At 69.7% G+C, this 54,870-nt stretch carries 55 protein-coding genes, 5 pseudogenes and 1 riboswitch (2 of these 61 running past the window's edge); of the genes and pseudogenes, 32 read left to right on the plus strand and 28 right to left on the minus strand.

All coding sequences use genetic code 11. From position 1 onward, the window contains the following. Positions 1-798, plus strand: the 3' portion of a protein-coding gene (locus ABZV77_RS09850) for an esterase-like activity of phytase family protein (protein WP_356252861.1). 552 nt of this gene lie to the left of the window's left edge; only the last 798 of its 1,350 coding nucleotides appear in the window; the start codon falls outside the window, past its left edge; its stop codon occupies positions 796-798. A 19-nt stretch (positions 799-817) separates the two neighbouring features. Here ABZV77_RS09850 and ABZV77_RS09855 read toward each other — a convergent pair whose 3' ends face one another. After that, the gene (locus ABZV77_RS09855; protein WP_356252864.1) at positions 818-1,438 is read right to left on the minus strand and encodes a hypothetical protein; all 621 of its coding nucleotides are present in this window, start codon (positions 1,436-1,438) and stop codon (positions 818-820) included. A 267-nt stretch (positions 1,439-1,705) separates the two neighbouring features. After that, positions 1,706-2,872, minus strand: a complete 1,167-nt coding sequence (gene xylA / locus ABZV77_RS09860; RefSeq protein WP_356252867.1) for a xylose isomerase — start codon at positions 2,870-2,872, stop codon at positions 1,706-1,708. 123 nt (positions 2,873-2,995) lie between these two features. Between xylA and xylB the strand changes: the two genes are divergently transcribed. The 6 genes from xylB to ABZV77_RS09890 all read left to right on the plus strand — a co-directional run bounded on the left by xylB (position 2,996) and on the right by ABZV77_RS09890 (position 10,755). Then, positions 2,996-4,450: a xylulokinase gene (xylB, locus tag ABZV77_RS09865; RefSeq protein WP_356252870.1), complete on the plus strand. Its 1,455-nt coding sequence runs from the start codon at positions 2,996-2,998 to the stop codon at positions 4,448-4,450. A gap of 14 nt (positions 4,451-4,464) precedes the next feature. After that, entirely contained in the window at positions 4,465-5,688 is a 1,224-nt protein-coding gene (locus ABZV77_RS09870; protein ID WP_356252873.1) for an ROK family transcriptional regulator, read from the plus strand. 254 nt (positions 5,689-5,942) lie between these two features. Further along, positions 5,943-6,977 carry an acetamidase/formamidase family protein gene (locus ABZV77_RS09875; protein WP_356252876.1) on the plus strand — a complete coding sequence of 345 codons (1,035 nt, stop codon included), beginning with the start codon at positions 5,943-5,945 and terminating at the stop codon, positions 6,975-6,977. A 173-nt stretch (positions 6,978-7,150) separates the two neighbouring features. Next, on the plus strand, positions 7,151-7,750 hold the full coding sequence (locus ABZV77_RS09880) for a peptidoglycan recognition family protein (RefSeq protein WP_356252879.1): 600 nt from the start codon (positions 7,151-7,153) through the stop codon (positions 7,748-7,750). Positions 7,751-7,826: 76 nt separating this feature from the next. Further along, a complete protein-coding gene (locus tag ABZV77_RS09885; protein ID WP_356252882.1) occupies positions 7,827-9,134 on the plus strand; it encodes a GAF domain-containing protein in 1,308 nt (435 codons plus the stop codon). A gap of 97 nt (positions 9,135-9,231) precedes the next feature. Continuing rightward, positions 9,232-10,755: an aldehyde dehydrogenase family protein gene (locus ABZV77_RS09890; RefSeq protein WP_356252885.1), complete on the plus strand. Its 1,524-nt coding sequence runs from the start codon at positions 9,232-9,234 to the stop codon at positions 10,753-10,755. Positions 10,756-11,434: 679 nt separating this feature from the next. On the opposite strand, the gene ABZV77_RS09895 is transcribed toward ABZV77_RS09890, so the two are convergent. Next, positions 11,435-12,034 carry a DUF6461 domain-containing protein gene (locus ABZV77_RS09895; protein ID WP_356252888.1) on the minus strand — a complete coding sequence of 200 codons (600 nt, stop codon included), beginning with the start codon at positions 12,032-12,034 and terminating at the stop codon, positions 11,435-11,437. Positions 12,035-12,431: 397 nt separating this feature from the next. Here ABZV77_RS09895 and ABZV77_RS09900 point away from each other — a divergent pair, with 397 nt between their 5' ends. From ABZV77_RS09900 to ABZV77_RS09925, 6 genes are all read left to right on the plus strand, one after another. Further along, complete coding sequence (locus ABZV77_RS09900) at positions 12,432-12,701, plus strand: hypothetical protein (RefSeq protein ID WP_356252890.1); 270 nt, start codon at positions 12,432-12,434, stop codon at positions 12,699-12,701. Positions 12,702-12,866: 165 nt separating this feature from the next. Further along, positions 12,867-13,136 carry a hypothetical protein gene (locus ABZV77_RS09905; protein ID WP_356252893.1) on the plus strand — a complete coding sequence of 90 codons (270 nt, stop codon included), beginning with the start codon at positions 12,867-12,869 and terminating at the stop codon, positions 13,134-13,136. After that, positions 13,136-14,482 carry a pentapeptide repeat-containing protein gene (locus ABZV77_RS09910; protein WP_356252896.1) on the plus strand — a complete coding sequence of 449 codons (1,347 nt, stop codon included), beginning with the start codon at positions 13,136-13,138 and terminating at the stop codon, positions 14,480-14,482. The genes ABZV77_RS09905 and ABZV77_RS09910 overlap by 1 nt, the downstream gene beginning before the upstream one ends. Positions 14,483-14,577: 95 nt before the next feature. After that, positions 14,578-14,703, plus strand: a complete 126-nt coding sequence (locus ABZV77_RS09915; RefSeq protein WP_356252899.1) for a hypothetical protein — start codon at positions 14,578-14,580, stop codon at positions 14,701-14,703. Positions 14,704-14,839: 136 nt separating this feature from the next. After that, positions 14,840-15,175, plus strand: a complete 336-nt coding sequence (locus ABZV77_RS09920; RefSeq protein ID WP_356252902.1) for a hypothetical protein — start codon at positions 14,840-14,842, stop codon at positions 15,173-15,175. A gap of 88 nt (positions 15,176-15,263) precedes the next feature. After that, the gene (locus ABZV77_RS09925) at positions 15,264-15,731 is read left to right on the plus strand and encodes a hypothetical protein (RefSeq protein ID WP_356252905.1); all 468 of its coding nucleotides are present in this window, start codon (positions 15,264-15,266) and stop codon (positions 15,729-15,731) included. A 143-nt stretch (positions 15,732-15,874) separates the two neighbouring features. Here the strand turns inward: ABZV77_RS09925 and ABZV77_RS09930 are convergent, their stop codons facing one another. After that, on the minus strand, positions 15,875-17,389 hold the full coding sequence (locus ABZV77_RS09930) for a hypothetical protein (protein ID WP_356252908.1): 1,515 nt from the start codon (positions 17,387-17,389) through the stop codon (positions 15,875-15,877). 256 nt (positions 17,390-17,645) lie between these two features. Here ABZV77_RS09930 and ABZV77_RS09935 point away from each other — a divergent pair, with 256 nt between their 5' ends. Beyond that, positions 17,646-18,275, plus strand: coding sequence for a nucleoside deaminase (locus tag ABZV77_RS09935; RefSeq protein WP_356252911.1), 630 nt, complete (start codon positions 17,646-17,648; stop codon positions 18,273-18,275). On the opposite strand, the gene ABZV77_RS09940 is transcribed toward ABZV77_RS09935, so the two are convergent. From ABZV77_RS09940 to ABZV77_RS09950, 3 genes and pseudogenes are all read right to left on the minus strand, one after another. Further along, the gene (locus tag ABZV77_RS09940; RefSeq protein WP_356254338.1) at positions 18,272-18,508 is read right to left on the minus strand and encodes a hypothetical protein; all 237 of its coding nucleotides are present in this window, start codon (positions 18,506-18,508) and stop codon (positions 18,272-18,274) included. The two genes, ABZV77_RS09935 and ABZV77_RS09940, sit on opposite strands and share 4 nt — an antisense overlap. Positions 18,509-18,814: 306 nt before the next feature. Continuing rightward, positions 18,815-18,895, minus strand: a pseudogene (locus ABZV77_RS09945) (helix-turn-helix domain-containing protein); the annotation flags it as partial. Between the two features lie 239 nt (positions 18,896-19,134). Continuing rightward, positions 19,135-20,037: a hypothetical protein gene (locus tag ABZV77_RS09950; RefSeq protein ID WP_356252914.1), complete on the minus strand. Its 903-nt coding sequence runs from the start codon at positions 20,035-20,037 to the stop codon at positions 19,135-19,137. A gap of 112 nt (positions 20,038-20,149) precedes the next feature. On the opposite strand from ABZV77_RS09950, the gene ABZV77_RS09955 reads away from it, so the two are divergent. Next, on the plus strand, positions 20,150-20,281 hold the full coding sequence (locus tag ABZV77_RS09955) for a hypothetical protein (RefSeq protein ID WP_356252917.1): 132 nt from the start codon (positions 20,150-20,152) through the stop codon (positions 20,279-20,281). A 77-nt stretch (positions 20,282-20,358) separates the two neighbouring features. Here ABZV77_RS09955 and ABZV77_RS09960 read toward each other — a convergent pair whose 3' ends face one another. Continuing rightward, the gene (locus tag ABZV77_RS09960; RefSeq protein ID WP_356252920.1) at positions 20,359-20,742 is read right to left on the minus strand and encodes a hypothetical protein; all 384 of its coding nucleotides are present in this window, start codon (positions 20,740-20,742) and stop codon (positions 20,359-20,361) included. A 52-nt stretch (positions 20,743-20,794) separates the two neighbouring features. Between ABZV77_RS09960 and ABZV77_RS09965 the strand changes: the two are divergent. Next, positions 20,795-20,878 (plus strand): annotated as a pseudogene (locus ABZV77_RS09965) (IS5/IS1182 family transposase); the annotation flags it as partial. Between the two features lie 118 nt (positions 20,879-20,996). Here the strand turns inward: ABZV77_RS09965 and ABZV77_RS09970 are convergent. Beyond that, positions 20,997-21,842 (minus strand): class I SAM-dependent methyltransferase, encoded by an 846-nt coding sequence (locus ABZV77_RS09970; RefSeq protein ID WP_356252923.1) that lies wholly within the window; start codon positions 21,840-21,842, stop codon positions 20,997-20,999. 60 nt (positions 21,843-21,902) lie between these two features. After that, complete coding sequence (locus tag ABZV77_RS09975) at positions 21,903-22,064, minus strand: hypothetical protein (protein ID WP_356252926.1); 162 nt, start codon at positions 22,062-22,064, stop codon at positions 21,903-21,905. Positions 22,065-22,243: 179 nt separating this feature from the next. On the opposite strand from ABZV77_RS09975, the gene ABZV77_RS09980 reads away from it, so the two are divergent. Both ABZV77_RS09980 and ABZV77_RS09985 read left to right on the plus strand, forming a co-directional pair. Beyond that, entirely contained in the window at positions 22,244-22,408 is a 165-nt protein-coding gene (locus tag ABZV77_RS09980) for a hypothetical protein (protein ID WP_356252929.1), read from the plus strand. A 53-nt stretch (positions 22,409-22,461) separates the two neighbouring features. Continuing rightward, a pseudogene (locus ABZV77_RS09985) lies at positions 22,462-23,341 on the plus strand (IS5 family transposase). A gap of 85 nt (positions 23,342-23,426) precedes the next feature. Here the strand turns inward: ABZV77_RS09985 and ABZV77_RS09990 are convergent. Further along, the gene (locus ABZV77_RS09990; protein ID WP_356252932.1) at positions 23,427-23,861 is read right to left on the minus strand and encodes a VOC family protein; all 435 of its coding nucleotides are present in this window, start codon (positions 23,859-23,861) and stop codon (positions 23,427-23,429) included. 1,162 nt (positions 23,862-25,023) lie between these two features. Further along, positions 25,024-25,737 carry a cytidylate kinase family protein gene (locus ABZV77_RS09995; protein ID WP_356252935.1) on the minus strand — a complete coding sequence of 238 codons (714 nt, stop codon included), beginning with the start codon at positions 25,735-25,737 and terminating at the stop codon, positions 25,024-25,026. A 264-nt stretch (positions 25,738-26,001) separates the two neighbouring features. On the opposite strand from ABZV77_RS09995, the pseudogene ABZV77_RS10000 reads away from it, so the two are divergent. The 5 genes and pseudogenes from ABZV77_RS10000 to ABZV77_RS10020 all read left to right on the plus strand — a co-directional run. Further along, positions 26,002-26,208, plus strand: a pseudogene (locus tag ABZV77_RS10000) (IS630 family transposase); the annotation flags it as partial. 94 nt (positions 26,209-26,302) lie between these two features. After that, positions 26,303-27,085: a class I SAM-dependent methyltransferase gene (locus tag ABZV77_RS10005; protein ID WP_356252937.1), complete on the plus strand. Its 783-nt coding sequence runs from the start codon at positions 26,303-26,305 to the stop codon at positions 27,083-27,085. Between the two features lie 9 nt (positions 27,086-27,094). After that, positions 27,095-27,259 (plus strand): annotated as a pseudogene (locus tag ABZV77_RS10010) (nuclear transport factor 2 family protein); the annotation flags it as partial. Between the two features lie 182 nt (positions 27,260-27,441). After that, positions 27,442-27,894, plus strand: a complete 453-nt coding sequence (locus ABZV77_RS10015) for a hypothetical protein (RefSeq protein WP_356252940.1) — start codon at positions 27,442-27,444, stop codon at positions 27,892-27,894. Continuing rightward, a complete protein-coding gene (locus ABZV77_RS10020; protein WP_356252943.1) occupies positions 27,836-28,354 on the plus strand; it encodes a helix-turn-helix transcriptional regulator in 519 nt (172 codons plus the stop codon). Before ABZV77_RS10015 ends, ABZV77_RS10020 begins: the two co-directional genes overlap by 59 nt. 19 nt (positions 28,355-28,373) lie before the next feature. Here ABZV77_RS10020 and ABZV77_RS10025 read toward each other — a convergent pair whose 3' ends face one another. After that, a complete protein-coding gene (locus tag ABZV77_RS10025; protein ID WP_356252946.1) occupies positions 28,374-29,228 on the minus strand; it encodes an alpha/beta hydrolase in 855 nt (284 codons plus the stop codon). A gap of 274 nt (positions 29,229-29,502) precedes the next feature. Between ABZV77_RS10025 and ABZV77_RS10030 the strand changes: the two genes are divergently transcribed. Continuing rightward, positions 29,503-30,069, plus strand: coding sequence for a DNA starvation/stationary phase protection protein (locus tag ABZV77_RS10030; RefSeq protein ID WP_356252949.1), 567 nt, complete (start codon positions 29,503-29,505; stop codon positions 30,067-30,069). Positions 30,070-30,137: 68 nt separating this feature from the next. Here ABZV77_RS10030 and ABZV77_RS10035 read toward each other — a convergent pair whose 3' ends face one another. Continuing rightward, positions 30,138-31,397 carry a S41 family peptidase gene (locus tag ABZV77_RS10035; RefSeq protein WP_356254252.1) on the minus strand — a complete coding sequence of 420 codons (1,260 nt, stop codon included), beginning with the start codon at positions 31,395-31,397 and terminating at the stop codon, positions 30,138-30,140. A 306-nt stretch (positions 31,398-31,703) separates the two neighbouring features. Between ABZV77_RS10035 and ABZV77_RS10040 the strand changes: the two genes are divergently transcribed. After that, complete coding sequence (locus ABZV77_RS10040; RefSeq protein ID WP_356252952.1) at positions 31,704-32,276, plus strand: histidine phosphatase family protein; 573 nt, start codon at positions 31,704-31,706, stop codon at positions 32,274-32,276. Between the two features lie 187 nt (positions 32,277-32,463). Here ABZV77_RS10040 and ABZV77_RS10045 read toward each other — a convergent pair whose 3' ends face one another. The 11 genes from ABZV77_RS10045 to ABZV77_RS10095 all read right to left on the minus strand — a co-directional run bounded on the left by ABZV77_RS10045 (position 32,464) and on the right by ABZV77_RS10095 (position 43,256). Then, on the minus strand, positions 32,464-32,808 hold the full coding sequence (locus ABZV77_RS10045; protein ID WP_356252955.1) for a hypothetical protein: 345 nt from the start codon (positions 32,806-32,808) through the stop codon (positions 32,464-32,466). Between the two features lie 124 nt (positions 32,809-32,932). Beyond that, positions 32,933-33,691, minus strand: coding sequence for a CbtA family protein (locus tag ABZV77_RS10050; protein WP_356252958.1), 759 nt, complete (start codon positions 33,689-33,691; stop codon positions 32,933-32,935). Between the two features lie 19 nt (positions 33,692-33,710). Then, positions 33,711-33,932, minus strand: coding sequence for a CbtB-domain containing protein (locus tag ABZV77_RS10055; RefSeq protein WP_356252961.1), 222 nt, complete (start codon positions 33,930-33,932; stop codon positions 33,711-33,713). A gap of 59 nt (positions 33,933-33,991) precedes the next feature. Beyond that, positions 33,992-34,074, minus strand: a riboswitch (cobalamin riboswitch). Between the two features lie 87 nt (positions 34,075-34,161). Beyond that, a complete protein-coding gene (gene cobF / locus ABZV77_RS10060; protein WP_356252964.1) occupies positions 34,162-34,971 on the minus strand; it encodes a precorrin-6A synthase (deacetylating) in 810 nt (269 codons plus the stop codon). A gap of 142 nt (positions 34,972-35,113) precedes the next feature. Continuing rightward, positions 35,114-35,848 (minus strand): trypsin-like serine protease, encoded by a 735-nt coding sequence (locus tag ABZV77_RS10065; RefSeq protein WP_356252967.1) that lies wholly within the window; start codon positions 35,846-35,848, stop codon positions 35,114-35,116. 94 nt (positions 35,849-35,942) lie between these two features. Continuing rightward, positions 35,943-36,890, minus strand: coding sequence for a heparin lyase I family protein (locus ABZV77_RS10070; RefSeq protein ID WP_356252970.1), 948 nt, complete (start codon positions 36,888-36,890; stop codon positions 35,943-35,945). Positions 36,891-36,937: 47 nt separating this feature from the next. Continuing rightward, positions 36,938-38,980, minus strand: a complete 2,043-nt coding sequence (locus ABZV77_RS10075) for a PQQ-binding-like beta-propeller repeat protein (protein WP_356252973.1) — start codon at positions 38,978-38,980, stop codon at positions 36,938-36,940. 61 nt (positions 38,981-39,041) lie between these two features. Then, positions 39,042-40,079 (minus strand): hydroxyacid dehydrogenase, encoded by a 1,038-nt coding sequence (locus ABZV77_RS10080; RefSeq protein ID WP_356252976.1) that lies wholly within the window; start codon positions 40,077-40,079, stop codon positions 39,042-39,044. Further along, positions 40,076-41,005, minus strand: a complete 930-nt coding sequence (locus ABZV77_RS10085; protein ID WP_356252979.1) for a carbohydrate ABC transporter permease — start codon at positions 41,003-41,005, stop codon at positions 40,076-40,078. The genes ABZV77_RS10080 and ABZV77_RS10085 overlap by 4 nt, the downstream gene beginning before the upstream one ends. Beyond that, positions 41,002-41,910: a sugar ABC transporter permease gene (locus tag ABZV77_RS10090; protein WP_356252982.1), complete on the minus strand. Its 909-nt coding sequence runs from the start codon at positions 41,908-41,910 to the stop codon at positions 41,002-41,004. Before ABZV77_RS10090 ends, ABZV77_RS10085 begins: the two co-directional genes overlap by 4 nt. Next, a complete protein-coding gene (locus tag ABZV77_RS10095) occupies positions 41,907-43,256 on the minus strand; it encodes an extracellular solute-binding protein (RefSeq protein ID WP_356252985.1) in 1,350 nt (449 codons plus the stop codon). The genes ABZV77_RS10090 and ABZV77_RS10095 overlap by 4 nt, the downstream gene beginning before the upstream one ends. A gap of 293 nt (positions 43,257-43,549) precedes the next feature. Here ABZV77_RS10095 and ABZV77_RS10100 point away from each other — a divergent pair, with 293 nt between their 5' ends. Beyond that, positions 43,550-44,659, plus strand: a complete 1,110-nt coding sequence (locus tag ABZV77_RS10100) for a substrate-binding domain-containing protein (protein WP_356252988.1) — start codon at positions 43,550-43,552, stop codon at positions 44,657-44,659. Here ABZV77_RS10100 and ABZV77_RS10105 read toward each other — a convergent pair. The 3 genes from ABZV77_RS10105 to ABZV77_RS10115 form a co-directional block, all read right to left on the minus strand. Next, a complete protein-coding gene (locus tag ABZV77_RS10105) occupies positions 44,645-45,559 on the minus strand; it encodes a DUF4436 family protein (RefSeq protein ID WP_356254255.1) in 915 nt (304 codons plus the stop codon). The genes ABZV77_RS10100 and ABZV77_RS10105 overlap by 15 nt on opposite strands. Before the next feature lie 26 nt (positions 45,560-45,585). Beyond that, a complete protein-coding gene (locus ABZV77_RS10110; protein WP_356252991.1) occupies positions 45,586-46,731 on the minus strand; it encodes an agmatine deiminase family protein in 1,146 nt (381 codons plus the stop codon). 158 nt (positions 46,732-46,889) lie between these two features. Next, a complete protein-coding gene (locus ABZV77_RS10115) occupies positions 46,890-47,588 on the minus strand; it encodes a TetR/AcrR family transcriptional regulator (RefSeq protein WP_356252994.1) in 699 nt (232 codons plus the stop codon). Positions 47,589-47,773: 185 nt separating this feature from the next. Here ABZV77_RS10115 and ABZV77_RS10120 point away from each other — a divergent pair, with 185 nt between their 5' ends. The 6 genes from ABZV77_RS10120 to ABZV77_RS10145 all read left to right on the plus strand — a co-directional run. After that, positions 47,774-49,441, plus strand: a complete 1,668-nt coding sequence (locus ABZV77_RS10120; protein ID WP_356252997.1) for a serine/threonine-protein kinase — start codon at positions 47,774-47,776, stop codon at positions 49,439-49,441. An 88-nt stretch (positions 49,442-49,529) separates the two neighbouring features. Continuing rightward, entirely contained in the window at positions 49,530-50,111 is a 582-nt protein-coding gene (locus ABZV77_RS10125; RefSeq protein ID WP_306336745.1) for a TetR/AcrR family transcriptional regulator, read from the plus strand. Between the two features lie 191 nt (positions 50,112-50,302). Further along, positions 50,303-51,013: an urease subunit gamma gene (gene ureA / locus ABZV77_RS10130; RefSeq protein ID WP_356253000.1), complete on the plus strand. Its 711-nt coding sequence runs from the start codon at positions 50,303-50,305 to the stop codon at positions 51,011-51,013. Beyond that, the gene (locus ABZV77_RS10135; protein ID WP_356253003.1) at positions 51,010-52,758 is read left to right on the plus strand and encodes an urease subunit alpha; all 1,749 of its coding nucleotides are present in this window, start codon (positions 51,010-51,012) and stop codon (positions 52,756-52,758) included. The genes ureA and ABZV77_RS10135 overlap by 4 nt, the downstream gene beginning before the upstream one ends. An 87-nt stretch (positions 52,759-52,845) precedes the next feature. Beyond that, on the plus strand, positions 52,846-53,859 hold the full coding sequence (locus ABZV77_RS10140) for an agmatine deiminase family protein (RefSeq protein ID WP_356253006.1): 1,014 nt from the start codon (positions 52,846-52,848) through the stop codon (positions 53,857-53,859). A 19-nt stretch (positions 53,860-53,878) separates the two neighbouring features. Continuing rightward, positions 53,879-54,870: the 5' portion of an ABC transporter substrate-binding protein gene (locus ABZV77_RS10145; RefSeq protein WP_356253009.1), read on the plus strand. The gene runs 661 nt beyond the window's last position; the window shows 992 of its 1,653 coding nt (coding positions 1-992); its start codon is at positions 53,879-53,881; the stop codon falls past the right edge of the window.

Below are 54,870 nucleotides of genomic sequence, written 5' to 3' on the forward strand. Positions count from 1 at the left end.
GTGCGTGCCCCGGACGGCTCCTTCTGGCTGGTCGACGAGTACGGGCCGTCCCTGATCCATGTCTCCGCGCGCGGGAAGGTCATCAAGCGCTACGTTCCGCGCGGGCTGAAGCTGCGCGGCGCCGACTACCCGGTCGTCGAGGCGCTGCCAGGCATCCTTCTGCACCGCAAGACGAACCGCGGCTTCGAAGGGCTCACCCAACTCCCCGGCGGGGACCTCGTGATGGCTGTGCAGAGCCCGCTCTCCCTGCCTGACGAGGACGCGGGCGAGGGCTCGCGCACAGCACGGCTGCTGCGCTTCTCGCCGAAGAAGCAGGCCGTCACCGCCGAGTACGCCTACCGGTTCGACCCCGTGGACATCGTCGACCCCGGCGAGGACGACACCTCCGAACTCAAGATCTCATCCGTTGTCGCCGTCGGGCGCGACCGGCTCCTCGTTCAGGAACGCACCGACAAGGCCGCTCGCCTCCAGACCGTCACCCTGGATCGTGAAGCGAACATCCTGGGCGACAAGTGGGACAAGAGCGCGACACAGCCCTCCTTGGAGGAGCTCGAAGACCCCACCGCCTCCGGAGTGCCTGTCCTCGACAAGCGACTGGTGGTCGACCTGAACACCGTCGACGGCGTACCCGATAAAATCGAAGGCGTCGCCCGGGTCGACAGTCGCACTCTGGCCCTCATCAACGACAACGACTTCGGGATGAGCGACGGTCCTGAGGCCTTCGACAAGGACGGCCGCCTGGTGGACAGCGGTACGGAGACCACGGTGACGTACGTACGGCTTCCTCGAAAGTACTGACTCCGGAGAGGTCGATTGGTCAGGACAGCGGCCTTGTGAGCTTGTGTTTGCCCGGTCCGCTGTCCCCCGCCAGGCTGCAGGCGACGTTGTCGATACCGACCTTGTAGCCCGTGGCATCCGGGTATTGCACCAGGGTTCCTCGTACTGTTCCGGACGGCTGGCTGTGCGCCTTGCGTTCCAGTGGCTGGTCGCAGAGAGCGGCCGCCGCCCGTTTCAGGGCGGCGTCGGTCGTGTAGGAGCCCTTCAGTTCGGCGAACTCGACGACTTCGGCGTCGTGCGGTGTGCTGCACGACCTCTTCGCGGCCTGCCCCGGCCTGCTGCTGTCGACGTTGAAGCAGTCACCTGTCTTCAACAGGTAGTACGGGACTTGCTCATCGACAGGCGAGGGTGCGGCAGAGCCGAGGTCGGTCGGGAATTCCGTAGGCAGGGTCGGGAAATCGGTGGGCAGCGACGGGACACCGCTCGGCAGACCGGTGGGCAGCTCACTCGGAATCTGGGACGGGATGCTCAAGGAGGGCGTGGGTTCACGCGACGTGCTTCTGCTGGACTCGACCGGTTCCTTCTTGCCGTCACCGTCATCGCCGGTGACCACAAGAACCCCCGCGGCAATGGCACCCGCGGCCACGACGACCGCGAGCACGACGTACAGGCCGGTACGCCGCCATGAAGGCCCGCCAGGGGGCTGAGGCGGCGGCCAGCCCCCGGTCCCCGGAGGGGGCCCGTACCCGCCGCCCGGCGGGGGCCCGAACCCACCACCGGGCGGTGGACCACTGGGCGGGGGACCGCTGGGCGGCGGAGGCGGCTGCGGCGGTACGGGCGGCATGGCCATACCATCAAGAGTCGCCTCGAACCGGTCATATAGCGACCCCCGTGCGTAAGTTGACGGAAGCCCAGCCGGAAAGCCGGATCAGCCCCGAGCCGCCAGAAGATGATCCATGGCCAGCTGGTCGAGGCGCTCGAAAGCCATCCCTCGCGCTGCGGCCTCCGCCACGTCGAACGCCTCATAGGCGCTCCTGTCGGCGAGCAGACCCGAGAGCCCGTCATCCGCCGTGGGAACCGCCAGCTCGTCCAGGCGCGCGGCACGCAGCGCCTCACGCACCTCGGGGTCGGCCCGGAAGACAGCCGACCGCTCGCGCAGAATCAGGTAGTTGCGCATACATCCCGCAGCCGACGCCCACACTCCCTCGTAGTCCTCGGTGCGAGGCGGCTTGAAGTCGAAGTGCCTCGGGCCTTCGTAACCACCCCTCTCCAGGAGGTCCACCAGCCAGAAGGCGCTGCGCAGATCCCCCGCCCCGAACCGCAGATCCTGGTCGTACTTGATGCCGGTCTGGCCATTGAGGTCGATGTGGAAGAGTTTGCCCATCCACAGCGCCTGCGCGATGGAGTGCGGGAAGTTCAGGCCCGCCATCTGTTCGTGTCCCACCTCGGGGTTAACGCCGTACAGCTCGGGACGCTCCAGGCGCTCGATGAACGCGAGGGCGTGGCCGACCGTGGGCAACAGGATGTCGCCGCGCGGCTCGTTCGGCTTCGGCTCGATCGCGAAACGCAGGTCATAGCCCTGTGTGGTCACGTACTCGCCGAGCAGGTCGAAGGCCTCCTTCATGCGGTCGAGCGCATCCGTCACGTCCTTCGCGGCGCCGGATTCCGCACCCTCCCTGCCGCCCCATGCCACATAGGTGCGGGCGCCCAGTTCCGCCGCGAGGTCGATGTTGCGAATCGTCTTCCTCAGCGCATAGCGGCGTACGCCCCGGTCGTTGGCGGTGAACCCGCCGTCCTTGAAGACGGGGTGGGTAAAGAGATTCGTGGTGGCCATCGGCACGACGAGGCCCGTCGCGTCCAGCGCCTGTCGGAAACGCTTGATGTGCCCCTCCCGTTCCGAGTCGGAGGATCCGAAGGGGATCAGGTCGTCGTCGTGGAACGTCACTCCGTAGGCACCCAGTTCGGCGAGGTGCCGCACCGAGTCGGCAGGGTCGATCGCGGCCCGGGTGGCGTCTCCGAAGGGGTCCCGGCCCTGCCAGCCGACGGTCCACAGGCCGAAGCTGAACTTGTCCTCAGGGGTGGGCTGGTAGTTCATGTACGGCTCCCTCACCTATTTCGTCATGGCGCTTTACAAATTAGTATCCGAGGGCGCTGCTGGGAAGGTCGAGGTGTGAACTCCGGAGCGCACCCGGGGACAGCCGCAGGAACGGAGATCGTCATGTCATCAGCGCCCACTGCTCAAGGGCCCCTCGTCGTCGGGGTGGACAGCTCTACTCAGTCCACCAAAGTGCTGGTCGTCGACTCGGCCACCGGCCGGGTTGTCGCGCGGGGACAGGCTCCGCACCACGTCAGCACCGGCGAGCTCCGCGAGAGCGACCCCAAGGAGTGGTGGGACGCCCTGTGCACAGCCCTCGATCAGTGCGGCCGACCGGCCCGGGAGGCCGCCGCCGTATCCATCGGCGGGCAGCAGCACGGACTCGTCACCCTCGGCAAGGACGGCAGCCCGGTGCGGCCTGCGCTGCTCTGGAACGACGTGCGGTCGGCCCCGCAGGCCCAGAGCCTCGTGGAGCGTCTCGGCGGCCCCAAGGTGTGGGCCGATCGGATCGGCAGCGTCCCGGGGCCCTCCTTCACCGTGACGAAGTGGGCCTGGCTCGCCGAGAACGAGCCCGCCTCGGCCCGCGCCACCACAGCCGTGCGTCTGCCCCACGACTACCTCACGGAACGACTGACCGGTCTCGGTACGACGGACCGCGGCGACGTCTCCGGAACGGGCTGGTGGGCGTCAGGAGCGGAACAGTACGACGAGGGAATCCTCGACATGGTGGGCCTCGACCCGGCGCTGCTGCCCCGCGTCGCGCGCCCCGGGGAGATCGTCGGAACGGTCCGGAACGGCGATGAACTGCCCTTCTCCAAGGGCACACTGGTCGCCCCCGGCACCGGTGACAACGCGGCAGCTGCCCTGGGGCTCGGGCTGCGACCCGGCTCACCGGTGCTGAGCCTCGGCACGTCGGGCACGGTGTACGCCGTCTCGGAGCGCCGCCCCGCGGACCCGACCGGTACCGTCGCGGGCTTCGCCGACGCGCGCGGCGCATGGCTGCCGCTGGCCTGCACCCTGAACTGCACCCAGGCCGTCGACCGAGTGGCCGCGCTGCTCCATCTGGAGCGTGAGGCGGTGGACCCGGGCGGCTCTGTCACGCTCCTGCCCTACCTCGACGGCGAGCGCACGCCGAACCTTCCGCACTCCTCCGGAGTGCTGCACGGCCTGCGGCACGACACGACGCCGGGGCAGTTGCTGCAGGCCGCGTACGACGGAGCCGTCCACTCGCTGCTCGGCGCCCTCGACGTGGTCCTGGATCCGGACGCCGACCGGTCCTCCCCGCTGTTGCTCATCGGAGGCGGGGCACGTGGCAAGGCCTGGCAGCACACGGTGCGGCGGCTGTCCGGACGCCCCGTGCAGGTTCCCGAAGCCGAGGAACTGGTGGCGCTCGGCGCCGCGGCCCAGGCGGCCGGATTGCTGACCGGGGAGGACCCCAGTGCCATCGCGAGGCGTTGGGACACTGCTCGGGGGCCTGTACTCGACCCCGTGGAACGCGACGAGGCGGCGCTGTCCCGGATCTCCGGGGTACTCTCCGACGCGGCGCCGCTCCTGGACAGGGCGCCCCATGGGGAGTGAGGACTGACCGAGGCATGACCGCACCGCTGCACGACGAGCGACGGGGAACATCCGGCACGCGGCTGCCCGACACCCAGCAGGGGATGCGCCGCCGCAATCTGTCCCGGGTGATGCACGCCGTGGCCACGCACGGCCCGCTGTCCCGTGCGGCGGTGGCCTCCCGCATCGGGCTGACGCGGGCTGCCGTTTCCACGCTGGTGGACGAGCTGATTCGTTCGGGGCTGCTGGACGAGCTGGGACCGGAACGTCCGGGGCGGGTGGGTCGGCCGGGGTCAGCACTCGCGGTCAGTGCGCTGGGGCCCGTCGGCATCGGTGCCGAGGTGGGGGTCGACCATCTCGCGGTGTGCGCGGTCGATCTGCGTGGTGAGGTCCGGGCACGCGCCGAGCGACGGTCCGTCAACCGCAGTCGCTCGCCTGGGCCCGTGCTGAAAGAGCTCGCAGCCCTGGTGGAGCAGGTGTGCGCGGAGGCGCGACAAAGCGGCCTCTCCCCCGCGGGCCTGGCGGTCGCCGTGCCCGGACTCGTCGCTCGCGACACCCGGACGGTCGTCCGCGCCCCCAATCTCGGCTGGCGCGACATCGACCTGAGCCAACTCCTCCGCACCGACCTGCCGCTGACGGTCGACAACGAGGCCAACTTCGGCGCGCTCGCGGAACTGTGGCTCGGCGAGGAATCGCCCGAGGACTTCCTCCATGTCTCGGCGGAGATCGGCATCGGCGCGGCGCTCGTCGTCGACGGGCGGCTTCTGCGCGGAACCCGTGGATTCGCGGGCGAGTTGGGGCACGTGCCCGTCCGCCCCGAGGGACCTGCCTGCCCCTGCGGAGGCCGCGGCTGCCTGGAGCAGTACGCGGGTGAGGAAGCGGTCCTGCGCGCCGCGGGCCTGGGCCCCGGAGAGGAACGGGGTGAAGCTCTTGCCGAGCGCGCCACCGCGGGCGACGAAACAGTGCGGCAAGCCCTCAGCAGCGCCGGGACGGCCTTGGGTATCGCTCTGACCGGCGCCGTGAATCTGCTGGATCCGCAGGCCGTAGTGCTCGGCGGTGCGCTGTCGCGCCTCGCGCCGTGGCTCCTGCCCGCTCTCGAGCAGGAGTTGACGGAGCGCACCGCTGGCCGGGCCTGTGGAGTGACGGTGTCCGGCCTTGGGCCCGACGGGCCGCTTCTGGGGGCCGCGCACTCGGTGGCGCGGGCGGTGCTGGACGATCCGGTCGGCGCAACTGCGGGCAGTACGGCGCAGCGGACGTAGGCAGGACGGTCTTGACGGGCGCCACTCCCCCGATCGGGTGGCCGGGATATCCACAATCACGCTGCCGTGCACAGATCCGGGTCACGCCCTTCCACCTCAACCGGCAGCCGCCGTACCGTGAATCACGCGAGGCGCCGCTGCCGTGACGGAGTGACAGCGACGGCGGCGACCACGCGGATCGGGACCCGAGCGAGCAGTGCGGCCCACCCCGGTCGGACCGACGGCCCATCCGGCCAGAGTGGAGCGGCGCAGCGATGAATGATGTTCAGATCCTGACCTTTCGGCCCGAACCCGACGAATACGCTTGGACGTTCGGCGGTGCGCCGCCCGTCGCGCGCATCGCTCCGGGCACGGTCCTCGACCTGTTCACGGAAGACTGCTTCGCGGGGAACGTCCGCTCGGAGAAGGACCTGGTCTCCGAGGTCTGCGAGTTCCCGTTCCTGAATCCGCAGACCGGTCCTTTCCATGTGGAGGGCGCCGAGCCGGGCGACACCGTCGCCGTGCACTTCGTGTCGATCGAACCAGCCCGCGACTGGGCTGCCTCCACCACGGTCCCCCTCTTCGGGGCTCTCACCTCCACGCACTCCACCGCGTCGCTTCAGGCTCCGCTGCCCGAAACCGTGTGGATCTGGGAGCTGGACCGGGCCCGGCGCACCGCGCGGTTCAGCGCGCGGGAAAGTGACTTCGCCGTCGAGCTGCCCATGGATCCCATGCACGGCACGGTCGGTGTCGCCCCGGCGAATCTGGAAGTGCGCTCGGCGCTCGTGCCCGACGCCCACGGCGGCAATATGGACACGCCTGAGATGCGCGCCGGAGTCACCTGCTATCTGGGGGTGAACGTCGAGGGCGCCCTGTTGAGCCTCGGCGACGGGCACGCACGGCAGGGCGAGGGCGAGACCTGCGGAGTAGCCGTCGAATGTGCCATGAACACCGTGGTGATCGTCGAGCTCCTCAAGGGAGTGTCCACGCCGTGGCCACGGCTGGAGTCCGACACGCACATCATCTCGACCGGGTCGGCTCGCCCGCTCGAGGACGCGTTCCGAATATCCCAACTAGACCTGGTGCAGTGGCTGGTGCGTGACTACGGATTCAGTGAACTGGACGCGTATCAGTTCGCGACCCAGACCGTCGAGTCCCCGCTCGCCAATGTCTGCGACACCAACTACACGTGCGTGGCAAAGATCCGCAAGGAGTGGCTGCCCGCGCGCGAGACGCACCGTGGACTGCATGCGCGGTTGCGCGAAACGGCGGCCTCGCTCCCGCACGGGCCGGACCTCCGCGTCTCCTAGAGCTCAGTGCCTCTCGCCAGGACGACCCCTCCCCGTCCGGAGACCGGCGCTGCGTCTTCCACGCCGTAGCGGCCATCATCACCGCCACAGCGAAGCAGTGGGCCCACCGCCCCGGTGGCCCTCCAGGTACAGCGCCAGTCCAGTTGCTCCCCCCACCGAGAGGCAGGCCAGTCATGGATCGAGTGAGACGCTTCCCCAGTCGGCGTCGGCTGCTGCAGGGCGCGGTCGCCGCCGCTGTCCCCACGGTGCTCCTGCCCGCCACCCACGCGACCGCACAGACCCGTGCGGTCGACTACCCCCTGGCCGAATCGGTACCGGCCAGCACCTCCAACTACACGGCCGCCAACCGCCCCACCACCTATCCCGTCGACTACGTGATCATCCACGTCACGCAGGAGACGTACGCGGACACGCTCGCCATCTTCAAGAATCCGGCGAAGCAGGTCTCGGCCCACTATGTGGTGCGTTCCAAGGACGGTCACATCGCCCAGTGCGTCCGTGAGCGGAACGTCGCCTGGCATGCCGGGAACTGGTCCTACAACACGCGAAGCATCGGAATCGAGCACGAAGGGTGGGTCGACAAACCTGAATACTTCACCGACGCGATGTACGAGCAGTCCGCTGCCCTGACTGCCGCCATCTGCTCGAAGTACGACATCCCGAAGGACCGTGAACACATCATCGGCCACCATGAGGTCCCCGGATCGGATCACACGGATCCCGGCCCGTACTGGGACTGGTCGCGCTACCTACGCCTCGTCAACTTCGCCTGAAACACAGCGCGTCCTTGTCGGCTTCAGCCTCCGGGGCGACGATGGCAACACCGCATCGCCGTCCCGGGAGGCCGAGTTGACCGATCCATGGCTGGCCCTGGAGCCGGGTGTCGATCCCGTCGAGCGGGTGCGGGTGTTGCGTCGGGCGCACGAGAGGTTCACCGGCGAGGGGACGATTTCCCGCCCGGTGCGTTCGGTGGTGGCCGACTCGTGGCAGAGGTCGGCGAGGGCGCGGGTGAGTCCCGAGGGCACCGGCGCGGCGGTGGAGCTGACCGACGGCGACCTCGGGGCGTACCGGTCGGAGCATCCGCTGGCGCGGGTGATGCCGCTCTTCCGGGAGTTGATGGGCACCTTCGCGGCGGACGGGGAGCACCTGCTCGCCGTGTGCGACGCGCAGGGCAGGCTGCTGTGGGTCGAGGGCCATGCGGTGGCGCGGCAGCGGGCGGGGCGGATGAACTTCGTGCCGGGCGCGCGGTGGGCGGAGTCCGCCATGGGGACGAACGCGCCGGGGACCGCGGTCGCCGTGGGGCGGCCGGTGCAGGTCTTCGCCACCGAGCACTACATGCGGGGAGTACAGCCGTGGACGTGCGCGGCGGCTCCCGTGCACGATCCGCGGACGGGACGGCTCATCGGTGCGGTCGACATCACCGGCGGGAACGGGCTCGCGCATCCGCACAGTCTCGCCTTCGTGCAGGCGGTCGCGCGGGCGGCGGAGTCCCAGCTGGCCCTGCTCGCGCCGCCGGTGGGCGTGGGGGAAACAGTCGAGCTGGCCGTGTTGGGGCGTGACGAGGCGTTGCTGCTCGCGGCGGGGCGCAAGGTGCGGCTCAGCCGCAGGCACAGCGAGATCGTCGTGCTGCTGGCTCGGCATCCAGAGGGGCTGTCGGGGGACGAGTTGCTCTATGGGTTGTACGAGGACGAGTCGGTGTCGCAGGTGACGTTGCGGGCCGAGATGGCGCGGCTTCGGCGGGTTCTGGGGGTGGAGCTTCTGCGGTCGCGGCCGTATCGGCTGGCGGCGCCCGTCGAGTGCGACGTCGACGTGGTGGAACGGCGGCTGGGCGCGGGGGCGGTGACGGCGGCCGCGGCGGCGTATGCCGGGCCGTTGCTGCCGCAGTCCCAGGCCCCCGCCCTCGTCCGGCTCCGCCGCAGGCTCGCGGATCAGCTGCGGGCGGCGCTCATCGAGCGCAATGACCCGGATCTGCTGGCGAACTGGGCGCACGCCCCATGGGGTGAGGACGATCTGGCGGTGTGGCGCGCGCTGGCCGCGCTGCGGCCGACGGCTTCCGTCCGGGCCCGTCTGGACGAGCTAGACGCCGAACTCGCCTCGTCGTCAAACGGCCCGGGCGAGAGGGCGAAGGCAACGTACAACGGAAGGGGCGCAACGTAAGGCGGAAGGAGCGCAACGTCGATGCAACGTCCTCGCGTCTAGCCTCCGGGCGAGAGCTGCCCAACGGCGGGCAGCCTTCCCCGGGAGGCCAGCCAAGATGACCCGTTACGCAGCGCCCGGCACCGAGGGCGCGATCGTCTCCTACCAGTCGCGCTACGACCACTTCATCGGCGGCGAGTATGTGGCGCCCGCCCGTGGCCAGTACTTCGAGAACCCGAGTCCGGTCAACGGTCAGCCCTTCACGGAGATCGCCCGTGGCACGGCGGAGGACATCGAGCGCGCGCTCGACGCGGCGCACGCGGCGGCGCCCGGGTGGGGACGTACGTCGGTCACCGGGCGCGCGGACGTGCTCCTGAAGATCGCCGAGCGGATGGAGGCGAACCTCGAACAGCTCGCGGTCGCCGAGACCTGGGAGAACGGCAAGCCGATCCGCGAGACGCTGGCCGCCGACATCCCGCTCGCCATCGACCACTTCCGGTACTTCGCGGGCGTGATCCGCGCGCAGGAGGGGTCACTGAGCGAGGTCGACGAGGACACCATCGCGTACCACTTCCATGAGCCGCTCGGTGTCGTCGCGCAGATCATTCCGTGGAACTTCCCGATTCTGATGGCCACGTGGAAGCTGGCGCCCGCGCTCGCGGCGGGCAACGCGGTCGTCCTCAAGCCTGCCGAGCAGACCCCGGCGTCCATCCACTACTGGATGAGTCTGGTCGCCGATCTGCTGCCGCCCGGGGTCGTCAACATCGTCAACGGGTTCGGCGTGGAGGCGGGCAAGCCGCTGGCATCGAGTCCGCGTGTCGCCAAGGTCGCCTTCACCGGGGAGACCACCACGGGGCGGCTGATCATGCAGTACGCCTCGGAGAACATCAAGCCGGTGACGTTGGAGCTGGGCGGCAAGTCGCCGAACATCTTCTTCGACGACGTGTGGGCCGCCAACGACGACTTCCGGGACAAGGCGCTCGAAGGCTTCACGATGTTCGCGCTCAACCAGGGCGAGGTGTGCACCTGTCCGTCGAGGGCGCTCGTGCAGCGCGGGCAGTACAACGAGTTCCTCGAAGCGGCCGTCGCGCGCACGGAGCAGATCAAGGCCGGGCACCCGCTCGACACCGACACCATGATCGGCGCGCAGGCGTCCAACGACCAGCTGGAGAAGATCCTCTCCTACCTGGACATCGGCCAGCAGGAGGGCGCAAAGGTACTGACGGGCGGTCAGCGCATCGAGTACGACGGTGAGCTGGCCGGTGGGTACTACGTCCAGCCGACGATCTTCGAGGGCGACAACCGCATGCGGATCTTCCAGGAGGAGATCTTCGGTCCGGTCGTCTCGGTCGCGTCGTTCAACGACTTCGACGACGCGATCAAGATCGCCAACGATTCGCTCTACGGTCTGGGGGCCGGGGTGTGGACGCGTGACATCAACACGGCGTACCGGGCGGGCCGGGCGATCCAGGCGGGCCGCGTCTGGACGAACTGCTACCACGCGTATCCGGCGCACGCGGCGTTCGGCGGCTACAAGCAGTCGGGGATCGGGCGCGAGACGCACAAGATGATGCTGGAGCACTATCAGCAGACGAAGAACCTGCTGGTGTCGTACTCGGCGAAGAAGCTCGGCTTCTTCTAACGGCACGAAAAAAGGCGCCTGACCTAGCCTTTTGCCTGTCAGGCGCCTTCCGCTCGGCCCGGCCAGAGCAGGGTCCGGTTTACGCCACAACTCCCAGTTTCTCCCACCGCTGTCCCGCTTCTGACCAGCCGTTCCGGACCAGTCGCGGAACAAAACCCGACTCACTTCTCAGGCTCACACTGGGGCCTTGAGGAGAAGGGGGAGCCGCTCACCAGGGAATCGGACGACAAGGTAGCCATAAAGAACCGCAACACTATCTGCCCCAAGAACTTCAAGCCGGAGGAAACTACTCTCTGGGTTGATCCCAAGGCCCAGTGCGATGAGTTCCCCTTTGCCGCGACCAAACAGAGCGGGGCAAAGCTCGGCATCAAGTCCGGGGCAGAGTGCAACCAGTACTGCGTACTCGGATCGCAAAACAAGAGCACGAAAAAGAAGTACAAGGAAATTCTTCTGGGCTCGAACGGTGACAACCTTGAGTGCGGCCGTGCGAGCATGCCGAAGGCGGACAACGAAGGGGTGGGGGGCGACCTGGGAAGGTTCACCTCGAAGCAGCGCCTACTCGAGGAAGACCCGTACTGGGTGAAGTCGACCTACACAGGGAAGCTTTCGTTCTGATATTCGCACGCACCCCCTTGCTGTCCAGTCACTGAAAGCAAGGGGGTACGGTGTTCTCAATCCGCTATGAACGAGGCCGCGACAGTCTTTCGGTAGACTCACCACTCGGCACATACAGGTTGAAATGAGATTCGAGCCTGCCCAGAACATACGCATTCTCGTCATGTGCTGCCGCGAGCTCGTCCAGGTCAAGCCAGTCAGGATCGGCCGCCCCCGGAACAAACGGATCGAACGAATCAACTATTTCTCCATGCTTCGCGTACTGAACCCAGGTGTCAGCATTTACCGTACGCGAATAGGAGATGCATTGGGTTTCTACGGAGATTCGCTCATTCATTCGCGCGTCGGTCGCATAGGTTCCGAAACTCTGGATGGCGAATGCCCAGCCATCAAAGGATCCGGCACGCAGAATGACGGCATCAGGACCCAGGAAGCCATGTTCCTGCAGCTCCGTAACATCCAGATCTATGCTCTCCAGATCGGTATCATCCGGCTCAAAATTATGCATCTCGATGGCCTCAGCTTCGCCGCCACTTAGGGCAATCATGTGTGCGGGGTCCGCTCCCATCTTAGCCAGCATCCCTTGGGCCGATTCTCCAGCGCAGAATGCGACGCTAAACCCTTCGCTATAGGCGGAGGGGAGCCAGAGTAGCCCGTTATTCATAAGCTTTAACCCTTCTGCAGTATCGGTCGTGGGTACGCAACCCTATCGTCAGAACAGCATTTCCACTCGCGATCGCCGACCGGTCACGTAAAGCGTGGATACGGCGAGGGGCGCGGCCAGGAATGGTCTCCACCGAGCGCTACATCAGTGGCCGTCCTGCCACGCAGGCCACCTCCGCCGCTGCCAGCCGGGCTCCAGCAGGAAGCCAGAGGAGGATTCCCCTCGATGCCGCGGCGGACGGGTGACCACACGGCGCGAGCCGCTGCGACCGGGACACACCCAACGCGGTGCTCTGCAAGGGCCACTGGCCGGAGCCCACGAAGGAGTGCAAGAGCTGTTTCAGCGACGAGGAGCACGACAGGGGCCTGGAGGCCACCGTCGGCAAGCGCACGGACGAGTGGGGCTCGAATCCGACAGCCTGCGACTCCGCGCGGAGTTGAGCAGCGCGGAGCACCTGGCGATCCAGGACGCCCTCGACCGCATCGCCCGCGCCATGGGCAGCGAGACCCCGATGATTGACCTGACGGCTAGCTACACCTTCACCACAGGCGCCGAGCCCACCACCATCACTCCCGTCGTTAAGCGTCGAACCACCCGCCACACCGGCCCGTGGACCTTCCCGCTGTACCGCGTCGCGATCCAGGGATGCCCCTGGTACCCGGCCTGACGGTTCATCATCCGGCCTGGGGGCTCCCCGGCAACGCCCTGCGCAGCCCTGGGCTGACCGGAGCCCGTCGTGCTCCCCGCCATCATCGGCGCGCGCACCGGCCGTTAGCATCGGCGGCTCGGGTCCCGCGCCGGCGCGGGACGGGTGGGGGCGGGGGATGTCGCAATGAGCTTCGTACTGATTCTGGCCATCGTCATGGCTGTCGGGCTGGTCGCTCTCAGCATGGCTGATCAGCGCAAGATGTGGCGGCGGGTTAGAGCGCGGTGGTTACCCAACGCAGAGGCCCGTGAGCCCTCGGACGCCGTGGTGACGGGGTTGCGCCTGTTCTTCGTCGCGTGGGCGGCGCTGCTGCTCTTCGCGGGGTGCCAGGCCCAGGAGGCCAAGGACAGGACGGATCGGATCGGGCAGGAGACGGGTTCCCCGTACGGGTCGTGATGTCCTCTCCGATACGCCGCCGCCCAGAGCGGCGGGCCCTGCGCCTGTGGCCGGTCGGCCTGGCCCTGTCCCTGACCTTCTTCGCGGCCCTAGTCATTGCCGCCGCCGTGTTCGTCGCCGGGTGGGATCTGCTCGGCGCCCGGGAGCTCAAGCCGGAGCGGCGCCTCGACTCCAAGACGCTGTTCGATCTGGTGAAGCTGTCCTTCGGGGTGGTGGCCGGGGCGGGCGCGCTGGTCGCCTTGGTGGTGGCCTATCGCCGCCAGCGGGTGGACGAGGACGGCGCGCTGCGCGAGGCGACCCGGCTGCACACCGAGCGCTTCACCACCGCGGTGGCCCAACTCGGCGACGACTCCGTGGCGGTGCGCCTCGGCGGGGTGCACGCGCTGGCCGGGCTCGCCGACGACGCGCCCACCGACCCGTTGCGCCAGACGTGCATCGACGTGCTGTGCGCGTATCTGCGGCTGCCCTACACCGCCGAGGCCGACCTCCCGCCGGCCGACACCGCCGCCCGGCACGCCTACCTGGCCCTGCGTGAGGTGCGGCACACCGTCATCCGCCTCATCCGGGACCGCACCGCGGTCGACCCGCGGGAGAGCCACGTCTCCTGGCAGGGGTACGACCTCGACTTCACCGGGGTCGTCTTCGACGGCGGGGACTTCTTCGGGGCGGTGTTCGCTGCCGGCAGCACGGTGTCCTTCCGGAATGCGCGCTTTTGCGATGCCACCGTCGACTTCAGGGCCGCATGGTTCCGCGGCGCCACAGTCCACTTCACCGACGCGGCGTTCTACGGCGCCACCGTCGACTTCAGGGGCGCGGCGTTCTCCGACGGCACGGTGAACTTCTTCGACGCGCAGTTCTCCGACGGTGAGGTCAGCTTCGTCGACGCGCGGTTCGCCGGCGCCGTGGTCGACTTCTCCGACGCGGCGTTCTGCGGCGCCACGGTCAACTTCAGGAGCGCGGAGTTCTCCGACGGCATGGTCGGCTTTAGGGGCGCGGCGTTCTCCGGCGGCACGGTGAACTTCTCCAACACGGTGTTCTCCGACGGCCGGGTGGAACTCGTAGACGCGGCGTTCTCCGGCGCCGAGGTCGACTTCTCCAACGCGCGGTTCGCTGGCGGCACGGTCCACTTCATCGGCGCGGCGTTCTCCGGCGGCACGGTCGACTTCGCCGCCGCGCAGTTCTCCAACGGCGGCATGGTCACCTTCACCGCCGCGCACTTCCGCGGCGGCCTCGTCGATATCGCCTCGGCGCTGGGCCGCGCACCGGTCGACCTGCTGCCCCCGCCCGGGCAGCCCCTGCCGCCCGGGCTCCGCGTGCCCCAGCGGTGGCGGTCACCGGCGCCCTGACCGCCGCCTGTCCCTGCGGGCTACAACACCCCGTTCAGGCCGCCCGGCAGGCCCGCAGTATCCGGGTGGCCTGCCGTGGCTACGCGCGTACGCGTATGAAGAACAGTCCAGCCCGTCTTTCGGCGACCTCGCGGCGTTGCGCCACGCACGACACCGGCAAGGCCACGGTCAACGAGCGAGCCGAACAGCGGGAGCCCGCCGAGCCGGAGGCCGGCGCCTGACCATGTCGTCCGTGGCCAGCTGCGTTACGTCTCGGATGCTGGAGCAAGCTCGACACAGTCCCTTGATGTATTCGCAGGAGCAGTCCCCGCACGGCACGCAGGGATGCGACCGCTCCTTCGGCGGCAACGGCATCTCATGAACCGTAAGTACGTCGCCGTGTCCCTCGTGGTCATCGACCTCGACGACACCGACGTCCGCCAGTTCCTGCAGGAGCGACTGCAACTCGTCTTCGCCAGTCAGGCCGACGAGTGTGGCAGCAGCATCCAGGTCGACGTCGCCATTCAGGGAGGCGAGCAGTACGACGTACAAGAGTCTGCTGGCTGTGCTGAGGTCGGGGTTAAGGATGGTGTCGCGGTGCACGGTGATCACGGGCAGTACGCGGGAGCGGTAGACGGGCATGGAGGCATTCTTCTTCGCGGCGGCCGCCGCGATACGGACTTCTGGCCAATCTGCGAAGCGGCGAAGGCCTGAAGCCTCAGAAGCCGATCCTGAACTGCCGATCGACGAGCCTTCAGACTCACCTCGATGCCCGCCCCTCTCGACCTTTAGGGGCAGTGCGATGGACTGGACGACCTTATTAGCGACCGTCATTGGAGCAGTGATCGCCTTGAGTTCAGCGTTGTTCGTTGAGCACCAAAAGGGCGGTCGAGAGAGAGCGGCCGAGTGGAGAGCGACGCGCAGAGAGCTGTACAGCGCCTATCTGGCCGCCATCTCTACGGCTCGCAATGAGTTGATCGCTCTTCTGCTCGACCGCGATAGCCCGCTCACTGAGCGTTCTCGTGCGGCGCGCGCTGCGGTCAGTACCTGCTACGGACCGCGGTATGAACTGGAGATTCTCTCCCCGAAATCGGTTGCCAGCCCTGCGGTGACCTTGTTCCGATGCCTCCGAGCACTACGTAACGCCGTAGCAGAGGGTGTGGTTGTCGGAACTCCCGAGGCCGACCGGATCACGATGGCGTACGACGACGCACTCGACGCGGCACGCGAGGCAATGCGACAGGACATGGAACAGCACGCTGGCCCCTGAGCCTGGCTCCGCGGATGAACACCACGCTGCCTACGGTTGAGCGGGACACCACCGCCCCGACCTGCCTCACTCAACCGTAGGCACCACAGGTCAGAGGCCCACCCTGCCCACAGTTGTCTGGGACAGGGCAGGTACTCACCGGCTCACCGGGTGCGCGGTGGCGTCATCCGGGCGTGCAGCAAGGAGCTGCGGGTGAGTTCCGTGCCCTGCTTGTGGTCCTCGTTGAGCAGCGCGGTCAGGCCCTTGGGCGCGTTCCAGTGCTCGCGCAGGTTGGGGGTGCCACCGAGGTCGTCCAGGAGCAGGTTGATGACGGTGGCGGCCTCGCTGGGGCGGTCGCCGTAGCCGTTGCCCCACCACAGGTGCTCGGACGGTGTGCAGGGGGCGGGGTGGAGGTGGCCGTCGCTGGTGGTGACCCACACGGTGTGGTGCAGGACGACCGAGGCGAGTTCGGCGTCCCCGGCCGGGAGGGTCAGCGGGGCGTAGAACCGCCAGACCTGCTGGCCTTCGCGGTCGGCGGTGCGCAGGACCGGCATGTCGGTGAGCGGGTCGATCAAGAACGCCTCCGCCCTCTTGCCCTGGGCGAGGACGACGTGGGCGGCGGTCGGGTCGCACATGGTGAGCCGGCGGGCCCACCGTTCGCTGACCGCGCCGGGGCGCATCGGCACCTCGGTGAGCGCGCCGAAGGGGAGCAGGTCCGGTTGGCGGCCGACGGCGACCTCGATCGCCGCGACGGCGTCGGGTTGGGTGCTGAGGGCGAGCCCCAGCCAGCCGGCCTCGAGGACCTGGCGGTCGCCGTCGGAGCGCAGGGGGTGGTGGCCGGTGTCGGGGACGGCCGCGATGACGACGGGGTTGCGCCGCTCGCCGCGGCCCTCCTTGCCGAAGATCTCGTTGTCGTGCAGGGCGGCGTCGATCCGGTTGTTGCGGATGTCGTTGGCCATGTCCGTCGCGGCCAGCTGCGAGGTGACGTCGAAGGCGTCGTTGCCCGCGGCGCGGCGCAGGATCTTCTCGTTGTTGTTGGCAGGCACCTCCACGACGGCCGCGGGGGCGCCGGGCTGCCAGGCCCGGATCAGGTGCGGCAGGCGCAGCAGGTCGGGCCACCAGGGCAGGTCCTGCCCGGCCAGGGCCGCGACGTCGCTCCAGTCGGCTTCGTACTCGATGCCCGGGTGCGCGGTGTCGGCCGCGACCAGCGCCGGACCCCGAAAGCTCATGTCCCCGTACAGTGCGCAGACGACGGCGACGCCGTCCGGGTTGCTGCGGCCGGCGACTTCGGTGGCGACGTCGGTGGCGACCTTGCGGTCGTCGCAGCGCACGACGCGGATCGTGCCCAGGGCGGTGTGCCAGTCCAGCGCCGGGCCGCGCACCGTGTCCTTGTACCCGGCCCACCGGCCGGGCGGGAGGTCCTGGGGCAGCGGGCGCAGCAGCACGGCGCCGCGGTGGGCGAACTCCGGGGTGTGGGCCGCCCACCTGTAGATCTGGAATCCGTCCCGGACCTCCTCGGGCTCCTTCTTGTCGCCGAACCCGGCGAGCAGGTCGTGCGGCGGCTCGGTCGGCTGCGGGAAGTCGTCGTACTTCTTCACCAGCCGCCACAGGCCGAAGGAGTTGATGCCCAGCAGCAGCTGGACCTCCGTCCTGGACAGGTAGCTGTCGCTCACGCCCATACCGTTGCTCCTCACCGTCCCGGGCCGCTTCGTCCCCAGGTCAGATCATGGGATGCGCCGGTGGGCCGTACGCGTGGAGCGGCCGTTCCTGCCCGATTCCTCATCCGCATTGGCCGAGAACGCGCCCCGCCCGTCGCCTCACGTGGTGCTGGTGGCGGCTGGCTCAGTAGTTGTCTCTCAACGTGGTTGAGCAGAGATGTCCGGTGGATCACCTGCGGACCTCTCCTCGTGTCTTCAGGACGGGCAGAATCGGCGCATGACTGGTGACGAGACAGCAGCGCTGCCAGTGGTCTGGCAACTGCCCTTCGAGTTGGCGTGGGAGTCGTTTAGGGCGGGCAGTCGACCCATCGGAGCCGCATTGATCAATGCTGATGGTGAGGTGGTGGCCAGCGGACGGAACCGCAGCCAGGAGACAGTTGCACCACCAGGACAGCTCTCAGGAACGGCGATCGCCCACGCAGAGATCAATGTGCTAGCTCAGTTGTCATCCCGGCGCCGGTATGAGGACCACCGTCTTTTCACCACGCTGGAGCCGTGTCTTCTCTGTAGCGGTGCTCTCATCCACGCTCACGTCGGCACCGTGGTCTATGCCGCCCCGGACCTCTTGTGGCACGGAATCGAGCAGGTTCCCTCTGTGGGCGGCACCATCGCAGCACGCTGGGCTCGCAGGGAAGGACCAGATCCAGGGCCCCTCGCCGTGTTCGGCGCGATGCTCATGCACCTCTGGACACTCCGTCACGCACCACAGACATGTGCACAAGCGGGCAGTGAGAGCTTGCCCGCACTGGCGCGAGAATGCCTCGCCATCCCCGGCTTCGCGGAAACCGAAACGGCGGAGGCTGCCTATCAGCTCGCCTTGTCGCGGATCGTCGATGCCCGGCTCTAATCGGGGTTCCTGGCCCAAGAAGCAGCGGGGTTGTTGCGGGTCAGGCGCCATGTCATGAGGGTGATGAATGCCCAGTTCAGGTGGGCTTCGGAGTGCTGAGGAAGACGTTCATTGTCGCGGCAGTTGCGGCGGGCGTTCATGATCCAGTCGATGGAGCGTTCAACTTTCCAGCGGCGGGGCAGGACGACGAAGCCGCTCACGCCGCGGGGACGCAGCACGGGCCGCAGGGTCATCCAGAGATGGCCTGCGGTCCAGGCGGGCAGCAGGTCCCGGGCGTAGGCGGAGTCCGCCCAGACCTGGGTGATCTGCGGGTGGGTGAGCCGCAGGCGCCAGAGCAGGTCACGGGCGATGATCTCGTCGCGGCGAGATCCCCACGGCCTTGGCCGGCTCCCTCTTCGACCAGTGCGTCCCGCCCTGTGGCGTGTGCTCCAGGGTGCGGACCACGACCTCTTCCACCTGGGCATCGATGATGGTCCGCGGCACCCGGGCCGCGGCCCGTCGGCGAGTCCGTCCAGTCGCCGGGCAAGGAACCGTGTGCGCCAGCGGTGCACGGTATCTCTGCCGACACCGAGTCGCGCGGCGGCCACGGTGTTGTTCCAGCCGTTCGCGCACGCCAGCACGATGCGTGCGCGAACGGCCAGTCCCTGGGCGGTCGAGCGGCGCTTGGCCCAGCTCTCCAGCGTCAGCCGCTCGGCCTACGACAACACGAGAGGTTCCAGCCGGGTATCGCCCATCCACGCAGCACAGCGCGAGCGCGCTACCCACCGCAAGCACGCCGCAATCTGGTAGAGGGGACGCCTCATGTGGCGACCCACGACCTCAAAACCAGATCACGAGTACATCCTGCGAGGCGCCGTTCCTAGCGCATCAGCAGTCCCCGCATCCCCAGCCCGTAGTGCACGCGCAGCCGGTTCAGCTCCCACAGGCCGACCGCCGTGACGGAGAGCGGGGCGCCCAGGATGAACACGTACCGGATCACCGTCGGCACGCCCTCGTGGGCGCCGGTGAACATGTCGATCAGTGCCATCTCCCACGCCAACGCCATGATCAGCAGTGGCGGCACCGTCTCGTGGATGTCCGCGGTGCGGAACACGTGCTGGACGGCGAGTCCCACGCCCCAGATGACGAACGGCGTCACCCAGAAGAGGACGAAGAGGGTGAACGCGAGGATGAGGCCCTTCGTCACGGTGAAGTGGCCCTCCACGAGGGGTTCCTGGCCCTCGAAGAACCCTGAGAGCACGATGATCGGGAAGACGGAGGCCGCCGCCATCATGGCCACGATCGCGCCGAAGCACCGCCCCGCCCGGCGCAGCAGGTCCCGTCGCGCCGCCGGAGCGGCCAGGCCGTACAGGACGCCGACGACGACCGGGAGGGTCGCCGCCAGCACGAGGGCGCTGGTCCACGACTTGTCGACCTGCTCGTCCGCCGCATCGCTGAGCTTGGGGGCGAGCTTGTAGGCGTAGGACATCCACAGGAACGCGCCCACGCCGACCAGGGTCCTGATCTTCCGCATCCGCGCCACCTCAGGATCCGAGACGATGCCCGGCCGTGACGGGGTGAAGACCCTGCGCGCGGTGTGGATGGGGCCGATCCGCCGCCGCAGCCCGGTGATCGGCCCGCCCGGCGGCGGCACCGGCGGCCCCGGGTAGGGCGGCTGGGGCTGTGGCGGCACGTAGGGCTGGGGCGGATAGGGCTGAGGTGGCTGCGGCTGGTAGGGCTGCGGCCCCTGGGGCGACCGTCCGCCCGGGTTCCAGTTGCTCATCGTTCGTCCCCCGATATGCGAGTGTGCGCCGCGATGGGCGCGATCGCCGAGTGTATTGAGCACACAGGGTCCGCGCAGCCCTCACCCCGGGCCGTGCACCGAACGGCCACAATTGTGCAAGCATGCTTGCTTTCTTCAAGGACTCGCCGAACCGTACGGCGGCTTCATCGACCTCGCCCGCGACGTGCGCGCGGGCGCCGACGTGTTCGCCTGCGCCGAAAAGATCCGCAGCTGGCGCCTGTGACCTGCCCGGCTCCTGCCTAAAGGTTGTCCGTAACTGTGGTCGTCCCTCTCCACGAAAGGTCGCTCCGCGCTCCCGGATCAGCCGAAGATGAGCTCCACGTTTTTGTCCACGCAAGACCGCAGGACGGTGACCAACTCACCGATGTCTTCGATACGCCGGCGCAGGACAGGGTCGCTGTCGACCGGCAGACGGTGATCGAGGATCGCTTTCAACCGGGGCAGCATGGCCGCGCATTGAGCGGGCGTGAGGTCGGGGCCATCATCATCTGGATGGTTGAGCAGTGGCTCCAGCGCGGTGGCGACGCTGGACCACTGGCGGTCGCCGCCGAAGCCGTCCATCTCGGCGAGCTCGAACCCCTCGGTCCGAGCCAGCCACTCCCTGAATGTCCCGAAGCCGGTGTAGGACCAGGAGACGTCCGGACTGGTCACGTCATCGTCACCTGGAAAGAGCATCAGCCCCATGTCACCTGCCTTCCTTGCTGGGCACCCAGGATCACTGACGGGCGGGCTGCCGACAATTGAAATGATCTCCGGATGGCTGGTGCCCACCCGCGACCGATCGATCGCCGAGCAGTCGAAGAACTACCGCTATTCCACGGCCCGGCCTACGGCACAACGCCCGCGATGCCCGCAGACCCCTCGTTCTCCTCGGGCTCACATGAACACGAAACGGACGTCAGTCGACTACACCGAAGTCTTGCTGCGGAACCGCTCGTTCAGGTGACCCGCGCGGCCACCAGGGTCTCGAAGGTATAGGGCCGCAGGCCATCGGTACGGTCGGCGAAGTACCGCTGCTGGAGGTCTGCACGTGCGGGGTGGTCCACGACCTTCAGCCCGCACCGGATGACCAGCCTCTCGATCTCGGATACCGGCCAGCCAGGCTGAAGTGGCTCGCCGACAGAAGCCGCGATCGGTGTGTAGATATGGGCGTATTCCGTCCCCGCGTCGTCGAGCGCAGCGTCCTCGGCCCGGTAGGAGAACACCACCTCAGCCCCGGGAGCAGCCGCCGCGATCGTGTGCAACGTCGACTCGATCGCCTGTGCCGTCAGATAGGGGGCGACGCCCGTCCAGCAGAACATCGCCGGCCGCGCCCAGTCGAATCCGGCCGCGCCCAGAACATCCTGAATCGGTTCGGCCTCGAAATCAACCGGCACGAATACCTGCGAGGCGCTGAGCGGCAGGCCGAGATCTCTGACCCGCTCGAGCTTCCAGGCCTGGGAGGCAGGGTGATCAACCTCGAACACCGTCAGCGAGCCGAGCAGATCCGGCCGCCGCCACGCGAACGAGTCAAGCCCCGCGCCGAGAATCACGTACTGCGTGAAGGCACCGGCAGCCAGCCGGTCCTCGGCGTACCGGCTGCGGGTGCAGACAGCCGCACGGGCCTCGCGACGGACCGGGCCGGGGAACAGCGGATCGAACTGGTCTCGCAGTTGCTGCCATACCGGGCCGACAAGCACCAGGGCCAGCACATCGTCCAGTACCCACGGCGACGCCGTCTCCAGGCGAAACAATCCGCGCGACACAGCCGCAAACATCGCCGTCCTGCTCGGCGCGCTTTCCATGTATTCCTCCTTGCCGGCCAGAACCCAGCATGCTGGCCACACCCACCCACTCCGCGCCCTTCACAGGATGCGGCTGAAGCGCCCTGACGGCCATAGCCAGATCGCCTGGCAGCCACGATCTGCTCGCCAGCCAGCGCCGGAACGGGGTGTCCTGGTGGCGCCAGGCGCGGGGCCGTAGGTGTCGTACTCGGGGTCGTCGTGGCCGGGACCGATGATCGCCATGCTGGTCTCCTCGCGGGTGCGTGGGAGCTGATGCTCCCCAGCTGGGGGCGTCTCAATGCCGAGGCGTGGCAGTACGGGCCGTGTCGGGGCCGAGTTGCGCCGTTGCCGCCGCACGACGGCCGCGGGCACCCTGGGAGCGCCCAACCCGCTTCGGGTTGCGCGTCTGGGGCGGGGTGGGCGTGGACTTCCTGTTTACGTGCGGTTGGTGCGACGAGGAGAACGTCCTCTACGGGGAGCAGACCGGGTTCTGGGGGACCCGGTACCGGCTGCCGGAGGAATTCGAATGCTGGCGGTGCGGCGGCACCAGTACCGTCCCGGACGGGCCGTGGACGCCCGCCGACTAGAGCCTGTCCGATGCGTCCGGTGACTGACCAACGCGCGGGTCGTTCCGATCGACATGGGGCGGGGCGACCTCTCGGATAAGGAGTGGGTTCGGCTGGAGCCGCACCTGCCGAAGAACGTGGGAAGAGGCGGACGTTGGAAGAGCCACCGCAGAGTGATCAACGGAATCCTCTTCGGCAGCGGACCGGCATTCCGTGGAGGGACCTACCGCTCGGCTTCGGCAAGTGGAAGACAGCGCACGACAGGCATCGACGCTGGTCAGCGGACGGCACGGGGGACAGGATTCTGCGGGCTGTCCAGGCTGACGCTGACGCGGGGGCCTCATCGACTGGTCCATGGTGAGCGTGGACTCCACGGTGTGCCGCGCTCACCAGCACGCGGCCGGAGCCCGTCGATCCGCCCCTCGCATTCCAGGACGCCGTCGACGCCCCGTCTCGCACCGTGCCGACGAAGCCCTGGGACGCTCACGTGGCGGCTTCACGTGCAAGATCCACCTGGCCAGCGAAAGCGGCCGTCGGCCGCTCGCATTTGTGATCACACCGGGCCAGTGGGGCGACGCTCCGCAATTTATCGAGCTTCTGGACCGCATTCGCGTCGCCCGGCCCGTCGGCGGACACCCACGCACCCGCCCGGACTACCTGAGCGGCGACAGGGCCTACAGTTCACGCCGCAATCGCCGCTACCTGCGCAGACGCCAGATCAAGCACACCATCCCCGAGCCGAAGAACCAGCGAGCCAACCGCAAAGCCCGCGGCAGCAAGGGCGGTCGACCCGCCGGTTTCGACAAGGCGATGTACAGCCGCCGCAACGAAGTTGAGCGAACGATCAACCGACTCAAGAACTTCCGGGCTGTGGCCACGAGGTACGACAAGCGGGCCTACGTCTTCCAGGACACCGTTACCGCCGCCGCGATCCGCCTGTGTCTCTACGCGTAAGCAGATCGCGCGACCGCACAAGCGGTCGGCGAACGGGCACGTGGCAAATGCGACGTTCCGCGGAAGCGGCCCGCCCTGTCAGCCCTCAGGCCGAGGCCGCAGCGACGCAGAACTCGTTGCCCTCCGGGTCGGCCATCACGATGTGGTGCTCGTCGAACTCTCTGAGGACGTTCCCGCCCGCCTTCACCAGGCGCTCAGCCTCCGCCTTGACCCGCGCCCAACGCTCATCGGAACTGCCATGTCCCGGGACCCGGACGTCGATGTGCAGTCGGTTTTTCGCTGCTTTCGGTTCAGGGACCTTGAGAATGGAGAGCCGGGGGCCGATGCCGTCGGGATCGCATAGCCACTCGGCGTCGTCCGCGGAATCGTCATCTGGGAGGTCGAACTGCGCGAGCCACTCCTCGCGGGTACTGAAGGGAGCGGGCGGTGGCTCGTCGACATACCCCAGGGCCGTCTTCCAGAACTCGGCGAGCAACTGCGCGTCCGTGCAATCAAGGGTCAGATCGATTCTGGCTGCCATGACAGGACCGTACTGCGCACCTCTGACAAGCACGGCTGAGTCGTCCCAGCAACCGGCCGCTGCCTCCACTCCATGACTCGTCGGACACTGCCTAAGCCACAGGATCCCCCGGGGTGCTCCAGGTCGCGCTCAGTCGCAACTGTCCCTGCGCAACCGGCGAGAGATTCAAGCACAGGACGTGGCGGCCCGACGGGCTGGCGTGCTGGCGTGCTGGCGTGCTGGCGTGCTGGAGGCATGGCAGACGGACAGCCAGGACATGGCGCGGGACGCGACAGTGCCGTGGCTGCGTACCGACCGTGTTCCCCTGGAACTGCTCATGAAGCGAAACTCCCCCATACCGTTCCGCGGTGGTATCCGGCACATCGAACTCGCCAAGTGCGACGAGCGGTTCCCGGGGCCGTGCCCGAAGAAGCGGACAGGGAAATGCGGAGGCTGGCATCTGACCACGCGACCAGCGGAACGCCCCTTCGACGAATTCATCCGAGACGCCGTCTCCGGGCTTTACGCACGAGCAATCGTCAAAGTGAAGCGGACTACGTTTGAGCTCTGGACCTTCACGACCGATCACACTGCGTACCTCGACGCGGCATCGGGCAAACCCCTCGCCGTCGTTTCAAGGCCACGTCAGGGCGGCACTCCGCTCACCCGAGTCCGCCCCGAGCACAAGGTCTGCTGTGCCGGGGACACCACCGATCGCCTACCGGGGCAAGTGCGGGGCTGGGGTACGGCCATGCGGAGCATCCGCTCGCTTCTATCCCGCCGGATGGCTCTGCGACGACCACCGGCCGTAGTCGATTGCACGGGCTGTCCGCAGGAGCGCCTTCCCTGCGCCCGATCACTCCCACGACTTCCCAGTATTGACCGACCCCTGTCGCCCGTACCAGTGGCTACCAAGATCCGGACCAATACCGGACCGACCTCCGGGCGAAAGCCTTGCAAAGCATCGTTTCCCCACTCAGCCCGGATGCAGCTGCTGTACCACCAGCAGACGAAGAACCTGCTGGTGTCGTACTCGGCGAAGAAGCTCGGCTTCTTCTAAGGGACACGAAAAGGGGCGCCTGCACTGGTCCTTTACCCGTCAGGCGCCTTCGGTTCGGCCCGCCTCCGCGCTGCGGGCCGCGACTCCGTTGGCCAATCCGACCTTGCGGCTCACGAGTAATCGTCAAATCCCGTGGATCGATGAGTGTGGTCGGACCTGCCAGGTAGGCCGTTCGAGCTGATCGTTGTACACGATGATGTCTGCGTGGTCGGTTGGGCGGGCTGTGGCGAAGTAGAGCTGTTGGGAGGGGATATAGCGGTGGCGCCAGGATCGTTCGATTTCGGTGGTGTCGGGGGTGTCGGTGGTGGGTTCGGCCAGTGCCGCGGCTCGGTCACGGGCGCGTTCTACCGTCTGCTCAAACGGGACGGACACGAAGATGCGCAGGTCCCACCGGGGGATGAGTTCTGGGCGCAGGAGGAAGACGCCGTCGAAGAGCAGTACGGCGTCTGCGGGGGCGGTCGTGTCCGGCGGGGACGATGGGGTGTCGGTGTCTGCGTCGTAGACCGCGTGTTGGAACCTTCGGTGTCCGTCCGGGCCTAGCGGATCGAGCAGGACTCGGCACAGCGCGGCGTGGTCGTGGGCGTCGAAGTAGCAGCCTTCGGCCGAGTACTGGCCGCGTCGGTAGCGCTGTGCACGGGGGACGAGGAAGTCGTCGATGGTCGCGCGGATGACGTCGCGATCCTGCGCGCGCAGGACGACGGCGAGCTCGTCGGCCAGCGTGGTCTTGCCGGAGGCGGGCGGCCCGTCGATGGCGACCCGCAGCGGGTGCGCAGTTGTGACGGAGCTGATCGCCTCGGCCAGCCGACTGATGAGCTCGCCGCGGGTGCCTTGGTTCATTGCTGCCTCTCTCACCGTGTCTATGGCTCGGGCTCTCACCGCACAGGTTCACCGGGTGGGGCGGCGTCTGCGGCTGGAGGGATCGATCCGAGGCTGTCCTGATGCGGGGTGTTCTCCACCGTCCATCCGCGGAAGAGGGTGAGTGCCTCAGTGAGGTTGCCCGGCCCGCATGCAGCATGGAAGGTCATGTCATGGCACGGGATGCTAGGTCAGCCGCGGGTCCAGGACCGGACGCGGTTGGTTCGACGTGCCCTGGGCGTCGCGATGGCCGAGCCGGTACGCGTGCGAAGACTGGCCGATCAGGAGGGGCAGCGCCTTCAGCAGATCGTGCGGCGGGGCAGCGCCGCCCCGGTTCGCTACCGACGCGCGATGATGTTGCTGGCCGCCGCCGGCGGCCACCGGGCCCCGGTGATCGCCCAACTGGTGCAGGCCGACGAGGACCCCGTCCGCGACGTGATCCACCGGTTTCATGGGACGGTTGCGGGGCCGGGCTCGTCTTCTGCTGGTAGCGATCAGCGTGCTGGGAAGCTGTCCTGATCGGCCTGCTCTTGTGAGGGTGAGCGGCATGACTGTGGGTTTCAGTGGTGAAGTCGCTGAGTATTACGCGAAGTACCGTCGTGGTTATCCGCCCGCGGTCATCGAGGCGTTGCAGGCAGCCTTCGCGCTTGATGCTGACGACGTCGTGCTGGATCTCGGGTGCGGCACCGGCCAGCTTGCTCTCCCGCTCTCCGCCCGGGTTCGTTCCGTTGTCGGGATGGACCCGGAACCGGACATGCTCCGGCTCGCAGGGGAAACGGCCGCAGGTCAGGGGGTGCGCAACGTGACCTGGGTGCTGGGCTCCGACAGTGACGTTCCCGCAGTGGGGGCGCTGGTGGGGCAGAAGTCCCTGGCGATGACGGTGATCGGGCAGGCACTGCACTGGATGCGGCACGAGGAGCTGTTCCGCTCGCTGGTGCCGCTGTTCCGCCCGGGAGGGGGCGTTGCCGTGGTGGCCAACGGCACACCGTTGTGGCTGCAGGACTGTGCCTGGTCGCATGCTCTGCGGGCCTGTCTGGAGGATCACTTCGGCACCAGGCTGAAGGCAACCTGCGGGACCGGTGCGCATGACCGGCGTCGGTACGCGGAAGCGCTCCAGGCCGCAGGGTTCACAGATGTGCGGGAATCGGTGATCGATTACAGCGATGAGCTGAGCTTCGACGAGCTCATCGGCGGCGTCTGCTCCGCGATCCCCGCTGACGAACTGCCGGACGATCGGACGGCGTTCGCCGAGCGGATTCACCGGTCGCTCCCGTCCGGCCCGTATCTCGAAAAGGTCCGGGTCTCCGTGCTCGTGGGCCGGGTGACGTGATCGGTCTGATCGGTCTCGTGCTGGTAAGAGGGCTGGAACGCGGAGGGCGACGAGGACATCGTCAAGGCCGTGGCCGCTGCCTGGGCCGAGGACGGCAGCTACACGGACCCGCTGGCCGACGACGGCCGGATCCGTACCGTTCGCGGATTCCTTGACCGCGTGCCCACGGCCTGAACGTACGCGCGACTCGTGGGGCTGCCGGTGGCGGGCCGTGCACCGCGGCGGTCGGCGGAGTGCCGCTCCCCCATGAGGCAGAATGTCTGCTTCATGGGGGTAGTCGTCTTGAGGGTTGTGTGCTGCTCGTCGATCTGTCCACCGTGGCGCCACGCGAGCGGGCGGACGCGTTTCATCATGCGTTGACCGACTCGCTGGTGCCCAATGAAGTGGTCCACGAGGAGCCGGAGACGGGCATCCACGCGCGCATGGAGCTGTGGCAGGTGGGTGGGCTCGGGCTCTTCTCCACCCGCAATCCGGGCTTCGAGGTGCGCCGCAACGACCGGCACGTGCGCCATCACCGCAGTCGGCCCGTGATCTCGGTGTCGCTGCAGCCCGAGGGCGCCCACCGGGCCGAGATCGCGGGCAGGCAGCAGGTCCTCGGACCGGACGACATCTGCGTGTTCCACGAGCTGTCGCCGCGGGTCTACGGCTGGTCGGGCGACGGCGCGTCCCAGTCCATGATGTTCGACGTGGACCGCCTGGACATGCCGGTGGACGCCGTGGTGAAGGCCTCGGCAGCTGCGCGCCAGCCCCATGTACGACCTGGTCCTGAACCATCTGCGCGGTGTCTGGCGCGACCCGGGCCGTCTTGAGGGCGACCCCGGCGCCGGAGCCCTCGCCACGGCCACCAACGAGCTCGTCCGCGCGCTGCTCGTCTCCGCCGCGCACGCCGAGGAGTCCCCTGCCGTCCGCTCGGCGATGGACGAGACGCTGCTCACGCGGGTCCTGGCGTACACCCGCCGCCACCTCGCCGACCGCGACCTGACACCGGAGCGGATCGCGCGGGAACGCGCCGTCTCGGTACGCAAGCTCTACGCCCTGCTCAACGACGCGGGCATCAGCCTGGAGCAGTGGCTCATCACCGAGCGCCTGGCCAAGGCGCGCGAGATGCTGACCGCGCCCCGCTACGACCGGCTCACCGTCGCGGCGGTGGCCGCGCGGTGCGGGTTCACCAGCCCGAGTCACTTCAGCCGCCGCTTCCAGGCGGCGTACGGCACGTCCCCCAGCGAGGCGCGTCGGCACCGCGATGTCGCTGGCTCCGACGGCGGTTGAGGAAGGTACGGAGCGGCGCTCAGGCCGAGTGCAGGGCGGCGTGCAGAGTGTCCGTCACCTGGATGCGGGCCGCCCGGGACGCCTCGGTCCCGCGGAGCAGGTCGAAGAGCACGAAGCCGTGGATCGTGCCCTGGTAGCGGATCGACACGACGGGCACGTCCGCCTCCCTCAGCCGGGCCGCGTACGCCTCGCCCTCGTCGCGGAGCACATCGGCCTCGGCGGTCAGGACCAGCGCCGCCGGTAGACCGTGCAGCCCGCTCACCGGCGCGCGCAGCGGCGAGACAGCCCCGTGCGCCCGGCTCTCGGCGTCGGGTGCGTACTGCTGCCAGTAGCCGTGCATGGCGGCGCGGCTGAGGAAGTACCCGTCCGCGAACCGCCGGTAGGACGGGGTGTCCATCGCCGAGTCCGTCACCGGGCAGACAAGGACCTGGCGCCGGAAGTCCGGCCCGCCGCGCTCGCGCGCCACGAGCGTGAGAGCCGCCGCCAGCTGGGCGCCCGCGCTGGCGCCGACGACCGCCATCCTGGCCCCGTCCAGGCGGCACACCGCCCCGTGCCCCGCGACCCACCGGGCCACCGTGTAGGCGCGCTCCACGGCGTGCGGATGGCGGGCGTCGCGCGGGGTGTCGTACTCGGGGACGACCACGGCGGCATCGGCGCCGAGCACGAGGTCAGCCAGCAGCCGCCGGTGCGCGTACGCGTCGGTCAGCATCCAGCCGAGGCCGTGCAGATACAGCACGACCGGCAGCGACTCGTCGGTACCGGCCGGGCGCAGGATCCGTACCCTGATGCGCTTCCCGTCGCGCCCCGGCAGCGCCAGCCACTCCTCCTCGATGTCCGGGTCGTCCGCGCCGCCGCCGTCCCACAGGGCGGGCACTCGCCGCCGACGAGCTCCGCCTCGACACCGACGACGTCAAGCCCCGCTTCGGCGAGGGCGCCCGCGGCGTATTCGCCGCCGGGCCCGAGCCCGACGACCACGACGTCCGCGTATCCATCCGCACTCATCCCGTCCACTCCTTCTCGGCTGTCCACCTGCGCCCCGCGGTCGGGGCGGCCCGGCCGAGGCTAGGTCGGCCTGCCGCGCCGTCCCGCCGGTCAGTGCACGGGTGCTTGCACGAGAGCGAACGGGACCAAAGCGGGAGGTCAGCGCCGTGCACGGACCGACAGCAGCGCGTGCGCTGCCGGACAAGAAGGGCGAGGTGATCCAGGAGTACGGCACGGTGAATCAGTTCCCGATCGGCCTGTCGTACGAGGCGAGGATGTACGCCTGCCAGCGCCTCAACCGGGTCCTCGCGGACACCCAGATCCTGTACGGCCTCTACAAGAAGCACCACTGGCTGATGCGCGGCGCGACCTTCTACCAACTGCACCTGGTCCTCGACAAGCACGCCGGGGAACAGCTCGGCCTCGTCGACACCCTCGCCGAGCGCGTCCAGACCATGGGCGGCGTCGCGGTGGGCGACCCCCGGCACGTCGCGGAACTCACGTCGGTCCCGCGCTCGCCGGACGGTGTCGAGGAAGTCCCGGCGATGCTGTCGCGGCTCCTGGAGGCCCACGAGACGATCCTCGTCGATGCGCACGACGCGGCGGCCAGGACCGCCGAACTGGGCGACGACGGCACGAACGACCTGCTGGTCTCACAGGTGATCAGGACGGGTGAGCTGCAGACGTGGTTCCTGGCCGAGCACTTGGTCGACACCCCGCTGGTCCGCGCCTGACCTATTCGGTGAGGCCGGGAGCCGCCCCCTCTCCGACGAGCAGGGGGCGGCCAGCCGGGTGGTGGCGGTCACCGCAGGACGTTCAGGGCGCGGTCGAAGGCCGAGTCCCGCTTCTTGGCGAACTCCTCCTCGGTGAAGACCGGTTCCTTCAGGTGCGGCGGGATGCCGGGACCGTCGAAGGTGTCGCCGGTGCGGGTCAGGAACTGCTCGTTGGGCAGTACGGCCCCCATGCCGTTGGGCAGCACGCGGCCCATGATGTCCGAGAAGACGCCCTGGGTGGGCTGGCCGATGCGTACGACGCGACCCTCGGGCCGGTCGATGAGGGACTGGGTGAACGTCTCACCCGCGCTCACCGTCGACCCGCCGGTCAGCACGGCGATGGGGCCGGTGTAGTGGGGTGCCTGGGCGGGGGTGACACGGATCGGCTCGGGGCGGGTGTACTTGGTGGGGTCGGCGGGGTCGTTGCGGGCGCGCTTGCGGTAGGCGACGTAGGGCGAGTCGGTGAGGCGCTCCGCGATGCGGATTCCCAGGGGGTCGGACCCGCCGCCGTTGATGCGCAGGTCGATGATGAGGCCCTTGAGCCGTTTGGCGCGCTGCGAGGTGAGGACGGTGTCCAGGGCTTCGTCGAGCACGGCCTGTTCGGCGGAGTAGGGGGCGCCTTCGGCCGCGTATCCGTCGAAGCCGGAGATCCGCAGGTAGCCGCGCCCGCCGGGCAGATCGGCGTACGTGATGCGGCCGTTGGCGAAGTTCTGCAGGTTGTGCGCCTTGGCGAGGTCGCGCCGCACGATGTACTTCTTGACCTTCTCGTCGAGTTCCTCGGTGGGAATCTCAGTGCCGGGGCGGACCTGCGCGAAGTACTTGTCGCCGTCGCCGACGGCGACATGCGCGTCGTACAGCGGAGTCACCATGTCGCGGAAGACGGCGAAGAGTTCGTCGCGCGTGGTGTCGGGGTGCACCTTGGCGCGGTAGCGGGTGCGCATGGCGTCCCAGTCGATGCCCTTGGCGGCGAAGAAGGGGTAGTTCTCCGCGAAGGAGTGCCAGAACACGTCGAAGCTGGCGAGCGGACCACTGGGTGCGGGCCGGGTGCAGTCGTCGGGCAGCGCCGGTGTCCGCTTCAGCTTCCGGTGCCCCGCCGCACCGTCGATGGCCAGCGTGGCGCGGTCGCGGTCGTGTCCGGTGCGTACGGTGAGGACAGCGTTGTCCGGGGTGGTGTAGACGCCGGGGCTCGTCTGCCGGGCGGCGAAGCCCTTCAGGCAGCTCACGGCCGTGGTCTGGTACTCCTGGAGCTGTCCGTCCCGCAGGGCCAGGACGGTGCCGTAGCCGTCCATGCGCCACACGCCGTCCGTGCTGGGCGGGGCGTCGGCGGCGGAAGCGGACGCGGATGCGGCCTGAGTGACTCCCGCGGCGAGGGCCAGGGCGAGGACGGCAGACACGGTGATACGCAAGATTCCCCCCAGTGTTCGTCAGTATGCGTCGCCCCGACACTGCCTCACGCCCGCACACCAGGTCCATCCGACCCACCACTTGACGCCACCTCAGGGAGGCGCGCACTTGCCGGACTGGATGGTGGAGACTTCTTCCTGCGAGACCCTTCCCATGACGGCGCCCCGCACAGAAGAGATGGGAGCGAAGGTGTGACCAGTCGTGTCACCTTGATCTCACCGGCGACCAGCCGATCGCTGCGGGAAGCCCGCTTCGACGACGGCAGTCTCCTCGACGCCCAGGGCGCGGCCCGGGCCCAGGCAGCCGCCGGAACCCTTCCGACAGCCGAACGGGTGCTGGTCTCCCCCACCGTGCGCTGCCGGGAAACGGCGTCGGCGCTCGGTCTGGCCGCCCTGGACTCCCCTGAGCTGACGGGTCTGGCCATGGGGCGATGGCGGGGCCGCACCCTCGACGACGTCAGTAAGGAAGAGCCCGACGCGGTGTCTCGCTGGCTGTCGGACCCGGCCGCGGCACCGCACGGCGGGGAGTCCGTGCGGTCCCTGTGCGAGCGTGTCACCGCATGGCTGGATGCGATTGCGGAGGTCGAGGGCCGCACCGTTGCCGTGGCCGAGCCCGAGGTCATTCGGGCCATGGCGGTCACAGCCCTCGAAGCACCGCATTCGGCCTTCTGGCGTCTCGACGTCCCGCCCTTGACCGCGACCTGCCTCAGCGGGCGTTCCGGGCGCTGGAATCTACGGCTCGGCCAGGCGCTCGACACACGGTGAACCGCACGTCGGCCAGGGCCTGTCGTCAAACTCCTGTCGTCGCCCGGAGGGCGGCTTCGCGGCGTCTGGTGCGTGCTCTCGGCGTGCCGGGTGGACGCCCTCGTACTGGACGTACGTGGGCGTTCACCCGGTGCGGCGAGAGCGCGTGCCAGACGCCGCGCAGCAGACAGGAGTTTGAAGACAGGCCCTAGGCACCCCTCGGGGCGGAACGGCCGCTTGGCGCATCCGCACCGCGTCCGTTCCGATGGCGTTGGAGCAAGGTGGCGAGCTCACAACGCAGGCATGAGCCGACTCCTCGCCCCGCCGACATGTGCGGACCTGGGCAGCCGTCCTCCGACTGCCCGATCAGCGCCTCGATCTGCCGCAGCAATTCCTCACTCTGCTTCACACGCTGCGCCAGCACCCTGACCCGGGCGCTCTGGCCGCCGACCTGCCGCCTGCTGACGATCAGCCGCTCGTACTCCTGCGGGGTCAGGGCCACCGCCTCGTGTCCGCCGAGGGTGATGTGCCGTGGTTGTGGTGGTCTGGTCACTCGGGTCCCTCCTGCCGAGTCCATCGATGTCGGGAGAACGCGAGAGGGCCCCCGGATGGTTCCGGTGGGCCCTCTGTGCGGAACTGGCTGCCGCTGTTTCAGTCACTGGCTCGGCATGAATGCCTCAGTGCGCCACGGGGTCGGCCTGCGAAGGCACCGCCGCCTCGGCTCGCGGGGCGAGCAGCCGCTGCGCCAGCTCTCCGAAGATCAGGCCGAATCCGGTCCACAAGGTGAGCTGGATGGCCAGCGCCGAGGTACGGAACCGCCAGAGCAGCGTGGCCGGGAAGTCCTTCGGGACCTCGTTGATGACGGGCAGGAACGCGTACGCGAGACCGATCACCAGGGCGAAGGCGGCAACCGCCGCCACGGTGGCGTACCAGTTGCCCCACTTGAGTGCGAGCCGCTTGCCGAGGATCACCGCGCCTATCGACAGGAGCACGCTGAGCACCATCATCAGGAGGTAGAGAGTCGTGCGCTTGCCGATGGTGTCGGGGTCGCCGACGGACGGCGGGTTCGCCGGGTACTTCAGGAACGGCACCACGTACACGGCGAGCAGGGCCGTGCCCGAGAGCAGCAGTGCGGTGGCCCGCGGGGTGAAGCGACCGACGCGGCCGAGGGCGAAGCAGTAGGCCAGGGCCGCGATGCCGCCGAAGGCCACACCGTAGATCAGGACGCCGGTGGCGAGGCCGCCGGTGGACTGCAGCCCGCGGCTGACGAGTTCGACCTCGTGTTCGTGCGCCGGTGCGTGGGACTCCTCGAAGCCGATGGCGTCGTCGACGCCGGGCTCGCCCAGGAAGTAGGCGACGAGGAGAGCGAGCACACCGGCGCCGAGGCCTGCGAGCATGCCCCGCACGAGGAGGTTTCGGACCGTTGTGGAGTTCATGGTTGCGCGGTCTTCCTCGTCAGTGGCAGGGGAAGCCGAGCAGGTGGCGGGCGTCGTGGACCCATTCGTGGACGTCTGCGCCGTTGACCACGGAGGTGGCTCCCTGCTCGGCGCCGACGAAGTACAGCAGGACCAGCATCAGGATGCCGAAGAAGACCGCCCAGGGGACGATCGCGCCGATCGGAAGCTTTCCGGGAGAAGCTGAGCTGGTGGGTGTCGGCTGGGCGACGGTCTGCGCCATGGCAGGACCTCCTCGGGAACTCGCGTCCCATTCGGTGGTGCACAGGACGACGGCTGCGGGTCTGACTTCCGTGACGTTCCCCCTCGCGGGGGCCCGTCGCCGTTCACAGTGGCGCGACCGTGCCGGAGTTCCACCGGCTTCCGCCCTGCCGTCGTCGATATCGCCCAGACCGTACCGCGTGCCGGGCACCGGGCCAAGACCGCTTAGCCTCCGTGGTGCTCTCCTGGCATCACTGACGCGGTCGATCCGAAGGTTGCTCGACGATCCGCAACAGATACGTGTCCATGATCCAGCCGTGCCGTTCCCGGGCATCGGCCCGGACCTGGCGGATGCGGTCGGACACGTCCCGCAGCGGCCCCGCGATGAGGAGTTCGTCGGGCGTGCCCAAGTAGGCGCCCCAGTAGATCCAGACGCCCTCCCCCTCGACCTGGGTGAACGACTCGTGCGCGTCGAGCATGACGACGATGTCGCCGTCATCGTTCTGGCCCACATCGGAGAGGCGCCGGGCCGGGGTGATGTGGACCGGACGGCCCACCTGGTTGAGCGGAATGCGGTGCCGCGCGGCAAGCGTGGAAACACTCGTGACGCCGGGGACGACCTCGATGGCCATCGAGACCCGGCCGCGCGCCTCGATGGAGGAGAGAATTCCGAGCGTGCTGTCGTACAGCGAAGGATCGCCCCACACGAGGAAGGCCCCGGTCTCACCGGCCCCCAACTCGTCGCGCATCAGGCCCTCGAACAGGTCCGCGCGGCGGGCGCGCCAGTCCTCGATGGTCGACGTGTAGTCGGACCGGTCCATGGGCCGCCGGTTCCGGCTCGGGTCCTCGACCTCCACCACGCGGTACGGGGCCTCGGCGTGCTCTTCCAGCATCTGGTGGCGCAGATCCGTGAGCGCGGCCTTGTCGGCGCCTTTCCCCACGATGAAGAAGACGTCCGCGCGCCGGATGGCCTTCACCGCTTGGAGGGTGAGGTGGTCGGGGTCGCCCGCTCCGATACCGATGACGAGAATCGTGCGCCGATCCGCACCCTGCGTACTCATGACGTCCAGTCTCGCAGCTCGCCTCCCAGCCCCCGCGAAAATGCACCTCACAGCAGAAATGGCGCCCGGCCGGGGCTTCGCCCGGCAGGCGCCATTTCGGTGCGGCCGCCTCACGGTCGGCCGGTCTTGTTTCCTTTCTGAGCTATCGCCGGGTCACGGAGCGGATCCAGGCGAGTTGCTGGGAGATCTTTCCGGCCTGGGCGACCTTCTCCCGGTCGGAGCCGTTGAAGACGCCGACGAGGGTTTCGGTGCCGCGGGGGCCGACGCTCATGATCGGGCCTCCGGAGTCACCTCCGGCGGGAATCCCGGACACCTTCTTCATGCAGAAGTCCGGGCCGTTCGGCGTGACGTAACCCTTGCACCGGGGCGTGTCCGCCTTCACGACCTGCAGTTTCGACTGCTTGAGCACGTTGGACTGGCAGGAGTTCTCGTCCCCGGTGCAGGTGGCGCCCCACCCGTACTGCCGTACGTTCTGGCCGATGCGGACGGGGGCCGTGGCCAGGCGCGCGGGCTTGACGTTCATGCGCGCCACCTTGATCAGCATCATGTCGGCGTGCGCGCTGCCCACCCGCTTGCCGGGCACCGGGCGGACCTTGGTGCCCTTGCGCATGTCGAGGTTGCCCACCCGGAACGAGATCCGCTTGTCGGCGACCGGCTGCGCCTGCTCGTAGAAGCAGTGCGACGCGGTGAGGATCCACCGGGTCGTGACCGCGGTGCCGGTGCACGCCGGTTTGCCGTCGACGAGCATGCGTACCGCCCACGGACCGTAGGTGCTCTTCGACCCGCCGATGACGGCGGAGGCAGGTGCACCCGACATCACCGAACCCACCACCAATAGCAGGGCGGCCAACAGCAGCACCTGGACTCGACGCACCATGCGTTACAGCTCCTTTCGACGGAGGCACCGTGCCCCCACGTGATGAGATACCTCGCCGGGCCGGAAGGTTCCGTCGGAAGCCGTCACGTGTGGGCTACGGGAGCGTGCTGACGCGGATGTCGTCGTGGTAGGCGATGCGCGTCTTCACGCTGCCCTTCTCCGTGGTCGAGTCGGGCCGGTACAGGCCCCACTTGACGTACCCGAAGTCGGAGGGGTTCTTCGGGTGCCAGGTCCGCGTGTCCTCGTACACCTTCTTCAGCTCGAAGTCCTGCTGCCCCGGGAGCTTCGCGGAGATCTTGTAGGAGCCGGTGTTGTCGTCCGCCCAGCGGACGTCGACGCGGAACCGCAGCCACTTGTTGACGTACGGGCGGTAGTCGTCGACGACCGGCCATTGGAGGTCGGGGCCCGGTGAACGGAAGATGATCTGGTTGCGCTTGGCGCCGAGGTAGAAGGAGGGCGGGTTGGAGTTGGCGGGCTTGCCCTGGAAGAGGATGTCGCCCGTGGTGGCGTCGCCCTCCTCATACGTCTTCCAGTCCTTGAGCAGCACGCTGAACTCGTAGCGGCGCTCGTCACCCACGCGGAACCGGGACGCCGTCACCTTGTCGGTGGCGCTTTCGCTGCGCGGCGCACCGTCCGATACGTAGCCTTCGTCGTCCAGCGTCACCTTGTGCATGACTCCGTGGCCGCCGGTGTGGCCGGAGCCCACGACGGCGGAGGCGTCCGGCGCCGTGGCATGGGTGGTGGTCAGGTCCGGGATTCCGGAGTCGAGCGTGCCGCTCTCGTAGTCGACATCGAGCAGGGGCTTGGAGTTCTTGCGGTCGGTGCGGGCCTGTTGCGCGGGCTGTGCGGTCTGCGGGGGGCGCTGCTGGGACTGCGCGGCCTGGGGCTGTGCGTTCTTGGGGTCTGTGTCGGTGGGTTGCGCGCTTTGGGGCTGTGTGTCGCGGGACTGTGCGTCGGCGCGATCCTCTGCGAGGCATCCGGTTGTCAGCAGCGTGCCGCTCAGGGTGAGTGCGGCCGTGAGGTGGACCAGTGGCTTGCGCATGGTTCCTCCTTGAGTGGGGGGGTGTGCGTGGGGGGGGAAGGCTGGGATCAGGTGTTGGGGTGGTCGGTGATCTGGACGAGGTTGCGGCCGCGCATGGTGTAGAGGCGGCCGGACTCGTCGTTGGTGATGTGGGAGCCGCTGTACCAGCCGCCGTTGATGTCGGTGACGACGGTGGAGACGGCGAAGCTCTTGGGGTGGAAGCGGAAGACGGTCGTATCGGATACGCCGTAGACCACGCCCCGATTGGTCACCATGGCCGCGTAGCCGTTGCTGACCGAGCTGACGTCCGCCCGGTGGATCAGCTTGTGCCGACGGATGTCGATGACGAAGAAGCCGCCCTTGCGGGAGAGCCCGTAGAGGTGGCGGCCGCGGATCGCGAGCGCGGCGACGCCCGCCGACTGCTGCGGGTCGACGCGCCAGAGCTCCTTGCCCGCCACCGGGTCGAAGGCGACGACCGTGGCGCGGGGCTCGGTGCCGGTGTTGTTGTCACCGCCGAGATAGGCCACGCCGTCCTTGGTGGCGAGGCCGCGGACGCACTGCCCGTCGTCGATCGGGTTGACGTGGCACCGGGAGCGCTCGGTGCGGGGGTCGTAGGTCCACAGCGAGCCGCCGCCTGCCGTGTCCGACTCGACGCCGACGAGGACGCGCCGGTTCACGCCGTCCCAGACCACGTCGGCGGGCCGGTTCTGCGCGGGCGGGAAGGCGGCGACCTGGTGGGTGGTGTCGCCCTTGCGGGGGTCGTGCGTCCAGATTCCCTGCGAGCTGTACTGGCCGGTGTAGAGGACCCGGTCGACGACTACGGCGTCCTTGGCCTCGCCGGGAGTGCGCAGGTAGACGGTTCCGTCCCTGTCGAGGGCTCCGTCCCTGCCGAGCGTGTGGCGGGCGATCGTGCCCGTGCCGCTGACGTACACATGGCCGCCGCCCGCCGCGATGCCCATGACGGTCTGGGGAGCCGACGGCGCGCCCGCATCCGCCAGTTCGATGACCTTCGAGGTCTTGGCCGCGGGGTCGATCTCGGCCACGAACCCGAAGGCGGAGGTCACCAGGATCTTGTCGCCGCGACGGTCCACGCCCCAGATCTCACCGAGGTCCGGTCCTCGGAACTCGACGGGCCCGATCGAGTCGGTGGCCCTCTCGTAGGCGAGCAGCCCGGATTCACCGGCGAAGTACACGCTGCCGTCCAGGGCCGCGAACTTCTTGGCGGTCGTGCCCCGCGACTCGGCCACCGAGTACTCCCCCAGGTCGGCCAGGTCCATGACAGCCACCTGTGCGGGGGCGGAGTGGCCCGCAGTGCCGACGACCAACTTGTCGTCGATGACGGCCAGTTCCCTGATGGATGCGTCGCGCTGCAGTTCCCGGGGCGTGACCTGGCTGAACTCGCGCGCCGCACGGTCGAGGGCGAACAGGGCCGCCTTACTCTTCCCGCCACCACCGTGCAGGATGCTCCCGGCGCCGAAGAAGACGGTCGAGGCCGTTGCCGCGACGGCCTGCGCGGTGGTCGCGTCCGCGCTCGGGACCCCGAGCGAGACGATCCCGCCCTTCGCCGGGTCGTACTCCCACAGTGCGGGCGCGGCCCCGCCCGCACCCCCGCTGCCCACCGCGAACACGGCCCCGTCCGGTGCCACGGTGAGGTCCCGTATGTCGCGGTCCCCGATGCGGCCGAGGGCCTCGGCGGGCTTGCCGGGCGTCTTGAGGTCCCAGCGGTAGAGGTTCGCCCGGCTCACCGACTTCTGGAGCACACCGGCGTACAGGTACCGGCCGGTCGGGTCGGCGGCGAGGGCCTGGATGGAGTGCCCGGTGCCCAGCGGGGTCTGCGCCACGACCTTGCCGGTCGGCATGTGCAGGGCGATGATCTTCACGGGATCCAGGTTGCGCGAACCGATGTACAGCGTGTCGCCGACCAGCACCGCGCTCATGAGCGAGAAGCGGACCACCGCGGGGCCGAGGTCGACGACCCTCGCTCCGCCACCCCCTCCGGTGGGCTGCGCCGCCTGCCCCGGTCCGGCCGTGGCGAGGCCCGCCGCCGTCACCAGGCCGACCGCGCCACCGGCGCGGAGTACGGACCGCCTGCTGATGTGCTGTTGTGGCATGACATTCCTCCTGTGCTGCGTGACATTTCGGGACGTGTCTATGTATCAACCGTGTACGTGCCTACGCCTGAACCGTGAGGGACTGCCGTGTCACCGGTGCCAGCGGAGGCAGCCCCGCGGCGTAGCGCTCGAGTTCGGTCAGTGCGGCGTCGGCCATCGTGCGGGTCTCCGAGCCGAGGGATCCGGCGATGTGCGGGGTGAGTACGACGTTGGGCAGGTCGTAGAGGGGACTGGACGACGGGAGCGGTTCCGGGTCGGTCACGTCGAGGACGGCGTGCAGGCCCGCGCGGCAGGCGTTCTCCAGGGCCACGGTGTCGACCAGGGCGCCCCGCGCGGTGTTGACCAGGACGGCGCCGGGCGGCAGCGCGGCCAGTTGCGCGGCGCCGATCATCCGGTGGGTCTCGGGCAGGGCCGGTGCATGCAGGCTGAGTACGTCGGCCTGCGGCAGCGCCTCCGCCAGTTCCGCGGGGTGTGCGCCCGCCGCGACGATGTCGGCCCGCTCGGCCACGGGGTCGACGACGAGGACGCGGGCCAGGTCCAGGCGGTGCAGCAGCCGGGCGACGCGTCGGCCGATGCGGGAGAACCCGACCAGGACGACCGTGCGGTCGCGGCCGCTCAACTCACCGTGATTCTCCCGGTAGCTCCAGTCCTCGCGGAAGCGGCGCGCGTCCGCGGCGAGGAAGGGCACCTTCTTGAACGCCCACAGGATCGCGCCCAGGGTGAAATGGGCGACGGGCTCGGCGTTGGCGTCGGCCGCCGTGGTGACGAGCAGGCCACGGTCGAACGCAGCGTGCGGCACGTGGTGGCGTACCGACCCGGCGGCGTGCAGGACGGCTCGCAACCGGGGCGCGGCGGCCAGTACGTCCTCGTCGAGAACCGGGCAGCCCCACGACGTGACAAGCACCTCCACTTCGGCGAGCCGGGCCCGGACGGCCTCGGTGTCCAGGCGTGCGGCGGCGAGTGGCTGTCCGAGGGCCGCGATGGCGTGCAGCCGCTCCCTTTCCCGTGGGCCGAACTGGGTCTGCTGGGACTGCTCGTTCATCAGCAGGAGGGTTTCGGGCCTGCGCACGGCACCCGGCCCTCGGACGGTGGAGGTCACTTCACGCTCCCGGCGGACAGGCCGCTGCGCCACTGGCGCTGGAGCACCACGAAGGCGGTGATCAGCGGTACGACGGCGAGCAGGGATCCGGTGATGACGAGGGGGTTGTAGTCGGGGAACTGCGGGGCGCGGGTGCTCCATTGGTAGATCCCGAGGGTCATGGGGAAGAGCTCGGGGTCGGTGAGCATCACCAGCGGCAGGAAGAAGTTGTTCCAGATGGCGACGAACTGGAACAGCAGGATGGTGACGAAGCCGGGCATCATCATCGGCAGCACGATGGTCAGGAAGATCCGCAGCTCACCGGCTCCGTCGAGGCGAGCCGCCTCCAGGACCTCGTCGGGCACGGACGCGTCGGCGAACGTCCGGGCGAGGTAGACGCCGAACGGGTTGGTCAGCAGCGGCAGGAACACGGCCCAGAACGTGTTCACGAGGTGCAGGTGCGAGGCGAGCAGGTACAGCGGCAGGGCGAGTGCGGTGGGCGGCACGAGGACGCCGGTCAGGGTCACCGCGAACAGGGCACGCCGTCCGGGGAAGTCCAGTTTGGCGACGGCGTAGCCGCAGGCGGTGCAGATCAGGGCGCCGAGTACGGCGCCGAGGCCCGCGTAGAGGAGGGAGTTGCCGATCCAGTGCCAGAAGACGCCGTTCTCCCGGGCGAACAGGTCCCGCAGGTTGTGCCACAGGTTGAAGTCGGCGAACTCGAAGGCGCTGGTGGCGGAGAAGTCGCCGACGGACTTGGTGGCCGACGTCAGCAGCCACACCAGGGGCAACAGGCTGTAGAGGGCCACGAGGAGGAGTACGCCGTGAACGGCGCCGCGGGTGGTCCAGCGGGATGCGCGCGAGCGGGCCGCCGAACGGTGCGGCGCGGGGGTGCGCGGGGGACGCCGGGGTGTGTCCGCGGACTGTCGCGTGGTGGTGGGCGCGCTCATCGTGACCTCCGGGCGGACAGGCGCATGACCAGCGCCGAGAGCAGGGCCGAGGCGGCGGCGAGCAGGATCGAAGCGGCCGCGGCGCGCCCGTAGTCGTTGCTGATGAAGGCCGCTTCGTAGATGTAGAGGCTCGGCGTCCAGGTGCTGGTGACCGTGCCGGTGAAGGTGCGCAGCACCATCGGTTCGGTGAACAGCTGCAGAGAGCCGATGGTGGTGAAGACGAGCGCGACGAAGACCGTCGGCCGGATCATGGGGAGCTTGATGGACAGCGCGGTGCGGATGGGTCCCGCGCCGTCGGCGCGTGCGGCTTCGAGGACGTCGCGCGGCACCGTCTGGAGCGCGGTGTAGAAGATGATCGTGTTGTAGCCCATCCACTGCCAGGTGGCCATGTTGACGATGGAGGGCAGGACTCCGGTGTCGCTGAGCGGGTCGAACGGCAGGGCGTCGTTGAGCGGGCCGATGCCGGGGCTGTAGAGGTAGCCCCAGATGAGGCCCGCGATCACACCGGGGACGGCGTAGGGCAGGAAGGCCGCGAGTGACCAGAGCTGGCGCAGCCGCACGGTGGCGGAGTTGAGCAGCAGGGCGATGAGGAGGGCCCCGGCGAACATCACCGGGATGTGGATCAGGGCGTAGCCGGCGACGTTGGCCACGCCGTCGCGGGCCGCGGGGTCGCCGAGGACGTCGGCGTAGTTGCCGAGGCCGGTGAAGACCTGGCGGTACCCCTCGAAGCCGAGTCCGGCGAGGCGGTCGTCGAACAGGCTGAGGTAGCAGGCGTATCCGATCGGCACGAGCACGGTGCAGAGCAGCAGTACGGCGAACGGGGCGGCCAGTGCGGCGCCGGTGAGGCGGTGACGCCTTGTCGGTTTCGTCGGCCCTGTCGGCCGGGTGGACGGCACGTCGGTCATGTCCGGCTCCCGCTGGTCACGGCGAGGCCGCGCTCGCGCATTCCGTCGACGGCCGAGGCCTGGAGCTTGCGCACCGCCCCCGGGATCGTGATGCCTCCGGTGGGCACGGGGGCGAGCGCGTCGGCGGCCGTCGAGAACACGCTCAGCGAGGTGGGTCCCCACGTCCACTCGGGGACGCGGGTCGCGGCCTCGTCCAGTACGTCGAAGACGGGGTCGCCGACGAAGTAGTCGTCGTCGTACGCCTTGCGGGCCACCTGTCGGCCCGGGAGGTGGGCGGGCGAGGGGAAGGTGACCTTCGCGCCGATCCGCGGCACTGCGGGGTCGGTGCTCAGCCAGCGCAGGAACGTCAGTGCCGCTTCGGGGACCTCGCTCTCCGCGGAGACCCCGAACGCGGAGCCTCCCCATACGCCGGTGGCCGAGGTGTCGCCCCAGGTGGGCATGGGGGCGATGGCCCAGCGTCCCTTGTCCGCGGGCAGGGACTTCTTCACCATCCCCACGCCCCAGGTGGCGCCGAGCATCCCCCAGAGCCTGCCGTGGTGCATCGCGGAGATCCAGCTCTGCGTGCCGGTGGCGGTGTGGGCGACCCGGCCGGAGGAGATCATGTCCTGCCAGTAGTCGGCCATCCGCAAGGTCCCCGCGCCGTCGATGCCGACCCGCCAGGCGTCGGACGAGATCCGCCACCACGGGCTCCCCGCCTGCCAGGCCATCCCGGCGAAGAACGCGCCGTCGTTCAGCGGGAAGGTGGCGATCCGTGCGCCCGCGTCGGCCCGGCGCACGGCCGTGGCGGCCCGCCCGAACTCCGCCCAGGTACGCGGTACTTGAATGCCCGCGCCGTCGAACAAGTCCTTGCGGTAGAAGAACGCCATCGGGCAGAAGTCCATCGGCAGCGCCCAGGTCCGGCCGTCGGGGCGGACGCTGCGCCAGGCGGCGGGCAGGAATCCGTCGGCGAGGTCGGCCACGTCGTCGGTCAGCTCGCGCAGGCCTCCGGTGGTCACGATCTGCGGCAGCGCCTGGTACTCCACGTGCAGGATGTCGGGGGCATTGTGCGCGCGGATCGCGTTGGTCTGCTGGGCGTAACCGCCGGACGTACCGGCGGCGATGACGCTGAGCTCGACGTGGATGTCGCGCTGTGCCGCGTTGAACGCGGCGACGTACTGGTCCATGCCGGTCAGCCAGGACCAGAGCCGTACGCGGGTGGCGCCGGAGGCACGCCGGGAGCAGCCGGTGAGCGCGCCGCCCACGAGGGCCGCGGCGCCGAGTCCGGTCGAGGCCCGCAGCAGCGACCTCCTCGACCGGAGTGTCCGAGATCTGCCGCCGCCGGCGTCGGATGGGGTACCGAGCACCATGAGTTTCCTTTCACGCAGCGAGGTGTTCGCACACTTCAGCCGCCTGCGCGGCGCCCGGTCAACGACAACAAAACAAAGCGATCAGAATCGATAGAGAAGGAAAGCTCGGCTTGGCCGGAACCCGCCGGGCGTCGCGGGCAGCCAGCTGCCGAGTGCGCGCACTCCACCGGCAGGCGCTGGCATGAGACCCGCTGCGGGCCTTTCCCTCGCGTCTTCCCATGCGATAGAACTGGCCAGCGCACAGAGCAGCTGAACGAACTGAACCGATCAAACGGCCGTCGGAGGAGCACCGGGTGGCACTCGCCTCGGAGCGACAGGAGCTCATCCTCGCCGCCGTACGGAAGCAGGGCACCGTCCGTCTCGCCGACCTCGTCGAGCGGCTGGGCGTGACGGCGGTGACCGTACGGCGGGACGTCACCCTGCTCGCCGACCGCGGCCTGGTGCACCGGGTGCACGGTGGCGTCACACTCCCCTACCGCGGCCCGCAGCCCGATCACCGGGCCGCCCCGTTCGGCCGCCCGCAGGGGCAGGCCCTGGTCGGCATGGTCGTGCCCACCGTCGAGTTCTACTGGCCCGCCGTCATCCAGGGCGCCCAGTCCGCCGTGGCCGCCGCCGACGGCAGGCTGGCGTTGCGCGCGTCCGCGTACGACCCGCAGGAGGACCGGCGCCAAGTGGCCGCCCTCCTCGACCGCGGCGTACGCACGCTGCTCGTCGCCCCCACCACCACCTCGGACGCGGGCCTCGACCTGCTGCGCTGGCTCGGCTCACTGACCGTCCCCGTCGTCCTCGTCGAGCGGCTGCCCCCGCCCGCGCTGCCCACCCTGGCACTCGACGCGGTCACCACCGCCCACAGCCTGGGCGCGGGACTGGCGATCCGCCACCTGGTCACGCTCGGGCACCGCCGCATCGCGTTCGTCACCGCGCGCTTCAGCCCGACCACGCAGGCGCTGCGCGAAGGGTGGCAGGAGACGAGCGCCTCCCTGTCCCTCACCGCCTGTGACAGCCTCCGGTTCGAGGTCCCTCCGTATGGCTCCGCGGGCTGGGCCGACGCCTACGACACCGTGCTGCGACGCTGCCAGGAGGCGGGTGCGACGGCCCTGTTCGTCCACTCCGACAGCGAGGCCATCGGTCTGGTGGAGCGGGCACGGGACCTCGGACTCACCGTTCCCGGGGACCTAGCCGTCGTGTCGTACGACGACGAAGTCGCCGCGGCGTCCGACCCGCCCCTGACCGCGGTGCGCCCGCAGAAGCGCCGACTCGGCGCGCTGGCTGCCGAAATGGCCTTGGCCCGCATGGCCGATCCGACCGAACGCCCCATCCACCGACTGCAGTTGTGGCCCACCCTCGTGGTCCGCGCGTCCTGCGGCGGCGAGGACCGTGCGGCGCACTCAACCGACGCGTGACGGCCGCTCGCCGCTCCCCGTGCTCGGCTCCGGCTGATCCTGCGGGTCCGACGGATGGGATTCCGCTCGCATCCCCATCACCACCACCGTGATCACACAGAACGCGACCACCGTCTCCGCCCAGAGAAACGCGACGTAGTCGAGGAGGGAGCCGATGGGCGGGGCGCCGGGAGCCGTGTTGCGGAAGGCCGCAAGGGCGAAGAGGGTTGCGGCCATCCAGCCGAGGGCGGGCCAGGTCAGCCCCTTGCGGCGGCTGAGCAGAAACCACGCGCCGATCAGGACCGCGATGGCCAGCGCCCACATCGCGGCCATCATGAACACCACGAAGATCAGGACGCTGGTGGAGCGCGCGATGCCGACGTCGAACACCGCGGCGCCGCCCGCCTCGGACGCGTCCACGTCCGCCGCGAACAGCGCGTCGTTGTTGGTGAGCGTCATCCGGACGGGCACCGCCTCGTCGTCCCGCACCGCGGCGCCGAACTCCAGCGTCGTCTCGTACGCGTCGAACGGGTAGTCCGTGATCGAGCCCGCCGACAGCGTGACCGGCACGTCCACGGTCGAGATCCTGCGGTGCGCGGGGAAGGTCAGGTCTCCCCGTACGGAGGCGGACGTCTGGAGCGTCAGGCACTCCGCGGGAGAGACGCCACCCGGCTCGGCGAGGCTGCCGCGCGGGGTGACGAGGATACGGAGCACCAGTTCGCGGCCCGCCGCGTCGACCCGTTGGACCGATGCCGTGATGTCGACCCGGTCGGGGGCCGAACCACCCGCCCGGTACCGGGTGTCCAGCGCCTGGCGTTCGCCGAACTGGAGCCAGACACCGACGGCGGCGGCCGCGGCCACGGCGCAGAGCACCAGGCCCGCGGCGAGCAGTCGGCCGCGGGACCGGGAGAAGCGTCGCATCGTGACCACAGCGGCTCCGGGGTTCGTCAGTCGACCGGCTTGCCGGGCTCGTCGTGCGTGGAGCAGTGGATGCCGCCGCCACCGGAGGCGATGGTGTCGATCTCCACCTGGACGATGTCCCGCTTGGGGAAGTGCTCCTGGAGGATGCTCTTGGCCCGCTTGTCGGCCTTCCGGTCGCCGAAGCGGGGCATGAAGACGGAGTCGTTGGCCACGTAGAAGTTCGCGTACGTCGACACGAAGTCGTCGCCCTCGCCCGTGATCTCGTACAGGTCCGGCTGCGGCAGGTCCACGATCTCGAAGGACCGGCCCTTCGCGTCGGTGGCCTTGCTGAGCACCGCCTTGGCCTGGTCCGCCGCACGCGACCACGAGTCCGCCGGGGTGTCGGGGTGCGCCCTGTCCAGGAGCACCACGCCCGGCTCGGTGAAGCGCACCAGGCTGTCCACGTGCGCGTCGGTGATGTCCTTGCCGCGCACCCCGGCCAGCCAGATCACCTTCTTGATGCCCAGGGTCTGCTTGAGCTCGGCCTCGATCTGGTCCCGGCTCTTGCCGCGGTTGCGGTTGTCGTTGACGATCGAGCTCTCGGTGATCAGGAGCGTCCCCTCGCCGTCGGTCTCGAACGAGCCGCCCTCGGCGACCAGCGGAGCCTTCTTGCGGGGGATGTCGTATTTGGCGAGCAGGGTCTGGCCCACCCGGCCGTCGTTGGTGTGCTCCTGCTTGTTGCCCCACCCGTTGAAGTTGAAGTCGATGCCGGTGACCTTGCCGTCGTCCTCCACGAACACGGGCACGGTGTCGCGGGCCCACAGGTCGTCGACGGGCAGCGGAATGACCTCGACGTCGCGCCCGCACGCCTTCTGCGCCGCCTTCACCTGGTCCGGCCTCGCCATCATCACGACGTACTCGTACTCCGCGATGGCGCGGGCGACGCGGGCGATGTCCTCGCGGACGTAGCGCAGGTCTTCCGCCCACACCGACTCCAGGGCGGGCCACGACATGAAGGTGCGCGCGTGGCTCTCCCACTCGGCGCCCATGCGGCGGCCCTCCGTGTCCTGGTCGGCGGCGGCGCTCGCGACATCGGTGTCGCCGGGGCCGCAGGCCGACGCGCCGAGCACGACGGCGCCGATTCCGGCGATCGCACGCAGAGCCGAGCGGCGGGAGGGGAGGAATGCGGACACGGTGAACTCCGATCATCGTGATGGGGACAAGCTAGCCGCCGGTGCGGCGGGCCGCGCGCCGAGCGGGGCGCGGGCGGTGGGGCAGCGGGGGCAGCCGGGTGGGGATGGGGGTGGTCGTGCCGTCACGCTGTTCCTTCACTGTCGCACGGACTGAAAATTCAGTCAAAGACAGTGACAGCGATGACGGCAGTGGCGGCGGAGGCGGGAACAGCGGTGACGGTGGCGGCGGCGTGCCTCGCCAGGTGGGAGAGCTCCACGGCTATCGATTCCCGCATCAGGTCGCGCGCGTGCCCCAGCGGGAGGAGTTCGCTGAGCCAGCGCGTGCTGAGGCCTTCGAGCGTGGCGGTCAGCCGCTCGGCCGCCACGGTGCGGGCGGGCGCGGGCACGGTCGGGTGGATGCGGCCGAGCGCGTCGGTTAGCTCGTCGATCCAGATCAGGCGCGCCCCGGCGAGCGCCTCCCTCAGCTCGGGGTCGAAGACCGCGGTGGCCTGCAGCTCGCCCCAGGCCGTGCTGTTCTCGCGCACCTCGGGCCGGTCCTGGAATTCGAGGAGAAGGGACCGTTCCAGCGCCCGGCGGGGATCGAGGCCGTCGGCGTGGCGCTCGCCGGGCGGGCGTCCGACGGTGTAGCGCTCCGCGCGGTCGCTGATGAACTCCAGGGTGCGGTGCAGGATGCCTGCGCGGTCCTTGAAGTGGTAGTAGACGAGCGCTGTGGAGATGCCCGCCTCCGCGGCGACCTCCGCTACGCGAAGGCCCCGCACGCCGCGCCGGGCGATGACTCTGGCCGCCGCCCTCAGGATGTCCGTCCTGCGGTCCGCCTTCACGTCGTGCCCCTCCTCGTACGCCGACCGCCCGGTCACCTCCGACGGGCCACGGTCCGCGCAATCAGCAGGTGATCACGCGGACCGTATCGTCTCACATTGACTGAAACTTTAGTTAGCGGCACGATCGTCCCCCGTGGCGGTCCGCGGCCGTCACGCCACCGGGCACCGGTCCCCTCCCGACCCGCGCCCCGGCCCCGCCCTCTCGCCGAAAGAGCCACCCCATGTCCCTTCAGCCTCCCGGCGTGCCGTTCGCCCACGCTCCCCTGTCGGCCGACGACCCCCGCGAGATCGGCGGCTACCGTCTCCACGCCAGGCTCGGCGCCGGTGGCATGGGGGTCGTCTACCTCGCCCACACGCCGGGCGGGCGGCCCATCGCCCTCAAGGCGGTGCGGGACGAGTTCGCCGCGGACCCCGAGTTCCGCAGCCGCTTCGCCCATGAAGTGGCCAGCGCCCGGAGCATCCACGGCCTGTTCACGGCGCAGGTGGTCGACTCGGGCGTGGACGCCCCCACGCCCTGGCTCGCCACCGCGTACGTACCCGGGCTCTCCCTCCAGGAGGTCGTCGTGCGGCACGGACCGCTGCCCGTCCGCACGGTGCTGCTGCTCGTGGCGGGCATCGCGGAGGCGCTCCAGGCGATCCACCGGGCGGGGGTCGTCCACCGCGACCTCAAGCCCGCCAACGTGCTGATCGCCGGGGACGGCCCCCGCGTCATCGACTTCGGCATCGCCCGCGCCGCCGACGCCACGGGCCTGACCGGCACCGGGCTGCGGATCGGCACCGCCGCGTACATGGCACCCGAGCAGGCGCAGGGCCTCCCGGTGACCCCGGCGACCGACGTCTTCGCCCTCGGCACGGTCGCCGCGTACGTGGCCGCGGGAGTGCTGCCCTTCGGGGGCGGGCCCGAATCCGCGGCGCTGTACCGGGTGGTCCACGAGGCGCCCGACCTGTCCGGCGTCCCCCATGACCTGCACGAACTGATCAGCCGCTGCCTGGCCAAGCAGCCCTGGGACCGGCCGGCCCCGGATGACCTCATCGCCGCCGCGCACGCCCACCCGGCCATGGGCGCGCACCCGGAGTTCGCCGAGGGGTGGCTGCCGCAAGGGGTCAGCAGCGAGATCGCCACGCGCGACACACCCCGTGCCCCGCACCCCGGTCCGGTCCACGGGGCCGGAGGCACCGAGCGGGTCCACGCCCAGCCCACCGTCTCGGCGGCCCCCGCCACGCGGCGGGCTCCCGGCAGCGACGGGCCGAGCGGCGCCGCGACGCACCGCGGCCCACGGACCGACCCCGCGCCCGTCCGCGGCCGCCGCCGCAGGACCGTGGTCGCCCTGGCGGTCGCACTCGCGGTCCTCGTGCCGCTCGGCGGCGCCGCGTACTACGTACTGGACCGCCGCCACGACGCGTCGCGGGCGCGGGACTCGTCCGACGCCTCCCGGCATCCCGCCACGCCGTCCGCCCGCCCCTCGCCGCAGCAGCCCTCGCCCTCGTCCTCTCCATCACCCTCGGCGGGGACCGCGTACGTCCCCGACTACGCGGACGCCGAACTCACCGCCCCCGACCCGGACTACGAGTTCGACCTCACCGCAGGGAAGGTCGAACCCGCCGAGACGGCCGAGTGGTACCTGGAGCGGACCGGCACCGAGTTCGTCCTGCCCGACGACAGCGACGCCTTCGTGGCCGCCGGGTACGTGCTCAGTCCCGCCGACTGCGTACGAGGCATCGAGACGGAACCGGTGACCGAGCTGCCGTTCGACGAGCTCGCCGACGAGCGCCCCTTCTGCGTCCGCAGCCCCGACGGCAAGAGCCTCGTCATCGCCCGCCTCGTGGCGGCCGTGCCCGACGAAGGGCCCGTCACGGTGGTCATGAGCCGCCACCTCAGAAGCGATTGAGGCTCCCCGCGGCGCACGGCCCGGCCCCGCGCGCCCGGCGGTCGGCCGAGATCACCGGGCCCCTACCCGCCCGGTAGGGTTTGGATCCATGGCGCCTCGCACTACTCAGATCCTCGAAGCGGCCGCACGGCTGATCGCCCGACGCGGTGTCCGCGGCCTGCGCGTCGAAGAGCTCGCCGCCGAAGCGGGCGTATCGACCGGGCTGATCTACTACCACTTCAAGGATCGCACCGGGATCCTGCGCCACACCCTTGAGTTCATCAACGACCGCGCCGAGCGCTACACCACCGGCCGCGACCCCGACGCCGAGCCGCTCGCGCCCCGCGAGGAACTGGACGAGATCCTGCTGCTCGAACTGCAGGACACCCCGGAGGTCAGGGAGAACAGCTCCGCCTGGGGCGAGTTGCGGGCGAGCGCCGTCTTCGACGAGGTCCTGCGCGAGGACCTCGCCAGGGCGACCCTGGTCTGGGTGCAGGAGGTGGCGGCCCTGCTCGGCCAGGTGCGCCCGATGACCCCGGCCCCCGCGCTCGCGGCGGCCGGTGAGCGGCTCACCGCCCTCCTGGAGGGGCTCAGCATGCGCTGGCTCAGCGGCGGACTCCAGATCGATCACGCCCGTGACCTGATGCGCGGCGCCATCGACGCCGAGCTCGCGCTGCTGCGGGAGAAGTAGCCCCCTCTCGTCCCACGCCGACTCCACTCCAGTAGCGGCTCCTGCTACCGGTCCGGTGGATTTCGTCGCCTCCAAGCCATTGACTGAAAATTCAGTCAGTGCCACAGTGATGCCGCCGGCCCGCCACCGATAGTCCGTCGACGAGTGGCCGAGGCCCTGCCGAACTCTTCCCCGGAGCGAGTGATGCCCCCATGCCGCTGACCCCCACCGAACGTGACCGGCTCCTGCTGTTCACCGCCGCCGAGCTCGCGCGGTCCCGGCACGCCCGCGGCCTGCGGCTCAACGTCCCCGAGGCCACCGCCCTGATCGCCGACACCGTCTGCGAGGCCGCGCGCGACGGGCTCCGCCTTGCCGAGGCCGTCGAGCGCGGCCGTACCGTCCTCGGCCCCGGCGACGTCCTGCCGGGCGTCGTCGACGTGGTGACCGAGATACAGGTCGAGGCCGTCTTCGACGACGGCACGCGGCTTGCCGTGATCGCCGAGCCGTTCGGCACATGGACCCGGGACGACGCCGCCCCCGGTGCCGTGCTCCCGGCGACGGAGACCACCGCGCCCGAGCCGGTCGCGACGGTGGCCGTACGCAACACCGCGCCCGTGCCCGTCTCCGTGACCTCGCACTTCCACTTCTTCGAGGCCAACCCGCGGCTCGACTTCGACCGCGCCGCCGCCTACGGCATGCGCCTCGCCGCGCCCACCGGCTCGTCCACGCGGTTCGACGCGGGCGCGACCGTCGAGGTCGGGCTGCTGCCGATCGGCGGCGCCCGCATCGCGATCGGTTTCGCGGGACTGGTGGACGGGCCCCTCGACGCGCCGGGCGCGAAGCAGGCGGCCCTGCACAGGGCGGCGGCCTGCGGCTACCTGGGCGCGAGCGCGACCGACAGCCCGGACGGGGTGCGCGCATGAGCAGGCCCACCCGGCACAGCGACCACTGCGCGCCGGGCGCCCGGCACATCGATCCGCACGAGTACGCCACCGTGCACGGCCCGCGCGCGGGCGACCGGGTCCGCCTCGGCGACTCCGGACTGACGATCCGCGTCGAGTCGGACGCCCAGAAGTACGGCGACGAGTTCCTCGCCGGGTTCGGCAAGACGGCCCGCGACGGGCTGCATCTGAAGGCGGCCGCGGTCCGCGCCACCTGCGACGTCGTGATCAGCAACGTCGTCGTCATCGACGCCGTGCAGGGCATCCGCAAGGTGTCCATCGGGATCAGGGAAGGCCGTGTCCACGCCATCGGGCGGGCGGGCAATCCCGACACCCTCGACGGCGTCGATGTCGTCGTCGGCACCGGGACCACGATCATCTCCGGCGAAGGCCTGATCGCGACCGCGGGCGCCATCGACACGCATGTGCACCTGCTCTCGCCGCGCATCATGGAGGCATCCCTCGCGTCCGGCGTGACCACGATCATCGGCCAGGAGATAGGGCCGATGTGGGGAGTGGGCGTCAACTCGCCCTGGGCCCTTCGCCACGCGTTCAACTCCTTCGACGCCTGGCCGGTCAACATCGGCTTCCTGGCGCGGGGTTCGTCCTCCGACGCCGCGCCGCTCGTCGAGGCGCTCGCCGAGGGTGGCGCCTGCGGCTTCAAGGTGCACGAGGATCTCGGCGCGCACACCCGGGCGTTGGACACCGCACTGCGGGTCGCCGAGGAGCACGACGTCCAAGTCGCCCTGCACAGCGACGGGTTGAACGAGTGCCTGTCCGTCGAGGACACCCTGAGCGTGCTCGAAGGACGCACCATCCACGCCTTCCACATCGAGGGGTGCGGGGGCGGTCACGTACCGAACGTCCTGAAGATGGCGGGCGTCCCGAACGTCATCGGCTCCTCGACCAACCCGACACTGCCGTTCGGCCGGGACGCGGTCGCCGAGCACTACGGAATGATCGTCTCGGTCCACGACCTGAAGACCGACCTGCCGGGCGACGCGGCGATGGCCCGGGACCGGATCCGCGCCGGGACGATGGGCGCGGAGGACGTGCTGCACGACCTGGGCGCCATCGGGATCACCTCATCGGACGCGCAGGGCATGGGACGAGCGGGCGAGACCGTGCGTCGTACGTTCGCGATGGCCGGAAAGATGAAGGCCGAGCTCGGCCCGATGGAGGGCGACGGCGAGCACGACGACAACGCGCGCGTGCTGCGCTACATCGCCAAGCTGACCATCAACCCCGCCCTCGCCCACGGCCTCGCCCATGAGGTCGGGTCCATCGAGGTCGGCAAGATGGCGGACATCGTGCTCTGGCGGCCGCCGTTCTTCGGGGCGAAGCCCCAGATGGTCCTCAAGGCCGGTTTCCCCGCCTACGGCGTGACCGGGGATCCCAACGCCGCCACCGACCACTGCGAACCCCTCGTCCTCGGGCCGCTGTTCGGCGCGCACGGAGCCGTGCCCGCCGATCTCTCCGTGGCGTTCGTCAGCCGGGCCGCCGCCGAGTCGGGCTCCTTCGGCAGACCGCACGACGCGATGGCCACGCGGCGGCGCCGCGTCGCCGTGCGCGGGACCCGGGGGATCGGGCCCGCGGACATGGTCGGCAACAACCGGCTCGGACGGGTCGACGTCGACGCGCGCACGGGGCTGGTCACGCTCGACGACGCGCCCCTGCGTTCCGCGCCCGCGCAGGAGGTCTCGCTGAGCCGTCTCTACTTCCTGTGACACACGTGGCGCACCCCTGGTTCTCCCCGCCCCCTTCGCCCCTCCTCCTCCCTCTCCCCCTCTCCCTCGAAAGAAAAGAGACACCCCATGACCGCGTACCGCATGCCCGCCGAATGGTCCGAGCACGAGGGCTGTCTGATGGCCTGGCCCACCCGCGTCGATCTCTGGGACGACGTCCTCGACCAGGTGCAGGACGAGTACGCGCACGTCGCCCGCGCCATAGCCGAGTTCGAGCCGGTCACCATGGTCGCCCCGCCCGGCCACGGGGAGGGTGCCCGCGCGCGGTGCGGTGACGCCGTCGACGTGATCGAACTGCCCCTGGACGACTCGTGGTTCCGCGACTCGGCCCCGCTGTTCGTCCTCGACGGGAGCGGCCGCCGCGCCGGGGTCGACTTCCGTTTCAACGCGTGGGGCCGCAAGCACCACCCGTACGACTCCGACGACCGGATCAGCGGCCTGCTGCTCGACCGCCTCGACGTCACGCGCGTCCACTCCGACATGATCCTTGAAGGCGGCTCGATCACCGTCGACGGCGAGGGCACGCTGATCACCACCGAGCAGTGCCTGCTCCACCCCAACCGCAACCCCGGCATGAGCCGCGCCCAGATCGAGGCCGAACTGAAGTCCCGGCTGGGCGTCGAGAAGGTCATCTGGCTGCCGTACGGCGGGCTGCTCGACACCGAGACGGACGGGCACGTCGACGGGGTCTGTGCGTTCGCCGCCCCCGGCAGGGTCGTCGTCTCCCTGCCCGCCGATCCGGCGCACCCCGACTACGCCCGGATGCGCGCCAACCGCGCCGTCCTCGAGGTCAGCACCGACGCCCAGGGCAGGCCCCTGGAGATCGTCGACGTCCCGCAGACCGTGTTCACCGAGGTGGCCGGTGGCGAGGTCGAGGTGTCGTACCTCAACTACTACGTCGCCAACGGCGGTGTCGTCGTGCCGGTGGCCGGGCGGCCCGTCGACGAGGAGGCGCTCGCGGTGATCGCCGCCGCGCACCCCGGCCGCAAGGTGGTCGGCGTGCGGGCCGCGGCCGTCGCGTACGGCGGCGGGGGCGTGCACTGCATCACCCAGCAGATCCCCGCCGTCCGCCACAACGCGTGACGTAGGGGTGAGCGCCCCCATGACCACTCCCCCTGCGCCGCGAGACGCGAGACGCGGCCGGCTCCGGCGGCTGACCGCCGCGGCCGCCGCCCTGGCCTCGCTCGCCGCGCTCGCGGCCTGCGCGGGCCCCCCGCGGAACGCCTCCGGGATCGACTTCGCCCTGTCCGCGGCGACCCCGCCCGCCAAGGGCGACATCGACTCCTTCACCTGGGCCCTGTACGCCGAACCGCCCACGCTCGACTACACGGTGGCGTTCGACTATCCGCAGAACATGGTGCTCTCCAATGTGTGCGAGAGCCTCATGCGCTGGACGCCGGAGCTCACCACCGAGCCGGGCCTGGCCCGCAAGGCGTCGCACCCCGACCGCACCACCTGGGTCTACGACCTGCGCAAGAACGTGCGCTTCCACGACGGCCGGACGATGACCGCCGACGACGTGGTGTTCAGCCTCGACCGGCAGCGCGACCCGGACAACGCGGCCGCGTGGGCGCAGGTCTTCCAGAACGTCGCCTCGGTGAAGAAGACCGCGCCCCTCCAGGTCACCGTCGAGCTCAAGAAGCCCGACTCGCAGTTCCCCCAGTACATGGCGAGCGCCGCCGGGGTCGTGGCCTCCGAGGCCGGGGTCGAGGCGGCGGGCAGGGACTACGGCACTTCGGGCGGCCTCGCTTGTACGGGCCCGTTCGAACTCGGCACCTGGAACAAGGGCCAGTCCATCGAGCTCGACCGCTTCGACGGCTACTGGGGCAGGCGCGCCAAGTCAGGAAAGGTGGTCTTCCGCTTCCTGCCCGACGCCTCCGCGAGGACCAACGCCCTGCTGAGCGGCGACGCCGACGGCGGCTATCTGATCCCCACCGAGAGCTATGCCCGGCTGCGCGGCAGCGGCGTCGGCAAGCTGTACTTCGGCGAGGGCCTGAGCACCGTGAACCTCGCCGTCACCGACATGAAGGGCCCGCTCGGCGACCTCCGCGTGCGGCGCGCCCTGTCCCTCGCCCTCGACCGCGCCGGGTTCGT

It is taken from the genome of Streptomyces sp. NPDC004732 (assembly GCF_040609235.1).
GTDB lineage: Bacteria > Actinomycetota > Actinomycetes > Streptomycetales > Streptomycetaceae > Streptomyces.

Excerpts from the sequence above, each read along its gene's own strand:
- xylA (WP_356252867.1), bottom strand. The coding sequence starts at position 2,872 with ATGAACTACCAGCCCACCCCTGAGGACAAGTTCAGCTTCGGCCTGTGG.
- xylB (WP_356252870.1), top strand. The coding sequence starts at position 2,996 with ATGTCATCAGCGCCCACTGCTCAAGGGCCCCTCGTCGTCGGGGTGGAC.
- ABZV77_RS09870 (WP_356252873.1), top strand. The coding sequence starts at position 4,465 with ATGACCGCACCGCTGCACGACGAGCGACGGGGAACATCCGGCACGCGG.
- ABZV77_RS09875 (WP_356252876.1), top strand. The coding sequence starts at position 5,943 with ATGAATGATGTTCAGATCCTGACCTTTCGGCCCGAACCCGACGAATAC.
- ABZV77_RS09880 (WP_356252879.1), top strand. The coding sequence starts at position 7,151 with ATGGATCGAGTGAGACGCTTCCCCAGTCGGCGTCGGCTGCTGCAGGGC.
- ABZV77_RS09890 (WP_356252885.1), top strand. The coding sequence starts at position 9,232 with ATGACCCGTTACGCAGCGCCCGGCACCGAGGGCGCGATCGTCTCCTAC.
- ABZV77_RS09895 (WP_356252888.1), bottom strand. The coding sequence starts at position 12,034 with ATGAATAACGGGCTACTCTGGCTCCCCTCCGCCTATAGCGAAGGGTTT.
- ABZV77_RS09905 (WP_356252893.1), top strand. The coding sequence starts at position 12,867 with ATGAGCTTCGTACTGATTCTGGCCATCGTCATGGCTGTCGGGCTGGTC.
- ABZV77_RS09910 (WP_356252896.1), top strand. The coding sequence starts at position 13,136 with ATGTCCTCTCCGATACGCCGCCGCCCAGAGCGGCGGGCCCTGCGCCTG.
- ABZV77_RS09915 (WP_356252899.1), top strand. The coding sequence starts at position 14,578 with ATGAAGAACAGTCCAGCCCGTCTTTCGGCGACCTCGCGGCGTTGCGCC.
- ABZV77_RS09920 (WP_356252902.1), top strand. The coding sequence starts at position 14,840 with ATGAACCGTAAGTACGTCGCCGTGTCCCTCGTGGTCATCGACCTCGAC.
- ABZV77_RS09925 (WP_356252905.1), top strand. The coding sequence starts at position 15,264 with ATGGACTGGACGACCTTATTAGCGACCGTCATTGGAGCAGTGATCGCC.
- ABZV77_RS09930 (WP_356252908.1), bottom strand. The coding sequence starts at position 17,389 with ATGGGCGTGAGCGACAGCTACCTGTCCAGGACGGAGGTCCAGCTGCTG.
- ABZV77_RS09935 (WP_356252911.1), top strand. The coding sequence starts at position 17,646 with ATGACTGGTGACGAGACAGCAGCGCTGCCAGTGGTCTGGCAACTGCCC.
- ABZV77_RS09940 (WP_356254338.1), bottom strand. The coding sequence starts at position 18,508 with ATGACCCTGCGGCCCGTGCTGCGTCCCCGCGGCGTGAGCGGCTTCGTC.
- ABZV77_RS09950 (WP_356252914.1), bottom strand. The coding sequence starts at position 20,037 with ATGAGCAACTGGAACCCGGGCGGACGGTCGCCCCAGGGGCCGCAGCCC.
- ABZV77_RS09960 (WP_356252920.1), bottom strand. The coding sequence starts at position 20,742 with ATGGGGCTGATGCTCTTTCCAGGTGACGATGACGTGACCAGTCCGGAC.
- ABZV77_RS09970 (WP_356252923.1), bottom strand. The coding sequence starts at position 21,842 with ATGGAAAGCGCGCCGAGCAGGACGGCGATGTTTGCGGCTGTGTCGCGC.
- ABZV77_RS09975 (WP_356252926.1), bottom strand. The coding sequence starts at position 22,064 with ATGGCGATCATCGGTCCCGGCCACGACGACCCCGAGTACGACACCTAC.
- ABZV77_RS09990 (WP_356252932.1), bottom strand. The coding sequence starts at position 23,861 with ATGGCAGCCAGAATCGATCTGACCCTTGATTGCACGGACGCGCAGTTG.
- ABZV77_RS09995 (WP_356252935.1), bottom strand. The coding sequence starts at position 25,737 with ATGAACCAAGGCACCCGCGGCGAGCTCATCAGTCGGCTGGCCGAGGCG.
- ABZV77_RS10005 (WP_356252937.1), top strand. The coding sequence starts at position 26,303 with ATGACTGTGGGTTTCAGTGGTGAAGTCGCTGAGTATTACGCGAAGTAC.
- ABZV77_RS10020 (WP_356252943.1), top strand. The coding sequence starts at position 27,836 with ATGTACGACCTGGTCCTGAACCATCTGCGCGGTGTCTGGCGCGACCCG.
- ABZV77_RS10035 (WP_356254252.1), bottom strand. The coding sequence starts at position 31,397 with ATGGACGGCTACGGCACCGTCCTGGCCCTGCGGGACGGACAGCTCCAG.
- ABZV77_RS10050 (WP_356252958.1), bottom strand. The coding sequence starts at position 33,691 with ATGAACTCCACAACGGTCCGAAACCTCCTCGTGCGGGGCATGCTCGCA.
- ABZV77_RS10055 (WP_356252961.1), bottom strand. The coding sequence starts at position 33,932 with ATGGCGCAGACCGTCGCCCAGCCGACACCCACCAGCTCAGCTTCTCCC.
- cobF (WP_356252964.1), bottom strand. The coding sequence starts at position 34,971 with ATGAGTACGCAGGGTGCGGATCGGCGCACGATTCTCGTCATCGGTATC.
- ABZV77_RS10065 (WP_356252967.1), bottom strand. The coding sequence starts at position 35,848 with ATGGTGCGTCGAGTCCAGGTGCTGCTGTTGGCCGCCCTGCTATTGGTG.
- ABZV77_RS10070 (WP_356252970.1), bottom strand. The coding sequence starts at position 36,890 with ATGCGCAAGCCACTGGTCCACCTCACGGCCGCACTCACCCTGAGCGGC.
- ABZV77_RS10075 (WP_356252973.1), bottom strand. The coding sequence starts at position 38,980 with ATGCCACAACAGCACATCAGCAGGCGGTCCGTACTCCGCGCCGGTGGC.
- ABZV77_RS10085 (WP_356252979.1), bottom strand. The coding sequence starts at position 41,005 with ATGAGCGCGCCCACCACCACGCGACAGTCCGCGGACACACCCCGGCGT.
- ABZV77_RS10090 (WP_356252982.1), bottom strand. The coding sequence starts at position 41,910 with ATGACCGACGTGCCGTCCACCCGGCCGACAGGGCCGACGAAACCGACA.
- ABZV77_RS10095 (WP_356252985.1), bottom strand. The coding sequence starts at position 43,256 with ATGGTGCTCGGTACCCCATCCGACGCCGGCGGCGGCAGATCTCGGACA.
- ABZV77_RS10105 (WP_356254255.1), bottom strand. The coding sequence starts at position 45,559 with ATGCGACGCTTCTCCCGGTCCCGCGGCCGACTGCTCGCCGCGGGCCTG.
- ABZV77_RS10120 (WP_356252997.1), top strand. The coding sequence starts at position 47,774 with ATGTCCCTTCAGCCTCCCGGCGTGCCGTTCGCCCACGCTCCCCTGTCG.
- ABZV77_RS10125 (WP_306336745.1), top strand. The coding sequence starts at position 49,530 with ATGGCGCCTCGCACTACTCAGATCCTCGAAGCGGCCGCACGGCTGATC.
- ureA (WP_356253000.1), top strand. The coding sequence starts at position 50,303 with ATGCCGCTGACCCCCACCGAACGTGACCGGCTCCTGCTGTTCACCGCC.
- ABZV77_RS10135 (WP_356253003.1), top strand. The coding sequence starts at position 51,010 with ATGAGCAGGCCCACCCGGCACAGCGACCACTGCGCGCCGGGCGCCCGG.
- ABZV77_RS10140 (WP_356253006.1), top strand. The coding sequence starts at position 52,846 with ATGACCGCGTACCGCATGCCCGCCGAATGGTCCGAGCACGAGGGCTGT.